45 protein-coding genes and 6 pseudogenes are annotated in these 57,671 nt (G+C 69.4%); 28 read left to right on the top strand and 23 right to left on the bottom strand.

Annotated elements, in window-relative coordinates; all coding sequences use genetic code 11:
* Positions 1-177: 177 nt before the first annotated feature.
* Together ACFVYE_RS32825 and ACFVYE_RS32820 are read right to left on the bottom strand one after the other, a co-directional pair.
* Entirely contained in the window at positions 178-633 is a 456-nt protein-coding gene (locus ACFVYE_RS32825) for a hypothetical protein (protein WP_383965014.1), read from the bottom strand.
* Between the two features lie 563 nt (positions 634-1,196).
* On the bottom strand, positions 1,197-2,714 hold the full coding sequence (locus ACFVYE_RS32820; protein ID WP_389607993.1) for a hypothetical protein: 1,518 nt from the start codon (positions 2,712-2,714) through the stop codon (positions 1,197-1,199).
* Positions 2,715-3,436: 722 nt separating this feature from the next.
* On the opposite strand from ACFVYE_RS32820, the gene ACFVYE_RS32815 reads away from it, so the two are divergent.
* Positions 3,437-4,177 carry a dienelactone hydrolase family protein gene (locus tag ACFVYE_RS32815; protein ID WP_389607992.1) on the top strand — a complete coding sequence of 247 codons (741 nt, stop codon included), beginning with the start codon at positions 3,437-3,439 and terminating at the stop codon, positions 4,175-4,177.
* Positions 4,178-6,219: 2,042 nt separating this feature from the next.
* On the opposite strand, the gene ACFVYE_RS32810 is transcribed toward ACFVYE_RS32815, so the two are convergent.
* The 3 genes and pseudogenes from ACFVYE_RS32810 to ACFVYE_RS32800 form a co-directional block, all read right to left on the bottom strand.
* Positions 6,220-14,598 (bottom strand): type I polyketide synthase, encoded by an 8,379-nt coding sequence (locus ACFVYE_RS32810; protein WP_389607991.1) that lies wholly within the window; start codon positions 14,596-14,598, stop codon positions 6,220-6,222.
* Positions 14,599-15,014: 416 nt separating this feature from the next.
* On the bottom strand, positions 15,015-16,076 hold the full coding sequence (locus ACFVYE_RS32805; RefSeq protein ID WP_389607990.1) for an amidohydrolase family protein: 1,062 nt from the start codon (positions 16,074-16,076) through the stop codon (positions 15,015-15,017).
* A gap of 326 nt (positions 16,077-16,402) precedes the next feature.
* Positions 16,403-16,987: pseudogene (locus tag ACFVYE_RS32800) on the bottom strand (DinB family protein).
* Between the two features lie 5 nt (positions 16,988-16,992).
* Between ACFVYE_RS32800 and ACFVYE_RS32795 the strand changes: the two are divergent.
* Both ACFVYE_RS32795 and ACFVYE_RS32790 read left to right on the top strand, forming a co-directional pair.
* A complete protein-coding gene (locus ACFVYE_RS32795; RefSeq protein ID WP_389607989.1) occupies positions 16,993-17,121 on the top strand; it encodes a hypothetical protein in 129 nt (42 codons plus the stop codon).
* Positions 17,122-17,145: 24 nt separating this feature from the next.
* Positions 17,146-17,466 (top strand): annotated as a pseudogene (locus ACFVYE_RS32790) (hypothetical protein); the annotation flags it as partial.
* 5 nt (positions 17,467-17,471) lie between these two features.
* On the opposite strand, the gene ACFVYE_RS32785 reads toward ACFVYE_RS32790, so the two are convergent.
* Positions 17,472-18,260 (bottom strand): class I SAM-dependent methyltransferase, encoded by a 789-nt coding sequence (locus tag ACFVYE_RS32785; protein WP_383972037.1) that lies wholly within the window; start codon positions 18,258-18,260, stop codon positions 17,472-17,474.
* A gap of 545 nt (positions 18,261-18,805) precedes the next feature.
* Here ACFVYE_RS32785 and ACFVYE_RS32780 point away from each other — a divergent pair.
* The 5 genes from ACFVYE_RS32780 to ACFVYE_RS32760 all read left to right on the top strand — a co-directional run bounded on the left by ACFVYE_RS32780 (position 18,806) and on the right by ACFVYE_RS32760 (position 21,333).
* Complete coding sequence (locus ACFVYE_RS32780; RefSeq protein WP_389607988.1) at positions 18,806-18,934, top strand: hypothetical protein; 129 nt, start codon at positions 18,806-18,808, stop codon at positions 18,932-18,934.
* Positions 18,935-19,155: 221 nt separating this feature from the next.
* Positions 19,156-19,704, top strand: a complete 549-nt coding sequence (locus tag ACFVYE_RS32775; RefSeq protein WP_389607987.1) for a DoxX family protein — start codon at positions 19,156-19,158, stop codon at positions 19,702-19,704.
* 366 nt (positions 19,705-20,070) lie between these two features.
* Positions 20,071-20,304 (top strand): hypothetical protein, encoded by a 234-nt coding sequence (locus tag ACFVYE_RS32770; RefSeq protein WP_383972029.1) that lies wholly within the window; start codon positions 20,071-20,073, stop codon positions 20,302-20,304.
* A gap of 127 nt (positions 20,305-20,431) precedes the next feature.
* Positions 20,432-21,046: a GNAT family N-acetyltransferase gene (locus ACFVYE_RS32765; protein ID WP_383972026.1), complete on the top strand. Its 615-nt coding sequence runs from the start codon at positions 20,432-20,434 to the stop codon at positions 21,044-21,046.
* Between the two features lie 29 nt (positions 21,047-21,075).
* A complete protein-coding gene (locus ACFVYE_RS32760; protein WP_389607986.1) occupies positions 21,076-21,333 on the top strand; it encodes a hypothetical protein in 258 nt (85 codons plus the stop codon).
* Between the two features lie 441 nt (positions 21,334-21,774).
* Here the strand turns inward: ACFVYE_RS32760 and ACFVYE_RS32755 are convergent, their stop codons facing one another.
* Both ACFVYE_RS32755 and ACFVYE_RS32750 read right to left on the bottom strand, forming a co-directional pair.
* Positions 21,775-22,137, bottom strand: coding sequence for a hypothetical protein (locus ACFVYE_RS32755; protein ID WP_389607985.1), 363 nt, complete (start codon positions 22,135-22,137; stop codon positions 21,775-21,777).
* A gap of 23 nt (positions 22,138-22,160) precedes the next feature.
* The gene (locus tag ACFVYE_RS32750; RefSeq protein WP_389607984.1) at positions 22,161-22,616 is read right to left on the bottom strand and encodes a hypothetical protein; all 456 of its coding nucleotides are present in this window, start codon (positions 22,614-22,616) and stop codon (positions 22,161-22,163) included.
* Between the two features lie 110 nt (positions 22,617-22,726).
* Between ACFVYE_RS32750 and ACFVYE_RS32745 the strand changes: the two genes are divergently transcribed.
* From ACFVYE_RS32745 to ACFVYE_RS32730, 4 genes are all read left to right on the top strand, one after another.
* Entirely contained in the window at positions 22,727-23,662 is a 936-nt protein-coding gene (locus tag ACFVYE_RS32745; RefSeq protein WP_389607983.1) for a hypothetical protein, read from the top strand.
* 134 nt (positions 23,663-23,796) lie between these two features.
* Complete coding sequence (gene istB / locus ACFVYE_RS32740; RefSeq protein ID WP_389607982.1) at positions 23,797-24,609, top strand: IS21-like element helper ATPase IstB; 813 nt, start codon at positions 23,797-23,799, stop codon at positions 24,607-24,609.
* Between the two features lie 84 nt (positions 24,610-24,693).
* Positions 24,694-25,245: a putative immunity protein gene (locus ACFVYE_RS32735; RefSeq protein WP_389607981.1), complete on the top strand. Its 552-nt coding sequence runs from the start codon at positions 24,694-24,696 to the stop codon at positions 25,243-25,245.
* Between the two features lie 740 nt (positions 25,246-25,985).
* Positions 25,986-26,900: a serine protease gene (locus tag ACFVYE_RS32730; protein WP_389607980.1), complete on the top strand. Its 915-nt coding sequence runs from the start codon at positions 25,986-25,988 to the stop codon at positions 26,898-26,900.
* Positions 26,901-27,573: 673 nt separating this feature from the next.
* On the opposite strand, the gene ACFVYE_RS32725 is transcribed toward ACFVYE_RS32730, so the two are convergent.
* Positions 27,574-27,729, bottom strand: a complete 156-nt coding sequence (locus tag ACFVYE_RS32725; RefSeq protein ID WP_389607979.1) for a hypothetical protein — start codon at positions 27,727-27,729, stop codon at positions 27,574-27,576.
* A 437-nt stretch (positions 27,730-28,166) separates the two neighbouring features.
* Between ACFVYE_RS32725 and ACFVYE_RS32720 the strand changes: the two genes are divergently transcribed.
* Positions 28,167-28,775, top strand: a complete 609-nt coding sequence (locus tag ACFVYE_RS32720; protein WP_389607978.1) for a hypothetical protein — start codon at positions 28,167-28,169, stop codon at positions 28,773-28,775.
* A 405-nt stretch (positions 28,776-29,180) separates the two neighbouring features.
* The gene (locus tag ACFVYE_RS32715; protein WP_389607977.1) at positions 29,181-30,593 is read left to right on the top strand and encodes an RHS repeat-associated core domain-containing protein; all 1,413 of its coding nucleotides are present in this window, start codon (positions 29,181-29,183) and stop codon (positions 30,591-30,593) included.
* A 248-nt stretch (positions 30,594-30,841) separates the two neighbouring features.
* Here the strand turns inward: ACFVYE_RS32715 and ACFVYE_RS32710 are convergent, their stop codons facing one another.
* Positions 30,842-31,069 (bottom strand): hypothetical protein, encoded by a 228-nt coding sequence (locus ACFVYE_RS32710; protein WP_389608019.1) that lies wholly within the window; start codon positions 31,067-31,069, stop codon positions 30,842-30,844.
* Here ACFVYE_RS32710 and ACFVYE_RS32705 point away from each other — a divergent pair.
* Both ACFVYE_RS32705 and ACFVYE_RS32700 read left to right on the top strand, forming a co-directional pair.
* Positions 31,047-31,151, top strand: a pseudogene (locus tag ACFVYE_RS32705) (transposase); the annotation flags it as partial. The gene ACFVYE_RS32710 and the pseudogene ACFVYE_RS32705 overlap by 23 nt on opposite strands.
* A gap of 870 nt (positions 31,152-32,021) precedes the next feature.
* Positions 32,022-32,239, top strand: a pseudogene (locus ACFVYE_RS32700) (IS630 family transposase); the annotation flags it as partial.
* Between the two features lie 6 nt (positions 32,240-32,245).
* On the opposite strand, the gene ACFVYE_RS32695 reads toward ACFVYE_RS32700, so the two are convergent.
* Positions 32,246-33,271, bottom strand: coding sequence for an NAD(P)/FAD-dependent oxidoreductase (locus ACFVYE_RS32695; RefSeq protein ID WP_389607976.1), 1,026 nt, complete (start codon positions 33,269-33,271; stop codon positions 32,246-32,248).
* Positions 33,272-33,364: 93 nt separating this feature from the next.
* Between ACFVYE_RS32695 and ACFVYE_RS32690 the strand changes: the two genes are divergently transcribed.
* The gene (locus ACFVYE_RS32690; protein ID WP_383971999.1) at positions 33,365-33,577 is read left to right on the top strand and encodes a hypothetical protein; all 213 of its coding nucleotides are present in this window, start codon (positions 33,365-33,367) and stop codon (positions 33,575-33,577) included.
* A 144-nt stretch (positions 33,578-33,721) separates the two neighbouring features.
* On the opposite strand, the gene ACFVYE_RS32685 is transcribed toward ACFVYE_RS32690, so the two are convergent.
* Positions 33,722-34,450, bottom strand: coding sequence for a transposase family protein (locus tag ACFVYE_RS32685; RefSeq protein WP_383971996.1), 729 nt, complete (start codon positions 34,448-34,450; stop codon positions 33,722-33,724).
* 258 nt (positions 34,451-34,708) lie between these two features.
* Here ACFVYE_RS32685 and ACFVYE_RS32680 point away from each other — a divergent pair, with 258 nt between their 5' ends.
* The gene (locus ACFVYE_RS32680; RefSeq protein WP_383977855.1) at positions 34,709-35,518 is read left to right on the top strand and encodes a hypothetical protein; all 810 of its coding nucleotides are present in this window, start codon (positions 34,709-34,711) and stop codon (positions 35,516-35,518) included.
* Positions 35,519-36,291: 773 nt separating this feature from the next.
* On the opposite strand, the gene ACFVYE_RS32675 is transcribed toward ACFVYE_RS32680, so the two are convergent.
* Together ACFVYE_RS32675 and ACFVYE_RS32670 are read right to left on the bottom strand one after the other, a co-directional pair.
* Complete coding sequence (locus ACFVYE_RS32675) at positions 36,292-36,645, bottom strand: beta/gamma crystallin domain-containing protein (RefSeq protein ID WP_383977858.1); 354 nt, start codon at positions 36,643-36,645, stop codon at positions 36,292-36,294.
* Positions 36,646-37,324: 679 nt separating this feature from the next.
* Complete coding sequence (locus ACFVYE_RS32670; protein ID WP_383977861.1) at positions 37,325-38,287, bottom strand: helix-turn-helix domain-containing protein; 963 nt, start codon at positions 38,285-38,287, stop codon at positions 37,325-37,327.
* A gap of 91 nt (positions 38,288-38,378) precedes the next feature.
* Here ACFVYE_RS32670 and ACFVYE_RS32665 point away from each other — a divergent pair, with 91 nt between their 5' ends.
* On the top strand, positions 38,379-42,608 hold the full coding sequence (locus tag ACFVYE_RS32665) for a S8 family serine peptidase (protein ID WP_389607975.1): 4,230 nt from the start codon (positions 38,379-38,381) through the stop codon (positions 42,606-42,608).
* A 116-nt stretch (positions 42,609-42,724) separates the two neighbouring features.
* Here the strand turns inward: ACFVYE_RS32665 and ACFVYE_RS32660 are convergent, their stop codons facing one another.
* The 3 genes from ACFVYE_RS32660 to ACFVYE_RS32650 all read right to left on the bottom strand — a co-directional run bounded on the left by ACFVYE_RS32660 (position 42,725) and on the right by ACFVYE_RS32650 (position 44,198).
* On the bottom strand, positions 42,725-42,910 hold the full coding sequence (locus ACFVYE_RS32660; protein ID WP_389607974.1) for a hypothetical protein: 186 nt from the start codon (positions 42,908-42,910) through the stop codon (positions 42,725-42,727).
* A 353-nt stretch (positions 42,911-43,263) separates the two neighbouring features.
* Positions 43,264-43,392 (bottom strand): hypothetical protein, encoded by a 129-nt coding sequence (locus tag ACFVYE_RS32655; protein ID WP_389608018.1) that lies wholly within the window; start codon positions 43,390-43,392, stop codon positions 43,264-43,266.
* A 398-nt stretch (positions 43,393-43,790) separates the two neighbouring features.
* Complete coding sequence (locus ACFVYE_RS32650) at positions 43,791-44,198, bottom strand: hypothetical protein (RefSeq protein ID WP_389607973.1); 408 nt, start codon at positions 44,196-44,198, stop codon at positions 43,791-43,793.
* A 171-nt stretch (positions 44,199-44,369) separates the two neighbouring features.
* On the opposite strand from ACFVYE_RS32650, the gene sigJ reads away from it, so the two are divergent.
* The 4 genes from sigJ (at position 44,370) to ACFVYE_RS32630 (ending at position 48,175) form a co-directional block, all read left to right on the top strand.
* On the top strand, positions 44,370-45,323 hold the full coding sequence (sigJ, locus tag ACFVYE_RS32645) for an RNA polymerase sigma factor SigJ (protein WP_389607972.1): 954 nt from the start codon (positions 44,370-44,372) through the stop codon (positions 45,321-45,323).
* A gap of 960 nt (positions 45,324-46,283) precedes the next feature.
* Complete coding sequence (locus ACFVYE_RS32640; protein WP_389607971.1) at positions 46,284-46,415, top strand: hypothetical protein; 132 nt, start codon at positions 46,284-46,286, stop codon at positions 46,413-46,415.
* Between the two features lie 27 nt (positions 46,416-46,442).
* Positions 46,443-47,000, top strand: a complete 558-nt coding sequence (locus tag ACFVYE_RS32635; protein ID WP_383970127.1) for a phosphotransferase — start codon at positions 46,443-46,445, stop codon at positions 46,998-47,000.
* 527 nt (positions 47,001-47,527) lie between these two features.
* The gene (locus ACFVYE_RS32630; RefSeq protein WP_389607970.1) at positions 47,528-48,175 is read left to right on the top strand and encodes a class I SAM-dependent methyltransferase; all 648 of its coding nucleotides are present in this window, start codon (positions 47,528-47,530) and stop codon (positions 48,173-48,175) included.
* A 56-nt stretch (positions 48,176-48,231) separates the two neighbouring features.
* Here ACFVYE_RS32630 and ACFVYE_RS32625 read toward each other — a convergent pair whose 3' ends face one another.
* Positions 48,232-48,936, bottom strand: coding sequence for a tyrosine-type recombinase/integrase (locus ACFVYE_RS32625; RefSeq protein ID WP_383970111.1), 705 nt, complete (start codon positions 48,934-48,936; stop codon positions 48,232-48,234).
* A gap of 307 nt (positions 48,937-49,243) precedes the next feature.
* On the opposite strand from ACFVYE_RS32625, the gene ACFVYE_RS32620 reads away from it, so the two are divergent.
* Together ACFVYE_RS32620 and ACFVYE_RS32615 are read left to right on the top strand one after the other, a co-directional pair.
* Entirely contained in the window at positions 49,244-50,443 is a 1,200-nt protein-coding gene (locus tag ACFVYE_RS32620; RefSeq protein WP_383970108.1) for an alpha/beta hydrolase family protein, read from the top strand.
* 6 nt (positions 50,444-50,449) lie between these two features.
* A pseudogene (locus tag ACFVYE_RS32615) lies at positions 50,450-50,636 on the top strand (IS5/IS1182 family transposase); the annotation flags it as partial.
* Here the strand turns inward: ACFVYE_RS32615 and ACFVYE_RS32610 are convergent.
* Entirely contained in the window at positions 50,554-50,736 is a 183-nt protein-coding gene (locus tag ACFVYE_RS32610) for an isocitrate lyase/phosphoenolpyruvate mutase family protein (RefSeq protein WP_383970124.1), read from the bottom strand. The pseudogene ACFVYE_RS32615 and the gene ACFVYE_RS32610 overlap by 83 nt on opposite strands.
* A gap of 256 nt (positions 50,737-50,992) precedes the next feature.
* Positions 50,993-51,478 carry a carboxymuconolactone decarboxylase family protein gene (locus ACFVYE_RS32605; protein WP_383970105.1) on the bottom strand — a complete coding sequence of 162 codons (486 nt, stop codon included), beginning with the start codon at positions 51,476-51,478 and terminating at the stop codon, positions 50,993-50,995.
* Between the two features lie 198 nt (positions 51,479-51,676).
* Between ACFVYE_RS32605 and ACFVYE_RS32600 the strand changes: the two are divergent.
* A pseudogene (locus tag ACFVYE_RS32600) lies at positions 51,677-52,604 on the top strand (RNA polymerase sigma-70 factor).
* A gap of 180 nt (positions 52,605-52,784) precedes the next feature.
* Here the strand turns inward: ACFVYE_RS32600 and ACFVYE_RS32595 are convergent.
* On the bottom strand, positions 52,785-53,762 hold the full coding sequence (locus ACFVYE_RS32595) for a transposase (protein ID WP_267009223.1): 978 nt from the start codon (positions 53,760-53,762) through the stop codon (positions 52,785-52,787).
* A 93-nt stretch (positions 53,763-53,855) separates the two neighbouring features.
* On the opposite strand from ACFVYE_RS32595, the gene ACFVYE_RS32590 reads away from it, so the two are divergent.
* The gene (locus ACFVYE_RS32590; protein WP_329157546.1) at positions 53,856-55,019 is read left to right on the top strand and encodes a pentapeptide repeat-containing protein; all 1,164 of its coding nucleotides are present in this window, start codon (positions 53,856-53,858) and stop codon (positions 55,017-55,019) included.
* A 166-nt stretch (positions 55,020-55,185) separates the two neighbouring features.
* On the opposite strand, the gene ACFVYE_RS32585 is transcribed toward ACFVYE_RS32590, so the two are convergent.
* Positions 55,186-55,506, bottom strand: a complete 321-nt coding sequence (locus tag ACFVYE_RS32585) for a hypothetical protein (protein ID WP_389607969.1) — start codon at positions 55,504-55,506, stop codon at positions 55,186-55,188.
* Positions 55,507-55,564: 58 nt separating this feature from the next.
* Positions 55,565-56,254, bottom strand: coding sequence for a DJ-1/PfpI family protein (locus ACFVYE_RS32580; protein ID WP_383970097.1), 690 nt, complete (start codon positions 56,252-56,254; stop codon positions 55,565-55,567).
* 210 nt (positions 56,255-56,464) lie between these two features.
* Here ACFVYE_RS32580 and ACFVYE_RS32575 point away from each other — a divergent pair, with 210 nt between their 5' ends.
* Complete coding sequence (locus tag ACFVYE_RS32575) at positions 56,465-57,403, top strand: GlxA family transcriptional regulator (RefSeq protein ID WP_383970094.1); 939 nt, start codon at positions 56,465-56,467, stop codon at positions 57,401-57,403.
* The last annotated feature ends 268 nt before the right edge of the window (positions 57,404-57,671 follow it).

The raw sequence follows: 57,671 nt of genomic DNA, 5'->3' as shown, positions 1-57,671 counted from the left end.
CCCGCCACCGCGACCGCATCGCCTTCAGGTGGCGTCGCAGCAGGTTGGCGAGGTGGCTGACGGTGCGCGTGGACAGCGGCAGGCGGCACTGGTAGACCAGGGATACGGCGTCCCCGGCGTGCTCTTTGGTTTTCGTCACACAATTCCAACGGCCGCCGGGAACACCCCGGTTACGGGTCAGCGACGGGCGGTGAACCTTCCGTCGGGCAGTTTGTGCAGCCAGCCGCGGTCGGCCGGCTTCGTCAGCTTCCCGCGCAACGGCTCCAGCTTCCCTCGCACCCCGGTGTCCAGGCCCAGCACCTCGCCGATCTGCCGGGTGGCGACTGGACCGGCGGCCTGCCGCACGACGGTCAGAATGCGCTGACAGTCCGCCGGCAGCGCAGACTCAGACACCCCCGGCCCACGGTCGGGGACCAGCCGCACCGCCCGACCGGCCACCTGCACGACCGGCGACCCGGCCCCCGCCCGCTCGTCGGCGATCTGCTCGCTCATCCGCTGCAATACCCGCTCCGCCACGGCGAGTTCGTCCCGCTCGGCCCGCACCTCCGCCAACTGCTTGGCCAGCTGCTCTTCGAGTCCGTCCAGCTCCGCAGGTCGCGCGGTGATCCGCTCCAGCACCTCGGGGTCCGTCATGCGCTGGATCGTAGGAGCGGCCTCGTCGACGACGGGCGGGAATCCGCAAACCCGCCCTGCCAGACGATCTACACCTCAGACTGCCGCCCACGACCAGCACGAGCACCCCGGAACAACGTCACACCAGACCCCTGACCAGCCACTTCAAGATGGCGGAGCTTCATTGTTGGGCACCCGGCGCGAGAGCACCTTCGTTCCGTCCGTGTCGATCACCGTGCAGTGATGCACGGCCTTGCCGGCATCTGTCCCCGCCCTGAGCTCGGACACCCGAGCCTCCCTCGTCGATCGGTTGACTGGTCCCTGCAGACGACCACACCGACGTGTCCTTACGAAGCGATCTCTCTTCGCTCATCCCAATAAGTGGCCGTGTCGTCGCGGGGCACTGGGCGGCCAATCAGTCAAAGCCGCAACCACGGCATGAGCGCTCCGAAGCCACACCCGGGCCCCCGGGTCTCCCGATCGTACGAAGGACCGGAATCAACCCTCCAACAAGGTAAGGAGCGCTTCCACTGGCGAGTTAGCGCTTGAGCTGGGGGGCTGAGGGTTCAGTTGGCGGCCAGGGCTTACAGCCGGGGCATCAGATCCGACATCACGGCGAGCGGCAGCGAAGGATTGGCGGCTGCCGCCTCCACCACCTGCCAGTCGGCGTCGGTGAGTAGCTCTTCGATGATCGACGGCGGAAGGGCCGCATGGTTGGCGGCTATAGGCCTCGCCTGTGTGTCTGCCAGGCAGGCGAGCAGCGCCGGTGCCGACGCATTGCGATGCCGGGCGATCTCGCGGAACGCCTTCTGCACCGATGGTTCGTGCCGGGCAAGGTCCTCCAAAAGTGCCGGAGTCGCGTCCGGATTGGCGGCCACCTTGGCGACGACCCGGGCTCCGTGCCGGTCGAGCATGGTGCGCAGTCGGCCTTCCGAGAGGCCCGGGTGCGGGGCGATGGACTTGACCACTTTTGCGTCGGAGTCGGCGGCCAGCGCGTCGCGTATAGCGGGTGGCAAATCGCGTCGCTGGGCTATGAGCATCCGCGCGGCTGGGTTCGGTGATTCGGCCAGCTTCTCGATCTCGTCGGGGGATGCGGAGGCGATCCGCGGCAGCAGAGTGGCGCCGATCTTGGTAACGCAGGCCAGATGGATCAGCACGTCGAGCGGTACGAGTGGGTTGTGGGCGAGCCTACGCCGCACTTCGTGGTCACGGTCGGTGGCCAGTACGCGGATCAAGGCGCCGTCGATCGCCGGATTCTCGGCAAGGTCGGCTCGAACACCGGGATTCGAATCTACGGCGAGCCGAGCACAGACCTCCGATGGCAGATCGGGGCGACCGGCGAGCGCCCAGCGCAGCAGCAGCGAAGGGTGGCCTACGAAGCTGACGACGGCTTCGGTGGGTGTGGCCGGGTTCCGAATCGCCATCTGCTGCGTCTCGTGCCTGGTGGACTCGTGGGAGCCGTCGCAGGAGGCGCCGGACAGCAGATCGCAGTCGAGTCGCGAGCATTGCGGATCGTGCACGAACGGAGCCTCTTCACGGTCACAGACCAGACACCACTGCGCGGGAGGCAGCCCCTCGCAGGTGAGCAGCGCCGCCAGTACGGCCAGTGGCGTCGCCTCGTTGGCCGCCACCGCGCGGCGGACCTCGGCATGTGGATGCCTCGCAAGTCTGGTGGTCGTCTCCGGTGTCGTACACAACGCGAACTCTGCGACGACCTGTACGTCCGAGTCGGTGGCCAGCATCTCCACCACATCGGCCGGAAGGCCGGAGCAGGCGGCCAGCTTCTCCCGGCGCTCGACGACTGGATCTTCCGCGAAGAGGCGCGCCCACTCCGGGCGTCCGGCGCGCTCGGCAAGCAGGGCGAGCGCGACGTCCGGTTGTGTCACGGGATCGACGTCGGCGGCGGTCAGCAGGCCTGCGTACGCAAGCGACACAGCGCTTTCCTCAACACGCGAGGCCAGCGCCACCGCCTGTGCGTGGCTGAGATCCGCCCGATGTGCAAGGTCCACAGCGATGTCGGCGTCCGCGACTGCGATCAGCCGGTCGACCAGCTCGGACGGCAGGCTCACGTTGGCGGCAAGCCCGCACAGAACATGATTCACAGAGGCATCCTGCCTGGAACGTGGCCCAATGGCTCCTGGATTTCGATGTCCACGAGCCGTTGGCGGAACTCGGGCACGTGCCGAGCGCGGTACTTGGCGAGACCGCCACCGGTCAGCCTTCGAGCGAGCGGCGGGGTAGAGAGGTGCCTTGGATCTGCGGTCGTCGGGACCGTCTGGTCATCCTCTCTTCGGAAGGAGGGGGTACGACATTGACCGGTGCTTCCTCCGAGCTCTCGTTCCGATTGTGGCCCTGGCGATTGAGAACGGGGTTCGCGAGCGCAAGCTGAGTGACTTGGCGCCGGAGTGCTGTGATTTCGGCCTTCTGCGTGGCAACAGGTCCAGGGCGAGGGCGTCGTCGAGGAGGCTGAGGCCGGCCAGTGCCTTCTCCAGGCCGTCGATCGCGCGGGCGGTGGGCTCGAAGTGCTGGCGCAGGTAGTCGGCGGTGGCGTCGTCCGGGGCGCACTCGGCCAGTGGTCGCCATTCTCCGAACTAGGGAGTGCTTCGAAGTACCGTCGGCTTGTTGGCCGGTGGGCTAAGCTGTGCGGCCATGACTACCGGGACGGCGTTGCGCCACACACGGATTGGTGACCCGGTGCTCTTCTGAGCGCCGTACGGGCCGGTGCGGGCCCGCTGTTCGATCGAGGATCTTGCGCTGCTGCGCGGGCTCCACCTCCTGTCGTGTTGATCACAGGCTCGACACATCAACCACGACAGGAGAATTCATGCCCTCGAAGACGTTGCAGATTCCCACCGCGGACGGTCACGCCGATGCTTTCGCCGCCTTCCCCGACCACGGCGAGCGGCACCCAGGGGTGCTGATGTACGCGGACGCCTTCGGCATCCGGCCCGTGCTGCGGGAGATGGCCTGCGAACTGGCCGGGCACGGGTACTACGTACTCGTCCCCAACTTCTTCTACCGGCACGGCCCGGCACCGCTGATCGAACTTCCCGAGCACATCGGAGAAGAGGTTCGGTCCGCGGTTGTCGCCCAGCTGATGCCCTTGATCGAGGCGCACACCGTCGAACGTGCCCTGAGCGACGCCGACGCCTACCTCAGGTTCCTCACCACCCAGCCCGAGGTCGGCGCCGGACCGGTCGCAGTGACCGGCTACTGCATAGGCGGCCTCCTGGCGATGCGCACCGCCGCGGCCCACCCCGGCCAGGTGGCCGCCGTCGCCGGATTCCACGGCCCCGTGGGCGCCGACGGGCCCGACAGCCTGCACCGCCTCACCGCCGAGGTCCACCTCGGACACGCCGAAACCGACCTGACGCCCGAGGCTCTCGGCGAGCTCAACCAGGTCCTGGATGCCGCAGGTGTCGGCTACACCTCCGAGATCTACCCCGGCACCGTCCACGGCTTCACCATGTCCGACACCGACGCCTTCAACCCCGCCGCACTACAACGCCATTGGGACCGCCTGCTCCCCCTCCTCGGCCGCACCCTGAAACAGACGGCTCTGTAAGACGCAACCTGCTGTTCGTCCCCCTTGTGGAAGTGGCCGGTGCCGCAAAAGGGGTTAACAGGACGTCTGTGGGAGCCACGCCATGGGATTGGCCCGGCTGGCGGGGACTGTCCGCCGGCTGGGCTTTTGGCCGTTCGTAGTTGCAGCATTCTCCGAACCAAGAGCTGGGCCGGTCCAGGGCCTCGCGGCTCAACTGGTTCGGCCTGAGATCTGATCGAATGCGGGGATGCCCAGGAATGTAGGCGATTCTTTGCGTCGCACTCTTGCGAGGCTCAACCACTATGTGGGTGGTGCCGTCGGGACGACGCCGGCGGACGGGCTTCGCGGCGAGCCGTGCCTTCCAGGCGTCGCTGACGTCCTGCGGCAGTGGGAGGGTGTCGAGGCCAGGATTATGTCGTTCCGGATCAGCCCAGAACAGGCCGCCCACGTAGGAAGCGAACATCTTGAGAGTTCCGCAGTCGACTGCCGGTTGGCGTTCGGTGAGGTAGTCGAGAGGTCACGTGGTCCGGAGCGAGCCCAGTACTCGCATCTCGAACGGCATCGCGGGGTCGGCGGCAAAAGCCTGCTGCCGCCGGGCGCCGTGCCCTCGGGTTGCCCTAAGCTGCCGAAGGTGACGGAGCTCAGACATAACCTCCGGGGTGCGGAGGCAGACGACGGTTTACCCCAGCCGCCGGAAGTGACGGATCCCGCGCAGTTCGTGGCAGCAATGCGGCAGTTACGTCTGTGGGCGGATCTGAGCTACCGGCAGCTGGAACGCCGGGCCAACGCCTCAGGAGACGTGCTGCCACGCACTACGCTCGCCGGCGCCCTGAACCGGACGGAGCTCCCCAGAGAGGAACTCCTGGCTTCCTTCGTCCGGGCCTGCGGCGGTGACGCGGACGTGGTCGGTGCATGGGTGAAGGCCCGCCGGCGTCTGGCTGTCGAGTCCGAGAATCCCTCCGCCCTCGTACCCGCCAGGCCGACGGCGGCAGGTGCTGAGCCAGCGCACAACGTGGAAGAAAGCCTCGGTTCCGGCGCCGTGGAGGGCGAGGACGGCTGTCAACCTGCCGGGGCAGGTCCCGGCAGGGTCCCGGAAGAGCGTTCCTGTTCCGGGACAGACCGTGCATCCGCCGTGTCCGTACCGACAACCACGCACGCCGCTGCCGCAGGGGCGCCGGATCCTTCAACGGACGGCGGCGACCTGACTCTCCCGCAACCGAAGGCCTCGAAGTCAGCAGAGGAGGAAACCACTCCCGCGCGGGTGGTACCCCTTCATCGGCGGCCAAAGCTTGTGCTCGGGGCAAGTGCCGTCGTCCTTCTCGTCACAGCCGCCATCACAGGGATATCCCTGTTTCCCGACGATGACACCGGCAAGCCACACGCACCCGCGACACAAACACCAACCCCGTCGACAACATCCAGCACTCCCCCGGCCCCCGCGTCCAGCACCCCCTCCACGAAGCCGGACCCCCAGGACAAGCCGGCACCGGGCCCGGCAGGCCACACCTCGCCGGGCAGCACCCCCCGCACCACGCCCTCGGCCCCGTCCACAAGCAAGCGCCCTTCCAACGGTCCCGCGCCGCGGCCATCCCATCGGGAGCCGACCGTCTACGAGCCACCACCGCCGATCTACACACCCCCTCCGTCACAGAGTGAGGACCCCTTCCCGGAAGAGACCTGCTGGGATGTCACCAACGACTGTCTGTGACTCCGTTCTCCCGTGACTGGTCCTTGTGCGAGACGCTGCAGCGCCTTGACCGTGGTGCCGTGGTGCCCGGCGAGGCCGTACAGCGTGTCTCCGCAGCGCAGGAGGTGCGTCTTCCCGGCGGGACCGGGAGCCGGCCGGGACGGGCCGGCAGACGACCTTGGTGCCGGGCCGGGCTCTTGCGTCTGCCCCGGCCCCGGCGCGTCCCGCCCTCAGGACTGCTCCTGACCAGGCCGGACAGTTCCGGACTGCCCCGGCCGCCCTCATGCGTCGCCCGGCGGAGCGATGCCACGCAACGCTTCTCTCACCGCACCGCGCCGCCCCTGCGCATGTGTCACCTCGCTGTCCCGGAATGTCCTCAGACCCGGCTTCCCAGCCACTTGTGGACGGCGAGTGCGGTGGTACGGGCGTGTTCCTCCAGCATGGTGAAGTGGTCCCCGGGCACGGTGACCTCGGCGTGCGGCAGGCTCCAGTCCGGGGCGGGTTCGGCGCCGGGCAGCAGGTCCTGGGCTCGTACGTACAGGGTGGGACAGGCAAGCGGCGCGGGCTTCCAGTCACTGAAGAGCTCGAAGTATCCGGCCATGGCGGTGAGCCGGTCGGGCTCGGCAGAGGCGAATTCCGCCGCCCGGCGCAGCATGTCCGACGTCATGGCGGAGAGCGCCTGACCCCGGTCACCGTGACCGGGAGGATAGGTGTCCACCAGGACGACGGCCGCCGGGGCGGCACCCTCGGACTCCAGACGCTCGGCCACGGCATGGGCCACCCAGCCACCGGCCGACCGCCCCAGCAGTACCGGGGGGCCTTCGGCCGCGGCTGCGCGGACGGCGGCGGCCTGGGCGGTGACGAGGGCGTCCAGTGTGGCGGGCAGAGCCTCTCGGGGCTCGAACCCCGGGTACCGCACTGCGGAAACCGGCCGCAGCCCCCGCAGCCCGGCACCGAGGCGCGCGTACTCCTGCGGTCCGGACAGCGCGCTGAGCGCGGGGGAACACACCAGCCGGGCCCCCGTGCCGCCCGCCGCGAGCACGACGGGTGCGTGCGTCGCACCGGGCGCCCCCGCCCCGTCGAAGACCGGGCGCAGGCGCGCGGCGACGGTCAGGAGCACCATGCCGTCCCAGCTCTGTCCCCGGGCGCATGCGGTACGAAAGAGCGCGCCCAGGGAATCCGGAGCTCCCCCGGCGTCCGGTGCGTCGGCGGCCTGCACCCGGGCGTCCGGCGGAGCGCCCGTCTCCGGACCGCCCCCCGCGCCGTCGTCCGCCGGTCGGCCCGGAGAGTCGGCGGCCTCGGGCCCTCCCGGGCCGTCGGACGCGGCGCCCACAGGAGGTGCCTCGGCGGCATACCGCCGCGTCAGCTCGGCGGCGAGCGCGCGCGGCGTCGGGAAGTCGAACAGCAGCGTGGACGGCAGTGCCAGTCCCGTCCATGCCGCGAGCTCATTGCGCAGATCGACTGCGGCCAGGGAGTCCAGTCCCAGGTCCGCCAGCAGGGTGTCCTCGTCGATCTCGCTCGCCTCCTCCCGGTGGCCCAGGACGCGGGCTGCCAGGGTCCGGACCTTGGTGAGCAGCACCCCGCCCCGCTCGCCGATGGAAGCAGCCGCCAGCGCCCGGCCGATTCGGTCCCCGCCCCCGTCGCCCCCGTCGGCAGCAGGCGTTCGGAGCCGGTTCGCCGCCGGGTCGCCGCCGCGGAGAGCGGACGGGGCGAGGCGGGCCGCCACCACCACAGGTTCGTCACCGGCCACGGCGGCGTCGAAGAGGGCCAGACCCTCTTCCGGCCCGAGCGGGCCGAACCCGGAGCGGGCCATCCGCTGCCGATCCGCGTCGCCGAGGTGCGCCATCATGCCGTCGTTCTGCTGCCAGGGGCCCCAGACGATCGACGTACCGGGCAGTCCGAGCCGCCTCCGGTGTCGTGCCAAGGCATCGAGCACGCAGTTGGCCGCGGCGTAGTTGGCCTGGCCGGCGGAGCCGAAGGTGCCCGCCACCGAGGAGAACAGCGCGAACACAGCCAGGTCGTGTCCCCGGGTCAGTTCGTGCAGAGCGAGAGCGGCATCCGCCTTGGGGTGCAGCACCCGCCTCAGACGGTCGGTGGTGAGCGCCGCGACAACGCCGTCGTCCAGCACTCCCGCGGTGTGCACCACGCCGGTCAGCGGGTGGGCCGCCGGTACCGCGTCGAGCAGGGCGGCGAGCGCGGTCCGGTCCGCGACGTCACAGGCGTGAACGGTTACCCGGGCGCCCGCCTCATGCAGCTCCGCGACGAGTTCCCGGGCCCCTGGAGCGTCCGGCCCGCGTCGTCCGGCGAGCAGCAGATGCCGGACGCCGTGGGCGGTGACCAGGTGCCGTGCCACCAGCATGCCCAGGGAACCGGTGCCGCCGGTGACCAGGACGGTGCCCTCCAGGTCGAGCGGCCGCCGCTTCCGCGGCTTCGGTGCCCCCTTGGCCAGTGGCACCAGCTTCGGCACGTATGCCGCCCCCCGGCGTACGGCTGCCTCCGGTACCGAGGCGGCCAGCAAGGCGAGCAGGGCACTCCAGGAGTCGGGGTGTTCGTCCACGTCGATCAGGGCGAAGCGGCCCGGGTTCTCCCGCAGGGCCGAGCGGACCAGTCCCCACACCGGTGTGTGCAACGGTACGGACGCTGTTTCGCCGGAGCGGCCGTCATGCCCGCGATCGGAGCCATCCGCAGGGAAACCGTCGTCGGCCGAAGTGAGGGCGTCGGACGTCACGAGGACGAGACGGGAGCGGGACAGATGCGGTTCGGCGAGCCACTCCTGAACGAGCCTCAGCGCCCAGTCCGCTGCCTGCAGCAACCCGGCAGCCTGGTCCTGTGCACCGCCGGTCGTGTCAAGCGGCGGGCACGGTGCCAAGACGACGGCCGACGACGCGTCGCACGCCGCCGGGCCGGGATACACCGGGACGCCGGAACCCGGGGGCGCGATGGCGTCCACCAGCCGTGTGCCCGCCGTGCCCAGAACCCCCCAGCGGGGCATCGCCACGGGTGCGGGCGGCTCGGTCAGCGGCACCCAGTCCGTCCGGTGGAGAGCACCGGTGACCGCGTCCGCCGTCGCCGAGCCGGTACGCGGAAGGGGCCGGAGCGTCAGCGAACGGACCGTCGCCACCGGTGAGCCCGTCTCGTCGGTCAGCTCCACTCCGGCCTGCCCGTCGGGCCCGGCGGTCATCCGTACCCGCAAGCGCTGTACGCGGGTGGTGTGCACGCGCACTCCGCTGAAGGCGAACGGCAGGGACAACCCGTCGGCCGCCGGACCGGCTGTGCCGGAACCGTTCGTGACAAGGCTGTCCAGGGCCAGGGCGTGCAGCGCCGCGTCGAGCAGCGCGGGATGCAGGACGAACCCCGGGCCGTCCGCCTCCGGGCGCGGGGCCCCGGCCGCTTCGGGCAGCGCGACATCGGCGTACAGCTCCTCCCCGTGCCTCCAGGCGGCGCGCATGCCCTGGAAGGCGGGGCCGTAACGCAGCCCGCCGGCGGCCAGCCGCTCGTACGCTCCGGTCCCCGGCCCGTCGGCATGCACCCGCATCGCCGCCTCCGGCGGCCAGGACACGTGCGGCCGGGGCGCGCCGCCGGTCTCGGCGGCGGCCGCTTTCCGGTCCGCGGGCGGCTGCGCCCGCGAAAGAGTGCCGACGGCGTTCCGGAGCCAGGGCTGGTCACCCGCCGGATTGTGCGGCCGGGAGTGGAAGAGCACGGTCCGCCGTCCCGCGTCGTCCGCCCCCGCCACCTTCACCTGCAAGGCGACGGCACCGTCCGAGGGCAAGGGCAGCGGCGCGGTCAGAACGAGCTCGTCCAGGACGGCCGCGCCCGCCAACTCACCAGCGTGGAGGGCCATTTCGACGAAGGCTGTCGCCGGCAGCAAGATCTCCCCTGCCACCACATGGTCGGCAAGCCACGGCTGGTCGCGCACCGAGAGCACCCCGCTCAGCAGCAACCCGTCGTCGTCGGCCGTGCGGGTGTCCGACCGCAGGAACGGATGCGTGGGCTCGGCCGCCGGAGACACGGGCGGATGCGCCGGGGCGGGCTCCAGCCAGTACCGGCGGCGCTGGAAGGCGTACATGGGCAGTGCGACGCGCCGCCCGCCGCGCCCGGCGAAGACGGCCCGCCAGTCGACGGGCACGCCGTGGGCGTGCAGCGCGGCAAGCGTGTCGAGCAGGGTGTCCGCTTCCGGCCGCGTCCCGCGCAGTGTCGGCAGGACCAGCGGTGCCGGGCCCCGCTTGCCGCCGCCCGCTTCGCCCGTGTGCGGGTCCGCCGGGGCCGGTCCGGCCGAGGCGAGGCAATCTCGCACCAGGCCGGTGAGCACCCCGTCCGGCCCCAGTTCGACGTAGTGGGCCGCGTCTCGCTCACTCAGATGCGCCACCGAATCGGCGAAGCGGACCGGACGGCGGACATGGTCCACCCAGAACTCCGGTGTGCACAGCTCCTCGTCGGTGGCCGCCCGGCCTGGCACGGCGGTGATCAGAGGCAGCCGCGGCGCGGCGAAGGACAGACGCCGGGCCACGTCCGCGAAGTCGGCCAGCACGGGCTCCATCCGAGCGGAGTGGAAGGCATGGCCGACCCGCAGCGGCGTCACCGAACGGCCCCGCGTCCGGAAGTACGCGGCGGCGTCCCGCACCGCTGCCTCGTCGCCCGAGACGACCACCGAGGCGGGCCCGTTGACCGCGGCGATCTCCACCGCACCACCGGTCTCGGCGAGGTGGGAGGCCACCTCGTCCGCCCCGGTGGCCACAGCGACCATCGCGCCGCCCGGAGGCAGCGCGTCCATCAGCCGGCCCCGGGCCGCCACCAGTGTGCACGCATCCGCGAGGGACAACACTCCGGCGACATGTGCCGCCGTCACCTCGCCCACCGAGTGCCCGGCCACCAGGCCGGGGCGTACTCCCCAGGCCTCGAACTGCCGGAACAAGGCCGTCTCCAGGGCGAAGAGCGCCGGCTGCGCGAACCGGGTCGTATGCAGCAGCGCGCCCGTCTCCGTACCGGGCCCGGCGAACATGACGTCTCGCAGGGGCACCGGCAGCAGCGTGTCGAACAGGGCACAGCAATCGTCCAACGAACTGGCGAAGGCCGGATGCAGATCCCGCGACTCGTACAGTTCACGGCCCATGCCGACGCGCTGGCTGCCCTGGCCGGTGAACAGCAGGGCCAGCGGGCCGTGGTGGCGGGACGTGCCCGTGTGCACTCCGGGCCGGTCGCCACCGTCCGCCACGGCCCGCAGGGAGCCGAGCAGCTCGGCACGGTCCCGGGCCACCACCACGGCCCGGTGCTCGAAGGCCGCACGCGTGGTGGCGAGCGAGCAGCCGATGTCCACCGGGGCCGTATCAGGGGCGGCGACCACATGGTCGTACAGCCGTCGTGCCTGGGCCCGCAGCCCCGGCACGCTCCTGGCCGACACCGGAAAGGCCACCGCGGCCGGTCCTGGACGTGCCGCACCTTCCAGCACCGCCCCGGGCCCGACGCGGCCGCTTGCGGTCCCGCCGTCCGCCAGGGCACACGGCGATGCGGCCTCCCCGTCGTCCGGGGCCTCTTCGAGCACCACATGGGCGTTGGTGCCGCTGATGCCGAACGAGGAAACCCCCGCCCGTCGCTGACGGTCCGTCGCAGGCCACTCCACCGTCCGGGTCAGCAGCGCGATCCGCCCCGTCGACCAGTCGACACGGGGGGTCGGCTCGTCGGCGTGCAGCGTACGCGGCAGCACGCCGTGACGCATCGCCTGCACCATTTTGATCACGCCGGCCACCCCGGCGGCGGCCTGGGTGTGACCGATGTTGGACTTCACCGAGCCCAACCGGAGGGGATGCTGCCGCGCCTGGCGCCCGTATGTCGCGAAGAAGGCCTCCGCCTCGATGACGTCCCCCAGCCGGGTGCCGGTGCCGTGCGCCTCCACCGCGTCGATGTCCCCGGGATTCAGCCCCGCGTCCGCGAGTGCCTGCCGGATCACTCGCTGCTGCGCCGGTCCGTGCGGTGCGGTCAGTCCGTTGCTCGCCCCGTCCTGGTTCACCGCCGAACCGCGCACCACGGCCAGTACCGGAAGTCCGGCACAGCGCGCCTCAGACAGCCGGCTCAGCAGCAGCATTCCAGCGCCCTCGGCCCACCCCGTACCGTCGGCGGACGCGCCGAACGCCTTGCAGCGGCCGTCCGGAGCCAGCGCCCGCTGGCGACTGAACTCCACGAACGATGAGGGCCCCGACATCACCGTGGCGCCGCCGGCCAACGCGAAGCCGCACTCACCCCGGCGCAGCGCCTGGGCCGCCAGGTGCAGGGCCACCAGGGACGAGGAACACGCCGTGTCCACGGTGATGGCCGGGCCTTCGAGACCGAAGGTGTAGGCGATACGACCCGAGGCGACGCTTCCGGCGTTGCCGAGGCCGAGGTACCCCTCGACATGCTCGGGCGTCCTTGTCAGGTGGCGGGCGTAGTCGCTGTACATCAGCCCGACATACACCCCGGTCGCCGAGCCGCGCAGGGTGCCGGGGACGAGACCGGCGTGCTCGAAGGCCTCCCACGCCACTTCGAGCAGCAGCCGGTGCTGCGGGTCCATGGCCAGCGCCTCGCGGGGAGAGATGCCGAAGAAGCCGGGGTCGAAGCGGTCCGCACCGGAGAGGAAACCGCCTTCGCGCACGTACGTCCGTCCGGGCCGTCCGGGATCCGGGTCGTACAGCGCCCGGGTGTCCCAGCCCCGGTCGGTGGGGAAAGGACCGATGGCGTCCCTCCCGTCGGCCACCAGCCGCCACAGTCCCTCGGGAGAGGTCACGTCTCCGGGATAGCGGCATGCCATCCCCACAATCACCACGGGGTCGTCGTCCGGCCGGGCCGCACTCCGGTTCACGGGCCCGGCGCCGGTAGGCGCGGCGGCGCTCCGGGCCCCGAGGTGGGCGGCGAGCGCGGCGACCGTGGGAAAGTCGAAGGCGACGGCCTCGGAGAGCGGCAGGCCTGTCACCGCCGACAACCGCTCCCGCAGCACCGTCGCCGTCAGGGAGTCCATACCCAGGTCCCGCAGTGCCGTGCTCGGCTCCACCGCCTGAGCTGTACAGCCGAGCACGGCCGCCACCTCGCTGCGCACCAGGGTCAGCAGGTCCTCCGACGGCTTCCCGGTGGCCTCCGCGCCCAGCGCCCTCGCCGGCCGGCCGGCGAGGTCCCGCCGCAGGGTCTTCCCGGAGGCGGTACGGGGAATGTCCTCCACCTCGAACAGCTCGACGGGCACCTTGAAGCCGGACAGTTCCGCACGGCAGGCGGCGAGGATGCGCCCCCTGTCCAGCACGCCGCCATCGGGCTCGGGAACCAGATAGCCGACCGGCACCTCGCCGAAGACAGGGTGCGGGCGTCCGCCGACGACGGCGTCCGCGACCCCCGGCAGCCGCCGCAGCACCGCCTCCACTTCCGAAGGATGGATGTTCACCCCGCCTCGAATGATCAGATCACTCGCCCGGCCGGTGACCGCAAGTCCACCGAAGGCGTCGATCCTGGCCAGGTCACCCGTGCGGAACCAGCCATCCCGCAGTACCTCCGCGGTGGCTTCAGGCCTGCCGTGGTAACCGGCCATGACCCCGGGCCCGTTGACCCACAGCTCACCCTCGCCCGTGTCCCGGCCGTCGGGACCCCCGCCGACCCGGACCCGGGTGTCGGGCAGCACCCGGCCGCACGCCCCGGACGTCGTCGCCTCGCCCGGCGCCGGCATGGTGACCGGGCCCGCCTCCGTGCTGCCGTAGTGCTCCAGATACGGGACACGGCAGATCGCCTCGAAGGACTCGCGGAACCCGGGCCCCGCCGCGGCGCCACCGCTGACGCAACCCCGCAGCGCGGGAGCGCCGAGACCGCCGCCGTCCTTGCCGCTCTCCTCGCCCCGGACCGCGTCGAGCAACGCCGAATACGTGGTCGGGACCCCGCCGAGCAAGGTGAACGAGGCATCCCCGCGGCGCAGTTCGCCGAGCACCCCCGCCACCGAGAACCGGGGCAGCAGCACCGCGCTCGCCCCCACCGCGGTCACCCCGAGGAAGCACACCACCTGGCTCATCGCGTGATGGAGGGGCAACGGCCACAGCACGCGGTCTTGTTCGGACAGGCCCAGGACGCCGACGAGGCCCGTCGCGACCGGCACGAGGCGGTTGCGCTGGGTGGACAGGACGCCCTTGGGCACGCCGGAGGATCCCGAGGTGTAGAGCAGCCAGGCCACTTCGTCCAGTGCGAGATCGTCCCGGGCCGGCGTCCGCGGCTCCGTACCGGCCAACTCCTCGTACCGCAGAACGCCACCCGCGACCGCGGCGGACCGGCCCCCGGTTGCGCCGGCCCCGTCCACCGGCTCCTCTGAGTCCGCGCACCAGGGCGAGTTCCCGTCCTCGGCGCCGCCTTCGGCCACCACCACGGTCAGCCCGGGTCGCAACGGCAGCGTTCGCCGGCGCGTCAGGCAGGCGCCATCGGTGATGAGCACCCGTGCCCCGCTGTCGTCCAGCAGGCGGGTCAGCTCCTCCTCCGAGTTCCCCGGGTCCAGAGGTACGCCCACGCCGCTCGCCCGGGTGACGGCGAGCAGGCTCTCGACCGCCTCGACACGGTTGCCGAGCAGTACGGCCACCCGGTCACCGCGCGCCAGGCCGAGTCCTGCCAGGTGACCGGCCAGCCGTGCGGTCCTGCTTTCCATCTCCCGGTAGGTCACACGCCTGAGCCGGTCCTGGAAACAGACCTTGTCCCCGAGGCGCCGGGCGTGGTGCCCGAGCAGTTCCGGCAGTGGTTTTACGATGTCGGCGTGCGGACCCACCGCATGACCTCCTTGAGACGACCCGTCGTTGAGGACGACGGCACGATTCACCGGGTTGCCTCCCGGCGATGGGTGAACCGCGTCGGGGCCCCTCCCTGAGCCTTCCTCGCGACCTTACGAGTTGGTGCGTGATAGTGGTGGGGCTGTTGCGGCGTTCTCGCTGTGGGATGGCCTGATCCGCTCGTGGTGATCACGGCGAATCGGGCGGTTCTCGCGCATCGGCGGTTCGCGGGGGATCTCCCGGATCTCCCGGCTTCATCTGGCTCGCCTGGCGGAGGAGTTGGCCGTGCCGTGGCAGGCGGGTGTCGAAGGCCGCTTGAAGCAGCCGGGCTGCCGCTGCGTCCTGCCCGACGACCCATCCGACGCGGGCGTCGAACCTCTCCAGCCACCTTTCTGACGTGCCCAGCCAAGTGCTCCTACTCCGATTCCGGCCGTGGGCGCCATGTGCCGTCGAGCGGAATGCCGGCGGCCGCCGCGATCCGGTTGCGTGATTCGACCAGTCGGGTCCTCAGCGCCGCCAAGTCCACGCCCACCAGCATGCCGTCGCGTTTGACGACGCGGCCGGCGACGAGGACGGTGTCCACCAGGCCGGGATGGCCGGCGCTGACGATGGTGGCGACCGGGTCGGTGACCGGGAACACGGTCAGGTCGTCGGCACGCAGAAGGATGACGTCGGCGTCCTTGCCGGGCGTGATGCTGCCGGTTCGGGCGTCGAGCCCGCACGACTGGGCGGCATAGACGGTGGCGAACTCCAGCAGGTCCCGGGAGCGCAGGCCGCCGTCCAGGCCGCGCTGCACGGCGAAGGCGGTACGCATCGTGGAGAACATGTCGCCGCCGACCGACGGGACGTCGTCGATGGACAGCGTCGGGCGCAGGCCGGCGGCCAACGCCCGGCCGGTCATCGGCGATCCGAACCCCATCTTCAGCTCGACGTCCGGGCTGATCGACACCGAGCTGCCCGCGTCGGCGAGCATCCGCAGCTCTCCGTCGCTGATCCCGTTGGCGTGCACGAACGTGGTGGTGTCCCGCAGCAGACCGTGCTCGCGCAAATCGGCGACCGGGCGCTGCGTGCCGCCGGCGTCGACATGCAGGCTGGTGCGCAGGCCGAGTTCGGCCGCCAGCTTCAGCTCCCGGGCGACGGTGTCCATGCTGGTGTCCACGGGGCCGCGCAGCCCCAGCGCCATGGTGACCAGGCCGTCCCCGGCCAGGTCGGAGCGGACGCGGCGGATCTCGGCGTCGACGGGGTCGGGGGTGCCCCATCCGGCGCCGAGGCAGAAGATCGACCGCCCCTGCGCGTCTCGCAGCGCGGCGACGGCGGCGTCCTCGTGCTCGCGGCTCTGCGCGACGTGGTACCAGTCCAGCATCGTGGTCACGCCGGAGTGCTCCGCTCGCAGTACCCCGATGGCGTCGAGCAGGAAATCTACGGCTTCCTTCTTGTCCACCACGCACTTCGGGACGTCATGCACCACACCGCTCACCAAGCCGACCTCGACCCCGACAGGCTGTCCTTCACCCGCACCCTTCGCATCGCCCGCCGCCACGTCACCGACCAGGCGGCACTTTCCCCCCTCACGACTCAGCCGAGCCCTGACTAACACCATCCGTGAGCTGCTGGAACGACTCCTGCCACCCCGCAGGCAACGCTCCAACCCCCGTGTCATCAAACGCAAGATGGCCAACTGGCGCCTCAAACACACCCACCACCGCAACCCACCCCGACCACCCGCAGCAGCAATCACACTGGTCCCACCCACCAAACCAACCAGCAAGCACCAGAAAAACACCTAAATCACCGGTATTGCCTCTAAGCCTTGACTGGTGCGGCCGACCTGGCGGCCTGCTCGATCTTCGCGCAGTAGGCTGCACGGGCTTCCTCGTCGATCTGCTTCTCGTGTTCGGGGCGCACCCCGGTCCGGCCGTCGAGGCCCTCGCGCAGGATATCGGCGTGCCCGGCATGCCGGTTGGACTCGCCGAGGACATGGACCATGATGGCGAACAGGTTCGTGTTGGGATAAGGCTCCGGCCACCACGGCACGTGGCCGGGGGCGTCGAGGGGAAGCTCGTTGATCGTCGCGTCCGAGTGTTCCCACGTGCGCCGGTAGAACCCGATGATCTGATCGCGGGTCTCGTCCTCGGTCGCCCAGAGATCGCTGCCGTTCTAGTCCTGCCACCGGGGCAGCGGTTCCGGGGAAGGGCGGTCGAAGACCTCGCCGAAGTACCTGGCCTCGACGGTGGCCACGTGTTTGACCAGGCCGAGGAGGTTGGTCCCGGTCGCTGTCAAAGGTCGGCGGGCGTCGTATTCGGACAAGCCGTCGAGTTTCCAGAGCAGCGCCTTGCGGTCCCGCCGCAGCCTCCCGTGCAGGTTGCCTTTCGCGAATTCATCGATCATGCGGCATGAGCCTGCTATGGGCTGCTCGTGATCTCAAGATCACGTACGTGGTCCGCAACGACTGGCAGAGCCGAGGCCTGGCCATGGCCGCCGCCCTGACCTGCTACAAGAAGCTCGCGAAACTTGCCACGTGAGTCAACCTCTTAGTTCAGAGAAGGATGAACGACGCCAACCGGTGGATCGTTCCGGTGCTCGGCTTTCCTGAACTCCCCTTCGTCGACTTCGGCGATGCCTTGTTCCAAGACCGTCCCGACGGGGTCCACTGGAAGACCGGTCCCCTGCTGGACTACGCCAACGGTCGTCCCTTCGCCTGGGTGGACGACGAACAGAGCGATCTGGACCAGGCATATGTGACCGCCCACCATCGCGGGCCCGCGCTTCTGCACCATGTCAACCCGCGAATCGGTCTACGCGAGGATGACTTCCGCACGCTCACCGACTTCGCCCGACCCCTGGACACTCCACGAGCCACCGGCTGAGCACGTCACCAGTCCTTCAGCCGCCGCACGCGCAGTACGGCGGTCAGCATCGGGAGGTCGAACTCGCCGTCGGCGGTCTCCGGTCTGCTCGCAAGGAATGTGCGGATCCGGCCGAGCGTGGCCTCACGTTCCTGTTCCGGCATGACCAGCACCCCCGCGCGCGTCGCGATGGTCGCGACGAGGGAGTCGGCGTTGCGGCGCTGCCCGTGCGGGAAATCGGCCTGCTTCGGCAAGCCGAACCGGGCGGCCCCGCCGGTCTTTGGAAGGTGCATCTCGGCCGTCTCGGCGCGCCAACTGGTGGGCGTGTCGCGCGGGCCGATGGCCGCGCTCCCGCTGACCCGCGCGAGCCCGGCAACCCAGTCGACCTGGTCGTCCATGACGTTCCACAGGCCGGCCAGGACGCCGCCGGGTGCGAGGACTCTGGCGACCTCGGGTCCCGCGACGGCCATGTCGAACCAGTGCATGGCGTTGCCGGCCAGCACCGCATCGACGGACGCATCCGGTAGCGGTATCGCCTCTGCGCTACCCGGCAGGGCACGGACAGTTGGCAGTGCGCGGCGCAGCTCGGTCAGCATCGCCGGGTCGGGCTCGACCGCGATGACGTCGGCGCCCAGCGCGACCAGTGTGGCGGTCAGCTTGCCGGTTCCGGCGCCGAGGTCGAGCACTCGCGGGCCCGGCGCGGGCTCAAGCGCCCAGCGCACCGCGGCCTGCGCGTAGTTTGGGCGGTGTTCGGCGTATGCGGCCGCCGCTGCGCCGAACGACGAGCTGTGAAGCAGCCGTTCGTCCTTTTCCACGCGGTTACCTTAACTGTGGCCGAGCCGCACTGCTACCCGCCTGCGCCACACCCATCGTCGCCGCGACCCCGTATCCTTCAGGCCATCGGAGACCGGCGTTAGTGAATTTGAAAAAGGCTCACTGACCACATAATCCACCGCACAAAGAATTCACCAAATCCAGGAAGACACCTACGGAAAAGCAGTGGCCAGGCCCCAGCGATCGATATCAGCGCACAAGAGATCCAGTAAGCCTGGACAACCGGGAAGCCCCACCCCTTCGTTGTGACGCAGCACGGACCCGGCAGGGAGGCACGGCCGTACGCGAACCGGGCGCGCCAGCACCCGAGCGCGGAGGCCCCGCCGACGCGCAACCCAAACCCCCAACCCCGACCCCCGATCCCCGATCCGCGATCCGCGACGCCACCACACCACCCACACCCGCCCCCACCTCTTCTCTCATTCGGGCAGGGGCAGTTCGGACCGGTCTCGATGAGGTGTAGAAGCGCCCGGGCGACGCCGTAGCAGTCGTCCGGGCCGGGGCGGTCGACGTCGCGCTCTACTCCATGGCATCGATCGAAGCTCTGCCCACCGCGCACCCCGAGATCGACTGGGAACAACTGCGTACGGTCCAGACAGGCTGGCGCTCCCTGCTCGCCTCGCTGCGTCCGAAGCCGGAAGCGGCACCGGCGTGATGGGCGTCGGTCCGTGGCGGGCAAAGTGGCCGGAAGTACTGCCCGCCCCGGCGGCACTTCCTCCCGGCATGAGCGCGGTCTCGACCGCTTGCGCCGACGAGCCCCGCACACACCGAGGGCCACCAACGCACGTTTGTTGAACTTTCATGCAGCCTGTTACCGTTCTCATGAGCTTGAAGTTTCAAGCATGTCATCGTTCGCGACTGAGAGGCCCGCGCCCCATGCCTGCCACCCTCCGCACCACCGGCTTGCCGTCCAGCACCCCCCAGCCCGGCACCCCTTCGCTCCGCGCCTATGACGGAGGCCTGCTCCTGTTGCGACTCGCGCTGGGCCTGACTGTCGCCGCACACGGTGCACAGAAGCTCTTCGGCTGGTTTCACGGCGGCGGCATCGAGGGCACCGGCCAGTTCTTCGAGATGAGCGGCTACCCCTCCGGCGACACGATGGCTCTGATTGCCGGGCTCAGCGAGATACTCGGCGGGCTCGGTCTCGCCCTCGGCCTACTCACTCCGCTTGCAGGCGCAGCTGTCTTCGGCACATTGATCAACGCAGTGGCCGTCAAGTGGGGTGGTGGTTTCTTCGCTCCCGAGGGCGTCGAGTACGAGGTCCTGTTGGCCGCTGGCGCGGCCGCGCTGGCGCTCACCGGACCTGGCCGGATCGCCGTGGACCGCTTCCTGCCGTGGCTGCGGGCTCACCGCCTTGGGTACGGCGTGACAGCCGTAGCGCTCGGCGCAGTGACCGCCGGCCTCGTCCTGCTCATTCGCAACTGAGCACAGGGAGAGCATGGAACCGGGCAGGCACCCGGCCGTCCGGCGGTCGAACACGGCACGGTGACTGGCCCTCTTCTCTCCATGGAGGGCCGGTGGCTCGCATCCAACACTCACGAGGGTCCGGTGAGAACCGGGCGTACTTCTCCAGCTTTACGTGGTGCGCTTCGGCCAGACCTGGAGCAGGTAGTGCTCTGCGATCGGCTCGCCCTCGTCCTGCACGCCATCGGGGTTGATGTCCCGGCCCCGAGCGTGCAGCGCAGTCGGTATTCGCCGGGCCCTGCGTGAGCGAGGTTCGTCTCGTACGGCTCCTGCGGGTCTTCGCCGGTATCGCCCACGAGTGCGCTGTAACGGAAGCCGCCGGTTGGTGTGGCGGGGTCAGCTTCCTCGGCCTCGTCCCAGGACCTGGCCAGCTGGGCCCTGCACCGACTGCGGCACTCCGCGCTCACCCATGATGCCGAAGGCGGCACCTGCACCCCGATGCTGCTGGCCCGCTCCCGCAACGCCTCCGTCCGCTCCGTGGAGCGGTACGCCCGTCTCGGCGTCGATGCGGTCGCCCGGCACGTCGTCGAGCGCGACCCCGGCGCCCGCCGCCGTCGGTGAACCTCCAAACCCACCGTCGGGCCACTTGCCCCTGATGTCCGAGCCAGGGCTACCGGGCCGTGAAGTGACAGATGGCTCAACCTGATGCTCCTGGGAACTCGCCTTCCGGCAAGATCGTTCAATCTGCATGCCGCACCACCCAGACGCCCCTGCCGCACGCCCCATCACCGACGCCGACATCCCTACCGCTGTCGAGACTCTCGCCCGGGCCTTCGCTGACTACCCCTACACCCGGCACGTGGTCGCCGCAGACGACCACGTGGACCGGATCCGACGCTTCCAGGAGCTCTGCTTGACTCGCGTCGGGATGGTGTACGGCCGCGTGTGGGTTGCCGACAGGGGCCGCGCTGTCGCGGTCTGGGCCACCCCTGACCGGGACCCCTCGCCCGCTTTTGCCGAGGTCGGCCCGCTGCTTGGCCACCTCACCGGTGACCGGGCAGCTGCCTACGAGTCCGCGGAGCAGGCCATCGCTCCGTACCGGCCGCAAGAGCCGGCGTGGTTCCTCAACACGGTGGGAGTCACCCCTGAAGCCCAGGGGCGGGGCCTTGGCAGCGCGGTGCTAGTTCCCGGCATTGAGGCGGCTGCCCGCGCTGGGTACCCGGCTTTCCTGGAGACCTCCAGCGAGCGGAACGTGAAGTTCTACGAGCGCCTCGGCTTCAAGGTCACAGCCGAGGTCCTGCTTCCCGACAATGGCCCCCGCACGTGGTGCATGCACAAGGACCCCCGCTGGGGCCTGTTGTGAAAGTGCGTCATCACCGGCATGGTCGGCGCATGAACGCAAGACAGGTAGCGGCCTGCGCCGCCGCAGCCGCGGCGGTCGCGGCGGCCATCACCGGCGGCATCTGGACCACTCAGGCCACGGAAGCCGACAGCAAGCCCACCCAGCAGGAACGGGAATGCACCCGGATCCTGGACCGCATCGAGAACGGGGAACGCGAGTACGCCGATTACATAGCGGCGGACACGATCCCGCCCGAGTGCGTCCCCGAAGCGTTGGAGCGCGGCCCGCTCGACGAGGAACAGCGTTGAGGCCGCCCGCGTCGCGTCTGGCCCCAGGTGTATTGCCCCACGAGGTTGGGGACGGCAGTTCGTCGACCAGCGCCGGACCCACCGGCCCAGCGAGGAGTAGCGCGCGCCGAGTGACACCGAGTGGCAGGAATTCCGTGACCACTTCAGTCTCCGCAAGGTCGCCCTCGGTACCTGCGACCGCCCGTACGGAACCCCTTGCCAGCATGAAAACGCTTGCGTCAGATGTCCCATGCTCCGCCTGGACCTGGCCCAGGAACCCCGGCTGCTGGAGATCGAGACCAACACCCGTAAGCGTCTGGGGGAAGCCCAGCGGATGCAGTGGCTCGGCGAAGTCGCCGGACTGCAGGAGAGTCTGCGGCACATCGCCACCAAGAAACAGCAGGTCGAACGACTACGAGAACAAACTGACCAGGTGAAGGCGGAGAGAATGCGCTCGGGTGATTACACGTCCCGGCGCCTCCCGCCAGCCCTTTGCAGCCATTGCTTGGCTGCGCCGCTGTTCTGCTGGGCGACCCAGCAGTCGAAATCCTCCACCAGATAGGCAGGGTCAACCGGCTTGAGCCGAATCTGTGGGCGCTCGTCCATCCACCAGATCTCGAAGTCAGTCACAGTCCCCTCAGCCGGCCATCGGGCAGGGTCGCGCCGCGACATAAGGACAAAATCGACGAAACCGCCTACAGATAGCCCCAAATCAACGAAAATGCCGATGGCACCGGGCTTGGGAACACGTACGATGGTCCCGGTCAAGCATTCGCCGATCCGCAGTCGAGATCGCAGTTGCTCCCATGGTTCATCAACAGGCATCCCGCCATCCTGCCCGATCGGATCTATGGCTGGAGATCTTCGTGAAGTCCTTCGATCCTGTGACTCAGTCCAGCGTAGGCACCCCTTACCTCCACCAGGCTCCAGCCCGGGTGTTCCTCTGAGGCTTCGGCATCCCGGCCCTCGTCGAGGCATTCGAGTACGGCAAAGGCCGTATCGTGAACGATGCTCTGAACCAGACCAAGCAGGTCACCCGGGTCAGCGCCAGCGGCTAGCAGCCGTTGAGCAGCAGGAATCGTAGTCAATGCACCTGCACGGGCCCACGAATCGACCGCCTGCCGGCGGATGGCTCGCAGTATGAGGAAGCGCGCGAGCTGCGGGATGTTCTCGCTGATCTCCGAGCGCGTCCAGCCTTCCGGATCCTCAGCGCCCAGTTCTTCGAATCGATCTCGCAGCTCACCCGCCACGTCCTGCTTGTCCTTGGGCAAGGTGGCCAACCACTCATCCCGCGCAGCAGTCATCGCAGCAGAATGTCAGCACCGCCGAGCGCACCGGCGTCTGGGATCCCTGAGGAAGCAGGGTTCAGTTAGTGCAGAGAAGGGTCTATGCCTCGCAGGCCCAGGAGTCTTTCATGGAGGGCCATGTCGCGGCGTTCAAGGTCCTGGGCGGTGTCCCGTCCCGGCATATCCGTTACGACAACCTGAAGCCCGCGGTCAACCGGGTCTGCACCAGCCGCAGCCGGGTGGAGTCGGAGCGGTGGACCTCGTTCCGGTCGCACTACGGGTTCGACGCGTTCGACTGCATTCCGGGTCAGGAGGGCGCCCATGAGAAGGGCCGGGTCGAGCAGGAGGGCGGCCGGTTCCGGCGCACGCATCTGGTCCCTGTTCCCGACGTCGTCTCGCTGGAGGCCCTGAACGACCGGCTGCGGGAGATCGACGCGGAGGAGGACGAACGGATGCTGTCCGGGCGGCTGACCAGCGTCGGGTTCAACTTCGTCTCCGAGACCGATCTCCTGCTGCCGCTGCCGTTCGAGGAGTTCGAGTGCGGCATCACGCTGACGCCGAAGGTCGACCGCAGCAGCCGGATCACCGTCCGCCAGTGCCATTACTCGGTCCCGGCCCGGTTCATCGGCCAGAACGTGCGGGCCTTGCTGCGGGGCAACGAGCTGCTGGTGTTCGAGAAGCGGGAGATCGCCGCCCGTCGTCCCCGGCTGACCAGGCGCGGAGAGTTCCGCGACGAGCTGGATCACTACCTGGAGATCCTGCTGGCCAAACCGGGGGCTATGGCCGGTTCGACCGCTCTGGTCACCGCGCGGGAGACCGGCTCGTTCACCGAAGTGCACGAGGCGTTCTGGGCGGCGGCCCGATCGGCGCACGGCGACGCGGCCGGGACACGGGCACTGATCGAGGTTCTGCTGTTGCACCGGCGCATGCCCGCGGCCGCCGTCCAGCAGGGCAATGGCCGCTGCGATCCGGGCGGGCGCCACCACCGCGGACGTCGTCGCCGTCGCCCGCAAGGCGGCCGCGCTGGTCCCCGAACCGTCCGAGGACAGCGGCGAGGAGAGTGAGCCGCCGCCTGGGCGGAGCCCAGCGGGGCGGTCTCCCTGACCGCCCGCAGGGCCCAGCTGCCCGAGGACAAAAGGCCGTTGCCGACGGTCTCGCACTACGACCAGCTGCTGAAACGCCAACCGAAGGGCACCGCATGACCACGACCGAGACCGTCACCCAGATTCCCTCGCCCCGGCGCGACACCGGGCCCGAGGAGGCGGTCGACACCGCGATCGACGAGGCTTGCCGCACGCTCCACCTGCCCACGATCCGCAGCCGGGTCCAGGACATGGCCGGCGAGGCGATGCGCCAGCGCTCCAGCTACAAGGACTTCCTGGCCGACCTGCTGGGGGCCGAGTGCGCCGAGCGCGAGGAGAGGCGCAAGCTGCGGCTGGTCCGGGAAGCGAACTTCCCCCGGCCCAATCGGCTGGAGGACTTCGTCTTCGAGGAGAACCCGAACGTCACTCCCGAACTCGTCGGCACCCTGTCGGACCCGGCCTGGGTCAGGGCGGGGCAGCCGCTCTGCCTGATCGGTGACTCCGGCACCGGCAAGTCGCACCTGCTGATCGGGATCGGCACCGCCATGGCCGAGGCCGGGCTGAAAGTCCGCTACACGACCACGGTCAACCTGGTCAACGAGCTGGCCGAGGCCGCCGACGAGAAGAAGCTCTCGCGGACCATCGCCCGCTACGGACGCGTCGATCTGCTCTGCCTGGACGACTTCGGCTATCTCGACCTGGACAAGGCCGGGGCGAAGCTCCTGTTCCAGATCTTCACCGGGCGCGAGGAGCGGCGCGCTATCGCGATCGCGTCGAACGCACCGTTTTCCGAGTGGAAGCAGACCTTCACCGACCCCCGGCTCTGCACCGCGATCGTCGACCGCGTCACGTTCAACGCACACATCGTCGAGACCGGCACCGAGTCCTACCGTTTCACCCAGACCCAGCGCAGGCGGCGCCGCAGCTGACTCCTGCCTCGACCCTCGGCAAGGCTGTGTCCCAGAGTCTCCGTCTGAGACCGCAGGTGATCGCTCGATGGGAGAATCGGGTCCGTGACGATCGGATCTGAGGACTTTGAACTGACCATGGACGAATTGCGCGTCGTCGCACACTACGCTCTGGAGAGCGCTGAGGAAGTTCTTCCTGTGTTCGAGGACTCCAACCCCGGCGATCCTCGGCCTCGTGCAGCCATCAACGCCGCACGGGAGTTCGTGAACGGCGCCAAGAGGACCAAACTTCAGCGCATCACCTCCTTGGACGCCCACCGGGCGGCAAAGGAGGCGACCACGGAGGCCGCACGGCTCGCTGCACGCGCCGCCGGAGATGCCGCCTCTGCGGCCTACCTGCATCCGATCGCGAAAGCCACCCAAGTCGGTCACATCCTGAGAGCCGCCGCAAGCGCCGCGCGCGTTGGAGAATTGAACGCGGAAGATGATTTCGCCGTCGGGCTCCGGCTGATCGAGGAAGCTCGACAACGCGCCACACCCGTCCTGATCGATGTTCTGAACAGATACCCGCTGGCGCCGACTGGCAAGAGCCGTGCTGCACAGCTCATGACCATCCTGGACGCGTCCCTGCGCATGCCCCGCCAAGCTGAGGGTTAGCTTCGACACCGCAGCTAACCCTCGTCGACAACCGCGGCCGTTCCGGGTCCGGCAGCCAGGTCCCAGTGCCGGCCGAACCAACGCCCGTTCTCGTCCAGCCACCGCGGACACTGGGCGGTCCACGGTCTCAGCCGAGCCGGATCGGCAGCCTCCACGCACCTGTCGGGGGCACGCTGACGGCAGGCTGACCGAGGCTCCCAAACTACCGCGAGACCCCACCCCCAGGGCCAGCGGAACCACTCGATCGAAGTGGGGCCAAATCACCTTGCTACAGGAGCGTGAATCACACCGCCTCACGCCCCCTCCAGCCCAACCACGGAGCCAGAAAACGTCCGTCGACTGGAGCCCGAAAACGTCCTCAGAAACAAGCACCGGCTCCGGGCCCTGGCCCTCTCGGGCCAGGGCCGCAGCAGAGGCTCGATCAACTCCCACAACTCGTCGTCCACGATCCACGGCCGGTTCCCCACACCCCACAACCGGGGAATCATCACACCGGTCACCCCTCACCAGCACACCTCGACACGACCGTGTGACGAGCTCAAGGCGCCGGGACGGTCGGCCTTTGTGTGCCCATGGCCAAGGAAGACAGTCCCGGTGCGGCGGCCGTCAAGGGAGCGGAAAGAGCCAGGACGGGGTGGCGGGGTAGCGGGGAACTTGGCTGTACGCCGACAATGCGGTCACCCTTCGCCGCCCGGGGGCCACCGGGCTCCCGGGCAGAACCGAGAGGATCGACCATCACTATGCGCAAGCCTCTCCTCGCCACCCTCACCGCCGTGGCCCTCGGTGCCGCCGCCTTGGTAGGCACCACAGGCACGGCAGCCGCAGCACACGACCGCGCGAGCGGGGCGACCCCCACTGCCGCAACGGCCGCCGTGCACCCTGACAGCACGCCCGCCTCGGTGACAGCCGCCTCCTTCGCCGGCACCGTGGCGCTCAGCAACTGCTCAGGCTCCCTTGTCCGCATGCCGAACTCTCAGGCGACGGACCCGGGGCTGGTCATGACGAACGGCCACTGCCTCGAAACCGGCTTTCCGAGCGCGGGTCAGGTCATCACCGACCAGTCCTCCACCCGCAGCTTCACGCTGCTCAACTCCTCGGCCGGCACCGCCGGAACACTGAGGGCGAACAAAGTCGTCTACGCGACGATGACCGACACGGACGTCACGCTCTACCAACTGACCAAGACCTACGCCCAGATACAGCAGTCCACGGGAATCGCTCCGCTGACGCTGTCCGCGACCCACCCGGTGCAGGGGCACGCGATCGATGTGGTCTCCGGCTACTGGAAGCGGGTCTACTCCTGCTCCGTCGACGGATTCGCGTACCGCCTGAAGGAGGGCCAGTGGACATGGAAGGACGCCGTCCGCTACACCCCGGAGTGCCAGGTCATCGGGGGCACCTCGGGCTCACCGGTCATCGACAGGACGACCGGGCAGGTCACGGCGATCAACAACACCATCAACGAGAGCGGTGAAAGCTGCACCCTCGACAACCCCTGCGAGGTAAACGAGCAGGGGGCCGTCACCATCCGCGAGGGGATCGGATACGCCCAGGAGACCTACGGCATCCCCGCCTGCTTCACGACGGGCAACAAGCTCAACCTGTCGGCCACGGGCTGTACGCTTCCGAAGCCGACAGCGGTATCGGCACGCTGAGTTGACGCTTGAGGGGGCAAGGGAAGCTCGCCCACACCCCGGCACTCCCGGGCCCTAGTCCCCCGGTCCGCCCGCCCGGCACCATTCGGATGCCACCGGACCTCGTCTGGTGCGGCGAATCCTGAGCCCCCGCCGGCCGTCGTCGACGCCGGTTGCAAGCTCGCCAGACGCACGGGTACGCGAGCCGACAACGGCATAGCGCGGAGGGGCACCGGCAAGCCGCTGCCTGCCGGTGTCCTCCGTGTGCGTGGCTTCGCTCAGGGAGCCGCGTCGCCGGGTCGCTCACATGGGGGCCGGTTCCGGTGTGCCGCCGTGGCGGGGTCCTTATGGGTTAAGCGGCGTGCAGGCCAGGTTCCACACGCCGAGAATCGCGGTCGTCTCGCAGCGAAGCCGGCCCTTGCTGGTGCAGCGGTGGGCGCAGGCCGCTGTGTGCGGGGTGTCGGGGGGATCAAGGCCAACCCCCGGCCTCTCACCTCATGTCAGTGACAACCCGCCACTGGCGGCTAACGGACCAGCAACAGAACCCCATAACCGCACCCACCGCGAATGACTCTCAGCGCCCCCATCCAGGCCGCCACCACCTGGGCCAGCCGATATCCCCCAGCCACCCCACGCAGCGAAGAGCCGGCCCCCGACCGGGCCTGCTCCTCTCACGTCCGTAGAAGTCAGGCACCTACCGGTCAACGGCGCGGGCGCGGAGTCGGGCGAGGATGCCGTTGTCGCGGGCGGCCTCCTCGGCGGCCCGGTGCTCGCGTTCGGCTTCGCAGCGGGTGTGTTCGCAGGCCAGGCACAGGCCGCCCTCAGCGGGGCGGTACGCGTCCGGCCCCACGGTGCCGGGCCCGACAATCGCTCTGGCCGGACGGACACTCCCCTGTGGCTTCCCACCCGGCCAGTTCCTCGCGCCGTCGCTGAGCCTCCACGGCCCAGGCCGCTTCCTGCTCCTGGCGGCGCCTGTCCTCCCGGGCGTCGTACTCCTTTTCCGTGCCGGTGGCTGCGTAGGTGAGAGCGGAGAGCGAATGTCGGTGATTCTTGGCATCGGTTCGCCGTCAAGAGGCCGTGAGGGTCTGTGCAGTGGGCTGGCATCCGATCGCGCTCGATCGAAGGTCGGGATCGAGCGCATTCCGCGTCAATCCACGACAGGTATCAGCCAATCACCGCCGTAGGACCACACCCGCCCGGCGCACCTTCGTTGATCTTGGGCAACGGGTCGTGGCGATGCCTCCCGGTAGCCACGACGGCCCGACCCGTCCAGGACGAGGAGCACGTGTGAGCACCAGCAAGTCGGAACCCCCTGAGGTCACCGCCGTCGGCGGTGACCTCCAACCGCCCCCTGAACACCTTGCACCCCCGGAGCCCACCGCCGCCGAGGCCCGTGACAGGCTCCTGGCCGCGATCGGCCGCGAGGCCGGGCACGTCGCCGACACCCACGCGGGCCGCGCCTCCGTCGCACTGGGGGAACTCGCCCACGCCTATCGGAACCTGCTCACCGGCACCTCGCAGGCGGACGTCGCTCTGCTCGTCGTCCCGGCCGACGCCGGCGGCTTCGAGGGCGCCTTCACCAGGAACACCGCCGCGCCGGCCGAGATCCCCGCCGCTACGACCGAGGCCCGCGACGCGCTGTTGCGCGCCATCGGTCGCGAAGTCGAGCACGTCGCGGCCACGCAACCGGGCCAGGCATCCGCACCACTGGCCGAACTCACCCGCGCCTACGCCCTGGTGACCACCGGCTCCACCGCCGCCGCCCAGGCCAGGCACTCGATCAGCCTTGTCGCCCACGTCCCCACCAACGGTTTCTACGTCGTACCCGTGGACCCGGACCTCGTCAACAAGGACCAATACATGAGCTTCAGCCCGACGACTGGAGCAACGCGGTAAGCCCGGTACACGCAACGGCATCCGGGCGCATGCCGACCCGTTCGCAGCCACGACCACGAACCGGCACCGATATTTCTCCGTGGCGAACCCCGCTGACGCTCTCGGGCTCTGTCTCAAGGCACGTGAACGACCTTGGCCGTGCACCGAATCGGCACCGGAAACGGCCAATCGTCACCGGGACGCCGGGACCAGCCCTGCACTGATCCGCACCGCTGCCGACCCGGCGCAGGCCGACACCCCCACCGAGTACGGCGCAGCAGGGGGATGCAGGCACGGCTGCCCGCTGTGGGCCCCGGCCCGTGGTCGGCTGCCGCCCCACCAGCCCCCAGACAGCCGATCCGCTCAGCTCAACCCCATGTCCGCCCGAGGGCCGGACAGCACCCAGAAACACTCGAAGGAGCACTCGTGACCGGCAACACCCCCGAACCCACCGCCGAGACGGTCAACGCAGGAAGGCAGCGAGGCCCGGCCCGGGTCACCCTGCCGACCACACCTCAGGAGAAGACGGTCGACGTCCGTTCAGCCACCCACGCGCTCGACTTCATCCGAACCACCGAGGGCCACCTCAACGAGCTGACAGGCGTCCTTCAGCGGATGCGCGTGCTGTCGATCCAGTCGGCGAACGGCGCCTACAGCGAGGAAGACCGCTCGGCCATCCAGATCGAGGTCGATCAGCTGACCGACGAGATCGCCCGCATCGCCGACCAGGCCGACTTCACCAAGATGCGGATGCTCACCGATGCCTCCGCAGAGACCAACGTGAAGGCGGCCGATGAGCTGGGCATGACACCCGCAAAGATCAACACTCCCGCGTCGCTCACCACCGCCCAAGCATCCTGGACCCTGCGCGTCCACGCGGGCGCGAACACCAACGAGGCGCTGGCCGTGAACATCTACGCCGCCAACATCCAGCATCTCTTCGCCGGTGAGGCCGCCGCCCCGACCGATCAGGGCGCAGCCGCCCCGGCCGTTCAACAGGACGGCGCAGGAGCCCAGGGCGCGGCCGCCCCGGCGGGTCCGGTGAACGTCATGACTGCGATCGACGCCAACTCCTCCATCTCGAAGATCGATGTCGCAATCAAGACCGTCACGGACCAGCGATCGAACCTGGGCGCGTTCAGCAACCGCCTGGAGTCCGCCATCCGCTCTGCAAACGTCACGGACGCCCGCGACAAGCTGCTGGACGCCATCGGCACCGAAGCCCAGCACGTCGCGGAACAGTCCCCGGGCCAGGCATCGACGGCGCTGGCACAACTCGCCGACGCCTACACCCTGGCGGCCAGGAACAACATCCTCACCCAGGCCTCGCAGGCGATGCTCGCCCAGACCAACCAGCTCCCCCAGGGCGTTCTCCAACTGCTGCGCAGTGCGCCCATCGCGGAGGGATCGGAATCAACCAACGTGGAAGGTTCTGCCGACAGTTCGGTACAGCAGATCCCGGTGCAGATCATGGTGTCGGAGGTACCCGCTGCCACGGATGCCCGCGACAAGCTGCTGGCGGCCATCGGCACCGAAGCCCAGCACGTCGTGGACACGTCTGCGGGCCAGGCATCCGCGGCACTGGCGGAACTCACCCGGGCCTACTCCACGGTGGCCTCCCCTGAAGCAGGCCTCGTGAGTCTCCTGGGGTTCAACGGGGAACGGCCCGACCCGGTGACGGGGCACTACCTTCTGGGGAACGGCTACCGAGCCTTCAACCCCGTGCTCATGCGGTTCCCATCCCCGGACAGTTGGTCTCCCTTCGGTGAGGGCGGACTCAACTCCTACGCATACTGCCTGGGAGACCCCGTAAACCGCGTGGACCCCACCGGGCACTGAGGTTCCCGGACGCGGCCGCCTGACTGGGCTGCGCCTGCCCGAAGGCGATGTCGCCCGCTGGACGTGGCCTATCGATCAGACACCAGAGATCAACGAAGCCACTTCCCCTCCCGTTCCTTGCCCTACCGCTCGTCGGCACGGGCGCGGAGACGGGCAAGGATCCCGTTGGAGCCGGCCGGGCCCCGGCAGCGATTGTCTGTGTCGCCTGTTCACGGCAGGTGTGTTCGCAGGCCAGGCACAGGCCTCCCTCAGGGTGGCGGTACCCGTCCGGGCCCACGGTGTTGGGCTCGACATCCGTCTGGCAGGACGGACACTCCCAGGCGGCTTTCCAACCGGGCCAGTTCCTCGCGCCGTCGCTGGTCCTCCACGGCCCGGGCCGCTTCCTGCTCCTGGCTGCGCCGGTCCTCCCGGGCGTCGTACTCCTCTTTTGTGCCGGTGTTGGTGGGGGCGTCGGTGTCCAACGTCCTGACGTCCATGCCGGGAATCGGCGTCAGGACCGGAGCCAGGATCCTCATCGAGGTCGGCGACGGCAGCACCTTCCCCGCCGCCGGCCATCTCGGAAACGCGCCGCGCATTACGTACACCACAGCGACGGTGTCGACGGCGGCCGCAGCAACGTCGACGGCCGGCCGGTCCCGCTCCCACACCGCCGCGGCCAGAAGGCGCCAGCGGGGCGGTCTCGGGAGGCATGCCTGCCCTCGGCAGGCGCCGTCGACTGCTCGAAAACGATTGGGATGTCGGCGCACCGGCTGCTGACCGGGCAGGGCCGTCCAGAGCACTCTGTTTGCGCTACGCCGTCGGCGCTGATCAGACTTCTTCGTTCAGAGTGGTGACTCGTCGACGCGGTCGTGTGTCTTGTCAGATCGGAGAGTGATGGTGGCTGCGGCCTGAGCAAGGATCGGCAGGTGCGGGGCTGCGAACTGCCATGACAGGGGCGTCGGGACGCCGCTCTGGCGGGAGGCGATGGCGGCCGTGTGGTGGCCGTACTGGGAAGCGAAGGCCGCGAATCCACGGGCGCATCCGTCAGGGCCTGCTGCTCATCCAGTCGGTCGTTCCCGCAGATGAGGTCGTTGACGGTTCGTCGGCCAGAGGCCAGCACTTCGACACTGGTTTGGGAGGCATGAGGCTCCCGAGGCCGGGACGGAATGTTTCGGTGCCACGACGGACTCGCCCTGGCTCTTCCCTGGTGCCCTCGCGGGTCAGCACCTCAGCCACCACCGGCTCGGAGCCCGGCTGAAGCGACTGGGCATCTATTCCTGCCCCGGCCGGACGTCCGCCCAATGGGGCTCTCCACCCAGCTGCCAGCTGCGGTCCTCGCAGAACTGCTCGGCATCAGCCCTGAGACGGCCACCGCCTCGACTCAATCTGGCGGGAACTGGGCTCGATACGCCGCCGAGCTCCCCGACCGACCGCATCCACGGAGATGAGCACTTCACCCCGACCGGCTCCTAGTGGATCAACCAGGTCGAACGGTGGTTCGGCTTCCTGGCCGACCAGTTGATCCGCCGCGGCGCACACAAGAACGTCCAGGCCCTCAAAGCCGATATCCGCACGTGGTCGAGAACTGGAACGAGGACCCCAAACCGTTCATCTGGACCAAGACGGCCGAGGAGATCCTCGACTCCCTCGCCCGTTTCTGCCGGCGCAGGACACTAGGGGTTCCCGAGTTGCTCCGCCGCACGCAGCGCCAGCGAGGCCGCGAGCGTCACCCCGGGGTGCGCAGCCAGTGCGACGACCGCCGGAGCGCTCGCCAGCGGTGCGCAGAGCACGCCGTCGCCAGTCGGGATCGGGCGGACCCCTATGGTCACGTCCCCCAGCACCGGTTCCCGCGGCAGTCCGAACGCCTCCCTCACGGCACTCAGGGACGCACGCACCCGCGCCCGCGTCGCCGTCTCCGTCTCGCCCGGAACCACGTCCTCAGCGCCGACGAAGCCGTGCCGGGCGGACGGCCTGATCTCGAAGGCCGGCGTGGACACCACCCGGTCCAGGCGCAGTTCCGGCGCGATGAAGGTGAAGCGCGCGGCCGGGACACCGGGCACTTCGATGTGCTCGCCGAGCTGCTCCGCGAGGGCGGGCAGGCCCGTCCCGCAGGCGAGTACGACCCCATCGACGACGAGTGCCACTCCGGTGCCCTGCAGCTCGTAGCCGCCCGCCCGCCGCGCCCGGATGCGATCCACCCGAGCGGCGACGACGGTGGCCCCGCCGGCCCGCGCGCGGGCGAGGAACGCGTGGCGCAGGTCGTCCGGCTCGACCATGCCCTCGTCGCTCGCGTGCGCGACGACCGGCGGCGGCACCCGCAGGCCGGGAAGGATCTGCCGCAGAGCCTCCGCCTCGACGGTCGCGACGCCGGGACCCGATTGCTCGGCGAATCGAGCCGTCGCGGCTGCGGTCGATGCCCAGCTCACGGCGCCGTTCCAGGTGATGACGCCGCGCAACGGCGGCGTCGCCGTGACGTTGCGCAGCACGCCGAGCGACCGGGCGAGCTCGTTCCGATCGCGCGCGCCCGACGGCGGCTCCGCCGCCGAACCGTGCGAGTTGAGCCAGCCGAACGCCGCATCCGTCACCGGCGGCCGCGACTCCTCCGCCGTGCAGACCACGACCGACAGGCCGCGGCGCACGAGCTCGTCCGCCACCGCCGCTCCCAGCGCGCCCGAGCCGACCACGGCGACACGCATCATGCTCTCCCGAACCATTCGCCCACCTATGTTTCCTCGGCGACCATGTGCACCGCACGGCGACGCAGCTCAAGCGGGTACCGGGAAGGTCGTGCCATGACTCGATCCTTTCATGAAATCGAGTCTCCATTCGAGCCGGGGCGGTTCAGCCTTGCACGCTTCACTCCCGGCACCTTCTTGTGCTTTGCCTGCGATCTGAAGGTGCCGGGCGAGGAACTTCAGGAGCTGTTAGACCTCGGCCAGGAAACGATGCTGGAGAAGAACCTCCGCAACTTCCTTGGTTCCGAGCCGATGGTTCCGCAGATCTAAGAGGCGGACCGGGAACCCGACGAAGACTTCCTCACGGGCCGCTGAAGGCAGCCTTGCACCAGGCATTCCTCAAGTTCTGTTAGCCGGGGTTACCAATACGCGTGGCCGTCCGGGGATCCTTGCACTGGCCCCCGACAGGTGAGGTCACGAGGCAAGCAGTACCTTTCCGGGGCTGCTGCATCGGCCAGACTCTGCACGGTTTCGGTAGGTCATCCGGAGTTCGCGGGCGACCGCGCGGCGGCTGTGTCTTTCGCCGAGCATTCCGTGGACGATGGCGTGCTTCTCGCGAGTTCGGTCGGCGAACCGGTGCCCAGTCGGCCAGGGCGACGCCCCGGCTTCGGGAGCCGGTGGCGTGGTGTCGCTCCCGGAGCCGGGCACCGCGAATGGCCGACGCAGGCATGCCCGATGGCGCGATACGTATCGCTCCGCGGCCTCACCGAGGTTGTACCGTGCTGCGGCTGACGGAGATGCCGAATACGTCCGTAAGGCGGGCTCCGGCGCGGCCGGCCGAAGCAAGGCCACCTCGGCCAAGGCCGAACGCAGTCGCTCAGTCCGCTGAGCGTGACGGCGGGTCAGTCCGGGGATCTGCTCAACAAGGGTCTGCCGTCCGCAGGATGTGTCCGCGCAGGCGAACCGGCGGACCTGCAGGCGCAGCACCACACGCGTTCCCGCGCTTGGAAGATCAGCAGGAAAACGCAGGTAGGACCCGTGAATCCGGTTCGACCACCTTCCGCAGCCCGGACACTCAGCATCGGCAGGCTTGCGCGTGACGCCGATCCAGACCGCCTCGCCGTCGTACTCCACCGACATCACCGCGACTTCAGGGTCCGCCAGGAACAGGAGTTCTTCCAGTCGGAGCAGCGCATCATTCACGGACCCGAACCTCGGGCACGCCACAGCAGCCACAGGGCATTTCAGGACGATCGAAGAGAGCCACTACGAAGATCAACGGTCACGGAACATGGATGCACCAAAGGAGTTGAGTCAGAACCCGAGTTTCGACAGCACCGTGCTTGCCTCGGGCCGGCTGGGGCACGGTGTCGTCGCTCCTCCGGACCGTACGCCGCAGCGCGCGTCTTGCCGATCACCCCGGGCCGGCACAGCCCGAAAGAGACGGCCTAGAGTGGCGAAATGTCACTGCCTGCCGCCCGGACCGCCCTGGACCTGCTCGATGCGCACCTGGAGGCGCTCTGGGACGGAACGGACCTCCCGCTCCCGCAGGGGCCGGTCTGCCTTGCAGCGGAAGGAGGGGGCGAGCTCGCCCGCTGGGCCCTCGACCAGCTCCGGCGCATCCCCTGCGAACCGAAGGACACCTTTGCCCGCCAAGTCGGCGGTCTGCTGGCGGAGTTCCGCTGCCGTCGCTGTCCCTGGAACGCGGCGGCGCTACGGCTGCTCGACGACACGTACACCTTCGCGGCTACCGGCCCCCGGCGGCACGAGGACTGGGCGCACGACGTCCACGCCGTGCTGCACCGGTCGGTCCCCGACCCCCGGGGCTGGGTCCGACTGGACAGGGACCGCACCAACGTCGCCCGCCACACGGTGCCCGCGTACCCCTTCGACCCCCCGGACGCATCAGAGTTCCCCGACCGCCTGTACCCCCTGGAGGCGGAGACGGCGGTCGCCGCGCTCGCCATCATGGCCGAGGAATGGCAGTCGGAGCCCGCCCCCGTCCGCTCCCGCCCGGACCGGGACGCCGTACTGGCGGATGCCCGAACCCTGCTCGACCGGTACGGGCCCACCGCGCGCTACTGGACCAACGCGACGGCCGCCGCCTCCGACCCGGCCCAGGACTTCCTCGCAGCAGGCCTCCAGGGCACCAAATCCCGTGGTTTCCTCACCTCCGAGTACCTCAACGGCCTCGACTTCTTCGAGGACCTGGGCCTGATCGCGGTGACCGACGACGAGGTGGGCGTCTTCTGGTCGTTCGGGGCGTACTGACGACGTTCGGAGAAGGCCACCCGGCGACCGTCCACCACCGCCTTGGCGACCCCGCGGCCGGGGCACCGCCCTCCGCCGCCTTTGAGGCGGGCCGTGCCCCGGCCAACCGCCTTCGGGTGCCGTTCCACTTCGCCTCCCCGGACGTCCCCGATGGCGAGGCCCCGCGCCGGCGGACAGCCCAGGGTCTGTCCGGAGAGGCGTGATCGGAAGGTGGATCGAGACGACGCTCGGGAGCAAGGCCAGCCGCCGGGTGCCTCCCGTCCGCTTCGCGATCACGCCCTCCAGCCCCGCGGTTCGGGTCATCTCCACGGCCTGCGCTCCGTGCCCGACGACCGCTGCGGGCGTCGACCAGTGGGCCCCGTCCAGGCCCAGGCCCTCCAGGAGGGTCCGGCGCTCTGTGTACGGCATCTTGGCCAGGCTGCTGTGTCCAAGGAACACGACGTCGAACAGGACCAGGCGAGCCGGCGCGATCTGGGCCTTGCGGGCGGCATTTTGCCGGGGATCCGGTCGGCCCCGTCCGGGACTGCAGCCGCTCGAAGTCGCTGCGCCTCTCGCTGTCGAGTGCGACGATCTCGCCGTCCAGGACCGTGGGCCTGTCGAGCGCGGAGCCAAGGCTGTCGAAGACCGGTGGGCGTTCGAGGTGAAGCACGACGCGAGTTCCGGGTAGGTGGGAGTAATGACCGCACCGGACCGGGCCCGCAGGGCCATGTGTCCCGGCCACGCCCGGAAGAGCGTGGCCGGACAGTCATTCCCCGCAACCGGATGTCAACTCGTCACAGGATCTGGATGGCGACAACCTTCGGTGGCTGGTTCGGGAAGGTGATGTCGTGCCAGCGCTCGATCTTCACCGAGTCACCGTTGGCGTCGTAGTAGATCAGGTCGTTGTTGCCCGTGGAGATCCGGTCGACCCACCACCCGCCGAAGTCGGTCTTACCGCCGTTCGCGTAGCAGTCGACGCTCTGACGGCCCTCGAAGTGCGACCAGATCTTCAAGAAGTTCTCCCCGCCGACACATTGGACGTGGTCGATGGCGAAGGCGTTCCCGCTCGGCATACTGACGGTGAGCGCGGCAGTTGTGGCGAGTGCCACGGCCACGGAACGCGCGGCCTTCTTGCTTTTCGAGATCACAGATTCTCCTTCACGCGAAGGCCGGCGCACGGGCCGACCCTGTCGGGGATGTTGCGTCATGACGGAACGGTGCTTCGTCGAGCCGACAACGGGATACGACCCGCCAGGCGGCCATGAGACCCCATCGGGCAGCTCGAACGATGCTGTCTCCACGCTACAAACGAAATGGGGCCATACCGGCTGCAGCCAGGGAAAACACATCAAAAAGGTGATAACCCGAGGTGAGGCCGTGGCATACGGTTGAGCAGGCAACAGCCCGAACCCATTTCTCGCCCTCCGCCGCGACAAGCGCGTCGACGTCGAGAAGGACCTCCCACTCGGGAGAATCCTTGCGGTACTGCTCCAATGCCGTACGCCGCCACACACCACGCACGTTCCCGGCGTCCCGCCAGAAGTTGTAAAGGAATACTGCGCGCGACGGGCGGTGCAGGGAATACGGTCCGAAGCGTCCAACACCTCCCGCAGGCAATCCTTCGGGGAAGCGAACCCGGCATCGGCGGCCGGCACCGCCTCCGTCTCGGCGTTCCGCTCGGCCACCCACTCGCGCGTGGCCTCGCCCGCGATGTCTCCAGCCACAGGTACGGGACTTCATCGGTGACAAGCCGATTTGTGCAGGCATGGAACGCGCGCCGAGACCACATCCACTCGTTGCCGCCCCACCTGCTGCCGACGTGCTGTCTCACAACCAGCCGCGGCGGGCCGCGATCACTCCGGCCTGGAAGCGGTTGGCGGCACCGAGGAGGTCGTGCAGGCGGCTGATGCGGCGGCGCATGGTGCGCACGGACCAGCCGAGCTGGCGGGCTATCGCCTCGTCCTTGAGGCCGCCCACCAGGAGGGTGAGGACGAGTCGGTCCTCCTCGCCGAGGGGGTCCTCGGCGGGGGCGTTGAGGGGCAGGGCCTGCTTCCAGCACATTTCCCAGTAGCCGGTGAGGGCATCGAGCAGGGTGGACGGGCGGATCACCGCGGCGCGGACGTCGTTGAGGTCGAGGGAGAGCGGCATCAGAGCGAGCTTGCGGTCGGCGATGGCGAGTTTGATGCCCAGGCCGGGCAGGACGCGGGCCTGTTCGCCGTGCCGGACCAGCTCGCGGATGTCGTCGAGGACGCCCGGCCATTCCAGGGCCTCGGGGGCGTAGACCGCGCGGTACCGTACGCCGCGGCCAAGCGCTGTCGCCTCCACCGGGTTGGAGGTGGTCAGGGCGTACGGCGGCCGGTCCAGGGTCATCACGTCCTCGTGGGCCTCCTGCTGAAGGCGGACGAACCAGCGGCCGAGCGCCTCGCTGCCGGTGGTGATCTCCACCTCGTCCTCATAGGTCGCGCCGGTGCGCGCGGCGGCGAACAGCCGGGACAGTTCGTCGGCCGCTGAACGGACCTGCTCCAGCTCATTGCTTCTGGCCCGCACCAGCGCCTCGACGGCGGCGCCGGGCTCGATCGCGGCGTACCGGCGGCGGGAACCGGCGAGTCGGCCGACCAGCCCGTGGTCGCGGAGCCGGTTCAGCGCCCTGGCGACGCGCTCGGCCGAACAGTCGAGATCCGCGGTGAGTTCGGCAGGCGCCGCCGTTCGCCTGGTCAGGACGGCGCGGTAGACGCTCTCGTCGAACGGATCGATGCCTGCCGCCGTGAGTTGCGGTGTCTCGGGAGTCATGGACGGATGGTGGCCCAATTGTGCCAGCGGCAGCAATGGGCCACGGAGATCAGTTGTGCGGCAAGTGCCCTCACCACTAGGACCTTTACGCATGGCAATGAAGTCACGAAGATCGCGTCATGCCGCCCTCGCCGCCGTTGTTCTCGCCGGCACGTTGGCGGCTGCACCGGGTGCCGCCAACGCGTCCACGCCCGACCCGTCGCAACGAGTGCTCGTCGAACTGTCCGGGAACCCAGCGGTCACCGCCGCGCCCGGTGGATCGCTGCTGTCCGCCGAGGCCGCCCGCGGCGTCGGCGCCGCCCGCCGCGCGCTCGACACTCGGCAGGAGACGTTCCTCGGCTCGGCGAAGAGCGCCGGGCTGCACCCTTCGGCGACCCGCAAACTAAATCTGCTCATCGATGCCGTGGCAATGACGGTGCCCGCGTCCGAGGTGGGGCGGCTGTCCTCGCTGCCGGGCGTCACCGCCGTCCGCCCCGACACCCGGGTGCTGACGAAGACGGACGTCAGCGTGCCGCTGATCGGCGCACCCGGCGTCTGGCAGCGCAAGGACCCGGCCGGAAGCCGCGTCACCGGCAAGGGGACCACTGTCGCGGTCCTGGACAGCGGCGTGGACTACACCCACCCCGACCTGGGCGGCGGACTCGGCAAGGGGCACAAGGTCGTAGGAGGGCACGACTTCGTCAACGGTGACGAGGACCCGATGGACGACAACGGCCACGGCACCCACGTCGCCGGCATCATCGCGGGCAAGGCGGCTGAGAAGGGCGGCGTCACCGGCGTGGCGCCCGGCGCGAAACTGCTGGCCTACAAGGTGATGGACGCCGACGGCTCCGGCTACACGTCGGACATCATCGCCGGAATCGAGGCGGCCTCCGATCCGGCCAACCCGCACCGCGCCGATGTCATCAACATGAGCCTCGGCGGCCCCGGCGACGGCACCGACCCGCTGGGCCGCGCCGCGACCGCGGCCGTACAAGCCGGCGTGGTCGTGGTGGCCGCGGCCGGCAACGACGGACCGGGCACGGGTACGGTCAGCAGCCCCGCAACGGCGGACGGCGTGGTCGCGGTCGGCGCGTCGACAAGCAATCTGCGGCTGCCCAGCGCCTATCTGGCCAGCAAGAAACCCGAGTTGATCCAGACCTACCGCGGCATCCTGTCCGCGAACCCGCCGGAGCACCCCGTCACGGCGCCGCTCGTCGATGTCGGCGAGGGCACTGCCGAGGACTGGAAGCGGGTCGGCGACGTACGCGGAAAGATCGTGCGGGCCGAAATGCTCATCGCCTCCGACGCCCGGTACTTGACTGCGAACGCCGTGGAGTGGGCGAAGGAGGCGGAGAAACGCGGCGCGATCGGCGTGCTGGCCGGCCTGCCCTCCAACGACGGCCCGGTGTTCGTCGCCGGAGCACCGGAAGAGGTCCGGCCGCCGGAGGTGAACCCTGAACCGGGCGTGGCCCAGGTGCCGTCCCCGTCCGCGCGGATCGACGCCTCCGGCGACTCGCTGCGCATGGACCACCTGGTGGTCATGGGCATCGACTCGACCCAGTACACGGAGTTGAGCACCCGACTCGCCGCCGGGAAGGTCTCGGTGACGTTGCGCGGCACCGACACCACCGACCGGATCGCCTCGTTCTCCTCACGCGGTCCCGCACAGGACTTCGGTTTGAAGCCCGATCTGGTCGCACCGGGAGTGGAGATCCGCTCCACCATGCCCAAGGCACTGTACGGGCCCGGCGAGTACCGCATGTCGGGGACATCGATGGCGACCCCGCACGTCGCCGGCGCCGCGGCCCTGCTGCGCCAGCTGCATCCCGGCCGGGCGCCTGCCGAGATCAAGGCCGCGTTGGTCGGCACCGCGAAGCCGCTGAGCGGCAGCGGGCCCACGACGCAGGGCTCGGGCCGGCTCGATGTGGCCGCGGCCGCCTCGGCCACGGTCAGCGCCTCGCCGGCGTCGGTGTCGTTCGGACTCGCCGATCTGTCCCGGCGTCACGTCGGCGGCATCGCGAAGGTGACGCTGCGGAACTCCGGCAAGCGGCCGATCGCGACCTCGCTGCGGGCCGACGGCCCGGCCACGGTCTCGGCGAAGCGGGTCACTGTACCGGCCGGGGGGACCGCGACAGTCACGGTCTCGCTGCGCGTCGCCCGACCGGCGGCCGACACCGAGATCAGCGGCCGTCTCACGGCGACTCCCGACCGAGGAGCGGCGATCAGGGTGCCCTATCTGCTCGCCGTCCGGTATCTGGCCGTCCAGGCCGCACCCGACCCGAGCGACGGTCACTCGACCGTGCACATCGCCCCGCCGACCCGGCTGGCAGCACCGCCGGTCGTCACCGTCACCCCGCCTCGCGGCAAGTCCGTCGACGTCACTTCCACGCTCGATCCCGCCAGCGGCTACTACCGGGCCGCGGTGACCGGCAGCGTGGCCGGCGCCTACCGGGTCTCGGTACGCGGCACCGCCGGCACCGGGCAGCGGCTCACCGGCGCCAGCGCCTTCGAGGTCACCCCGGTCGACAGCCGCGGGGACCGCTGGGAGCCGGTCGGCCCCAACAGCGAGGCCGGTTCGGTCGCCCTCTCGCCGAGTCGGCCGAAGCAGGCCGTCCTCACCCAGTACCAGAAGGCGGCTCCCTGGCTGACCACCGACAACGGTGCCTCCTGGCGCCAGTTGGGCCGACTGCCCGTCGCGGACGGCACGGGTCCGCTCGTGGTGGACACGAAGAATCCCGACCGCTGGTGGTACGCCGTGAACAGTGTTCACGACGGCAGTCGGCGGGGCGCCATCCTGCGCACCGATGACAACGGACGGACCTGGCGCACGCTCGACGTCCCGGACACCCGCATCGTGGCGCTCGCCGCCGATGAACGGACCCGCACCCTGGTCGCGGTCACCTCGGACGCACTGCTGGTCAGCACAGACGCGGGCGACCACTGGACGACGTATCCGACCGGCGTCACCGGCGGCATCACCGCCGCCGCCGTCACCGGTGACACCCTCTATATGACGACGTATCACGGCGTCTGGGCCCGCTCCGGCATCGGCTCGGGCAACCCCGGCGAGGCACGCCTGCTCTTCGCCCCGTCCGGCGGGGGCGTCGGCGGGCTGGCCGCCGACTCCTCGGTCGTGGCGGTGTATGTCCCGGGCCGGGGAGTTGTCGGTTCCCGTGACGGCGGGGAGACCTGGACCACCCTGCTGTCCATGACGGACGGCGGCCTCCGCCTGACCGTCTCGGGTGACGACCTGTACCTGAGCACGCTGTCCGGCAGCGGCCGTCTCAGCCGCGACCACGGTCGGACGTGGACCACGGTCGCTGCGCCGTCGCGCGCGGCGCTACCGATGGACTACGACCGTTGGGCCGACGGTTCCGTCACCGTCTCCAGCGAGCAGGACGGTCTCTACCGGGGTGCGGCGGACGGCACCGGGTATCGGCGGATCGGTGTCCAGGGACTGACCGTCAACGATCTCGCTGTCAGTGACGGCCATCTGCTCGCCGCCACCGACAGCTCGGTCTACCGCACCGCCCTTCCCGTCGCGAGCCCGGAATGGGGCCGGTCGGGCGGCGAGGGCATGAGGGGCGTGACTGTCCCGCAACTTGCCGTGTCGGCCAAGGATCCGAAGGTGATCTGGAAGGTGCGGCGCACCGCGTTCGGCTCATTCACCGTCGAGCGCAGCGGCAACGGCGGTGCCACCTGGGAGAAGAAGGGCAGTTCGGCCGAGGTGCCGACGGCGCTCCTGGTCCACCCCGCCGACCCGAACCGGGTCATGGTCAGCTTCCGAAGCCTTCTGGGCCAGGGGCTGTTCGCCACCAGCGACGGCGGCGCGACGTGGAAGAACCTCTACCACGAGCGCTCCTTCGACACCATCGCGGGCGACCCCGCAAATCCGCTGCGCCTGTGGCTCGGCAACACCGCCGGTCTCTACCGGTCCGACGACGGCGGGGTGACCGTCACCAAGGTCGCCGACGGCCCGGTGACCGCGATCGACCTCGACGGACGGCGCCTGGTCATCGGCGGTGAGAGTGTCCACGTCAGCACCGACGGCGGCCGGACCTTCCGCACCGCGGACACCGGCGCTCTCGCGATCCATGTCTCCGACCTGCTCCGGGTCAAGGACACGCTCTATGCGGCCACCACCAGCTCCGGGGCGAGCGGCCTCCTGCAAGGCGGCCGCGGCGTACTGCGCAGCACCGACCACGGTCTGAGCTGGCACAACATCTCCACCGGCCTGCAGAACACCGACACCACCAAACTGGCCGCGAGCCCCGACGGCCGCACGCTCTACGTCGGCACCGTCGACGGCGGCGTGCACCGTCTCAACCTGCGCCACTGATCGCTACGGACCGGGCGCCCGGACCGGGGGTCTGTCCGGGCGCCCGGTCCACGCGCCGGCGCGGCCGGTGGATGAGCGCAACGACCACGACGGCCGGGCCGCCCAGCGCGGGCGCTTCAGCGGCGGTTTCGGTGCGGCTTCCAGCCCGGGTGGGGTACTGCGGCCGGCAAGGCCTTGGTGTAGTCCGTTTCCGGCGCGCGCAGAAGCTGCGCTGTCGGACCGCGTTCCACCGCCCGGCCGCCGGACATCACGATCACGTCGTCGCTGGTCTGATGGACGAGACCGACGCCGAGTCCGGACATGCTCGGTGTACGCGACCCGACTCGGCTTTGGAGGGCGGCTGATGCTGTCCTGTACGACGGCAAGCACTCCGGCCATGCTGTTCTGGCGACCGCCGCCCCCGCCACGGAGTGGTTGTGCGCGCGGACGCGGGTCACCGAGTTTGGCCTGTCGGTCAGATTCTCGGATACGGGTCACTCGTGTTGCTTGTGGAGTCGGTGGGGGCCCTGATGGTGTTGACGGTGCTCGGCTGAATCCACTAGCTGTCGCGCCGAGGCGGCGGCCAGTTGCTGGGTTTCACCTTCTTTACCGCCGATCAATAACCGCCAGGATCCTGCTCCTCATTGCTGCTACGGCATCGGCACGTACCGGCCCATCAGCCGCGGTCCGGTAGCTCCCCGAGCAGAACCGGCACAGTCTCGTCCCGGCGGGCGTGGAACCGGTACAGCCCGGCGAGTGCGGCCCGCTTGCGTACGAGCGTGGTGTTGCCGACCGCGGGCGGCATACCCGGCAGCTGGTACACGCCAGGCCGACGCGCCGGGCGCGATCGCTGAAGCCAGGCGAAGAACTCCGTGAGGTCCTCCAGCCCAGGCGCCGGAAGTCGGCGCCGCGCTGACCGGTCCACTCGAAGAAGTCCCGCAGGTCATGCGCATACGCCTCCACGGTGTACGGCGAACGGCCCGTCGCGGTGAGATGCCCCAGGTATACCTCCGCCGCCTCGACGGGCAGTCCGCCGCCGTCGGCGACGGTGTACGACACCCGATCCGAGTCCGGAACCCGCACCCGCTGTACTCACACAGCTCGTCGACGACACGACCGCACCAGGTCAAGGACGTGATGAACTGCGAGCGTGGTGAGGGGCCGCCGACTGTCGGGTCAGCGGGCCTCGATGCCTGGGAAGCGTCACGGGGTACGTCGCATTCGGTTGACACCGGAGACCTTGGACAGGATCTGGCCCAGAGTCAGCACGCTCAGGCCGAACATCAGGACGCCCAGGGGAACATGGAGTGTCGGCTTGTGCGCGATGCCGAGGACCACCTGCACCGAAGCGAGTGCGAGGAAGCCGGACGCGTACAGGATGGGCCGGGGCGATCCGCCACCCGGCCGCCACGCCAGGATCGCGGCGAGCACGTACAGCATCGACGCGCCGTACATCACGCGGGCTCCGACGCTGTGCAGTACCTCGCCGTGGGACGAGGACAGCAGCAGTCCGGCGGTGACCGCCTGGAAGAAGATTGCCAAGGTCTGCAGGGCGATCGCGACCTGCAGGAACGTGAGTCTGCCCGGTACTGCCGTCGTCTGTGTGGCCACGATGTGGTCCCCTCTTCTGCCTCGCGGCGGTGGATCAGTAGTGTCTTGATCACCCGACGACGCAGGCCCGCGAAATGTGAGGCGAGGCGCCGAACTCACCGTCCGGTGCGGTGTTTCGCCGAAGCGGCGAGGGCGGAAGCGGACGAGAAGAACCAGGGAGCGGTCACGACCATGAGCACCCCATCCGAGCCAGGGCACGACCGGTCCGAGCCGCATCTGGGCGCGATCGTCGGCGAGCGGCGCCGACTGACCAATATCGCCTACCGGCTGCTCGGGTCGCTGTCCGATGCCGAGGACGCCGTGCAGGAGACCTACGCCCGCTGGTACGCGATGTCGCGGCAACAGCAGGAGGCCATCGAGTCGCCCGGCGCCTGGCTGACGACGGTGGCCGGCCGCATCTGCCTGGACATGCTCGGTTCGGCGCGGGTTCGGCGCGAGGCTTATGTCGGCGCGTGGATACCCGAGCCGCTGCCCGACCGTACGGAGTGGTTCAACGGGCGGGCAGGCGGCGGCAGGGCCGCTCCGGACGACCCCGCCGACCGGATTACCCTGGACGAGTCGGTGAACATGGCCTTCCTCGTCGTACTGGAGTCGATGACGCCGGCCGAACGCGTGGCGTTCATCCTGCACGACGTCTTCCGCTACCCCTTCGCCGAGGTCGCCGAGATCGTCGGCCGGACGCCCGCGGCCTGCCGACAATTGGCGTCCTCGGCCCGTCGGCGCCTCCGCGCCGCGCGGACTCCGATGGGTCCGGCAGCCGAACAGGCCGGTCTGGTAAGGAACTTCAAGGAGGCCTGGGAGGCCAAAAACATCAAGGCCCTCGTCGGCCTCCTCGACCCCGACGCCACGATGACCGCCGACGGCGGCGGCCTGGTCGGCACCGTCCTGCGCCCGGTCAAGGGCAGCGAGCGCATCGCCCAGTACCTGATCCACATCGCCGACAAAACGCCTGGGCTGGCGCTCCTGGAACGGATGGTCAATGGACGGCCCGGCCTGGTCGCCCAGCACACCGGCACCCCCGTGACCGTGGCCGCGTTCGATATCACCGGCGGCCGCATCAGATGTATCTGGGCAGTCCGCAACCCGGAGAAACTCCGTCCGTGGACCGACAGCGGACAGAACTGATTCGACACCACCTGGAACGATGCCGCTGGGCGGTAAGACCGTCCTCCGCGCGTCGAGGATCGTTCGGAAGCTGGACCGCCCAGCCGCTTCAGCCCGGCCTTCGCTCCATCGGCGATCAGGACGTCGTGAACCGGCTGGAGTCCGGGACGTATTGCGCCGTCGCGAGAGAGTGCGTCGCGGACCTGCTGGTCGCGGACGCAGCTGTGGCAGCGGCCATAGCTGTGCAGATACTCGACCGTCCCACAGAACCGGCAGGAGTTGGAGGAGACCGGGTTCTTGTCAGCAGGTCTCGCAGAGGTGGCCGTCCTCGGCCCGGGCTGCGGCGAGTACGTGAGCAGGTGTCGCAACAGGGCATGCCGGTCGAGGCCCGGTAGCAGTATCGGGCCCCTTGCCGCAGAACGAACAGGTTCGCAGGATCGGCCGGTAGCAGGCGCCGCGGAGCGGCCCATCCTCGGTGCGTCGTCCTCCTCGCACCCGCGGGGATGGTCGCTGAGACGAAGTCGGCCCCCACCAGCCGGGGGGGTGCGGGTGGGGGCCGAAGTGGCTTGGGCAGGTCGGGGGAATGTGCCTGCTCAAGCTCGGGTCGTACGGTCTGGTGCCCGGGTTTCCGGGGGTTATGCGTGACACGGCCTGGCCGGGGATTGGGCGCGGGGACACCGGGGCTCCCTGGCCGACCGTGTTCTTCAATCGCGGCGTACGGGTGCGGGTTTGTCCGGGCTGCCACTCCCTCGACTGCGGCTTCGGGGTGATTGGCCAGTTGATGTGGGGGTTCCCTGCGACGCCGATGCCTGCGGCTCGGAGGCCGACGGCAATCTCCTCAACAACTGCCACCGAGCTTTTCCGGACTGAGGAATTGATCACGGGGTGGTCGCCTTGAGCACGCGAGGCCGCGTTCGAGGAGGAGCCAACGGCGGCCAGCCGAACGTGAGATGCGGACCCCAGGGTCCTGTGCTGACGCGCATGGAACAGGAGCTGGAGATTCCGTTGACCGGGGGCCGGATCACGAAGGGAGTCGTCCGTGTCGGGGACACGGTGCGGCGGCCGGTCGGGCCTCACTCGCCGTTCGTGCACCGGCTGCTCCGGCATCTGTAGGACGTCGGCTCCGACGCCGCGCCGAGGCTGCTCGGAACCGATGCCAAGGGCCGCGAGATCCTCAGCTTTCAGCATGGTGAAGTCACGACCGCCTTCCGGGCCCGTGGCTGGTCGACCGCCCAGATCACCGCTGCGGCGCAGCTGCTGCGCCGACTGCACGACGCGACCGCCGGCTCGCCGATCGCGGGTGGCGAGGAGACGGTGTGCCACAACGATTTCTCCCCGCTCAACGTCGCCTTCTTCGACGGACTTCCTGTCTCCGCCTTCGACTTCGACCAGGCTTCTCCCGGCCCCCGCACGCGTGACCTCGCCTACGCCGCCTGGCTGTGGTTGCTCGGCGCCGACATCGCCCGCCCTCTCGACTGCCAACCGGCCCTCTTGCGTGCCTTCCTCGACGTGTACGGGTTCGAGGACGAGTACCGTCGGGGCTTCGGCGGGCGCATCGTTGCCCGGGTCGAGGCCGAGCGCGACATGCATGACCGTGCCGGACGCATCACCAGCCCCGGGTCCTGGCTGCATCTTGAGATCGCCTGGCTGAGGGAACACGCCGACGCCATCGACCGGCACTTGGAAAGCAGCATCTGACGGATGACAAGAAGCGGCCCTCAAAGATGGACGAGTGGCACGACCGATGCCGTGGCCTCGCGCTCAGCGCCATCAGCATCGGGGGCGACCAGCCGCTTGCCTGCCCCGCCTCAGGCGGGGCAGGTGGTTGTGTCGGTGCGGAGGCGTCAGGCCCGGAGCCCGGGTTCTCCCGTTTCCGGTTGGGGCGGCCATGCAGGGTCTGTGAGTACCGGCATGCCGAGGTCGACCAGCTGCGGTCGGCCATCGGTAGGCGCCCGCTTGCGGCTGTTGAGCTCGGCCATCGCAGCATCGAGGCTGACCCGGAGTCCTTCAACTTCGCCGAGCCGGCCGTTGCCTCTGGCCTCGCGGATACGTTCGCGGAGGTTCTGGATGATCTCGATCAGGCGGGGCCGCCGACTGGGGTCCATCTGGAGGTCCGGGCAACGGATGCAGGCTTCTCTGAACCAGCGACAGCCCGGGCGAACGGGCGGGAGGGAAGATCGCGATTCTCTCGGCTCGCCTCGGGGCCAGGAACTACTGTTGCGAGCATGGTCGAGCACGATGCCCTCAGTGTCACCCGCGAGGCTTACGACGCTGCTGCCCCCACCTATGCGCAGCTGTTCCGCGACGAGCTGCGGGACAGGCCTTTGGACCGCGCGATCTTGGGTGCCTTCGCCGAGGTCGTAAGTGCGAGTGAGAACGGTCAGGTCGCGGACCTGGGGTGTGGACCTGGCCATATCACCGCTTATCTGGACGAGCTGGGCCTGGCGGCGTTTGGTGTTGATGCCTCTCCTGCGATGATCAAGTTGGCTCGACAGACCTATCCGGGCCTGCAGTTCGACGTGGGCTCGATGTCCGCGTTGAACATCGCTGACGGCGCGCTGGGCGGCGTACTCTCACGTTGGTCCATCATCCACACTCCGCCGCAGGAACTCCCCGTCATCCTGGCGGAGTTCCATCGTGTGCTGGCACCTGGCGGCCACCTTCTGGTCGGCTTTTCGGCAAGCGGTGATCCTTCTCACCCGACGCAGGTATTCGATCACGCAGTCGCGCCGGCCTATCGGTGGTGGCCTGATCACCTCGCCGCGATGCTGCGCAAGTCCGGGTTGGCCGAGGTGGCCCGGATGGTTCGCGAGCCCCAGCCCACCGACCGACGGCAGTTCCAGGAGATTCAACTGCTCGCCCGCACAGCCTAGGCAGGGCCTGTCTGACTGAACACATGAGCGCATCCAACCTGCCGGACAGGGATCCGTCAGGCTCCGGGCGTCGATTCATGATCAGGGCTCACCGCCGATCGAGCTCCGATTTGGTCGAACGAGGGGACTCCGAGGAGCACCTTCGGTGACCTGCGCTCCTGGCGGGCATCGAACTGGGCGATCTTCTCTTCTGCCCCGGTGAGGCCGACCCGTAGCCCTTCGACCTCGCCGAGCCAGCCTTCGCGTTCGGCCTCGGCGATGCGGGCGATCAGGTTGTCGCGGATGTCGGCAAGTCGTGTCCGTTGGGCCGGGTCCGGTCGAAGGAGTGAACATCTGACACAAGCGTGCTCATGGATGCAAGGGGTTCGGTTCTGAAGGCGCGTGCGCAGGTGCCGATGGACACCTTCCTTTTCTCGAAGTGGGCGAGGCAGGCATCCCAATTCTTCCTCGGTTGGGGTTCGGTATTCTTCGCTGGGGTGAGAGGTTCGACGGCGGGCGATGAACGCTCGGTGGGCTTCGATCGTCTCGGCGGGGTAGACCGCTTTGTATCCCATTGTCGTGTCGATGCGCTTGTGTTCGCAGATCACTTGGGCGATGTGCGGTGGCAGGCCGTTCATGATGGCGTCGGTAACGAAGATCCTCCGGAAGTCGTGGGGTGAGAACGTAAGGGCCTCGCCGTCGGCGTTGGTCAGGCCGGTGGCAGCCAGGGCGTTCCGGAGCTCTTCGACCGGTTCGTCTGAGCCGGATCGGCTTCGAGGCATCCGAACGTCCCTGACCGGCTCCGGTCGGCCACCACCGGCGTTCCCATCGGCCATCCTGCTTGGCCGCTGCTGCGCGCACGCCCGGACTCCTCCCTGCGACGACGGCCGAGTGACAAATGTCAGTGAAAGCGATGAGGAATCGCAGCAGTTCGCCGGCAGCGCGGTTCCTAGCCTTTCGGTAGGGCACCCACGTGCCTGCGCACCACGCGTACAACCCGCGAAGGAGATCGCCATGCCGCGTCCGGCCCCGTCCTCACCGAGCAGCACCCTCAGGGCCAGCAGGACCAACGAAATCAGCAGGAGACGAATGGTGACCACGGGCACCGCGCTTGCCGCGGGACTCGCTGTGACCGCCGCCTCCGGCACCGCCGCCGTCGCCGCGTCGCCCCGCCGAGCGCCAGGTGATGTGCAGCCGCCCATACTGCTCGTCCTTCCGCGACCGAGCGGTCCCCATGCCCTCGGCACCGTGGCGCTGCATCTCAGCGACCGCAGCCGCCGGGACCCCTGGGTCGCTACGCGGCCGGTACGGGAGCTGATGCTTCAGCTCTGGTACCCCGCACGCGCAGCCGCCGGCCTGCCCAGGGCGCCATGGATGACCGGACAAGCCGCCAAGGTCTTCCAACAGGCGGGGTATCTCCTCCCCGAGTACGCCACGCTGCCGGACACGCACGCCCGTATCGGCGCAGCGGCGGACACGCGTGGGGACCGGCGTCCGGTGATCCTCTACTCCCACGGACACGGGCAGCACCGCAGCTCCAGCACGGCGCTGGTCGAGGAACTCGTCAGCCACGGATACGTCGTGGTCACCATCGACCACACATATGACGCTGGGCAGGTCGAGTTCCCCGGTGGCCGGGTCGAGAAGTACGCGATGCCGCCTCTCACGGGGGAGGACGACGACCCGGTGATCCTCAAGGCGGTCGACGTGCGAGTGGCCGACACCCGTTTCGTACTGGAGGAGTTGTCGCGGCGCGTACGGGGCCGTCGGGACCCGCTCCCCCACGGACTCGGCGACATCCTTGACCTGTCCAGGACCGCCATGTTCGGCCACTCCCTGGGTGGTGCGACCGCGGCCTCGGCGATGGCGGCAGGGGCGCCGATCGCGGCAGGCGCGAATCTCGACGGCAGCCTCTTCGGTCCGGTGGTGACCAAGGGGCTACGCAAGCCGTTCCTCCTGATGAGCGAGGACGCGGACAACAAACCGACCTGGCCGGAGATCTGGCCCCGGCTGCGAGGCTGGCGCCGCCATCTCCGGCTGACCGGTACCCGGCACTTCTCGTACACGGACTACGAGACGTTCATGCCGCAGGTCGCCGCGCGGCTCGGAGCGACCGACGAACAGCTGGCCGAGTTCATAGGCCCGCTCTGCGGGACACGCGGCATCGACATCCAGCGGCGCCTCCTGCTCGCCTACTTCGACCTTCACCTGCGCGGCCGTCGCGCCCCGGTCCTCGAAGGACCGTCGCCCCGGTATCCGGAGGTGCGCTTCATCGGCGGTGTCGGATGATCCGAACCTCGGCATCAGTGTCGCGACGAGGGAATCGGACGGTCCCGGGGGTCTGACCTCCAAGATCCACCTCGCAGGTGAGGGCGGATGCCGCCCGATGGCCCTACTGGTCACGCCCGGCCAGTGGGGCGATGCATCGCATTCTGGCGGTCTCCGCGTCCAGGACCCCGAGGACGAAGATCCCCGTCCGCGCCTGCCATGGCATAGGCGTGGGCACGGACCAGCGTCTCCTTAATCCACGCCGTGCGGTCACGCGGCAAGCGGTACGTGTCGACGCGGGCATTGACGAACACCGGCTGAACCACGCCCCATCACAGGGGTCCTGGGGGAGGTGAGGAGGTGACCGTGACGGAACTGATCGTGCTGCTCACGACCAACTTGTCCAGGGCCATCCCGCCCGCGTGCGGTTTTCGCCGAGGCGAACGACGCACTCGGTATGCACGGGTCCAGCGAGTCCGACGACGACACCGTTCGGTCTGTCGCTGCTCACAGGACGTGCGCCCGGCCCAGGAACGAATGCCCCGGGCCGAGCCGCAATGCGGCTGGCGGTCAGTTCACGATGCCGGCGAGGGCGCCGGGCTCGTAGGAACCGCCCTGGTTGTTCAGGATCACGCCGAGGCGGTTGGTCGCGTTGATCATGGCGACCAGGGAGACCAGCGCGATGGCCTGGTCCTCGTCGTAGTACTTGCGCACCTGGGCCCAGGTCTCCTCGGACACACCCTGGCCGGCGTCGGCGATTCGGGTGCCCTCCTCGGCGAGCGCCGGCGCGGCACACTCGGCCTCGGTGAACACGGTGGAATGGCGCCAAGCGGCGACCAGGTTGAGCCGGGCCGAGGTCTCACCGGCAGCCGCCGCGTCCTTGGCGTGGATGTCGACGCAGAAGCCGCAGCCGTTGATCTGGCTCGCACGCAACTGCACCAGCTCCTGAGTGGCCTTGGGCAGCGGCGACTCCTGGATCACCTGGCTGACTGAATACATACGCTTGCCGATCTTGGCGCCGACTTCGTTGGCGAACAGGTTGATACGGGGTTCCATGACTTCGTCCTCACGGGTGCTGTTGCGGGCCGCGCGGATCTTCTGCGCGGCGTCCTGACGAACACGAGATGCCGGCCGCCCGGCCCGTGTGCCAGCGCAACGATGTGACGTAGGCCACCGACCACGGGTGTCACAAGGCGGTGCGCGGCGGCGTCTTGTACGTGACACGGACGAGGGCGAACGGACGGGAGCCCGGCGATGAACGAGCACAACGAGCGAACAGGTGACACTGCCGAGCACCATGGCCGCGACGGCCGCGTGGACTCTGCCACCGAGGCGTTCATCACCCACCGCAACCTTCTGTTCCCCGTCGCCTACGAGATGCTCGGCTCCGCGGCCGACGCCGCGGACGTCCTGCAGGAAACCTGGCTGCGCTGGGCCGACGTCGACCTCGACACGGTGCGGGAACAGCGCGCCCACCTGGTCCGGATCACCACACGCCAGGCGCTGCCCCGGCTGCGTTCGCTCCGCCGCCGCAAGGAGTCCTACGTCCGGCCCCCGGCTGCCCGAGCCGCTGCTGACCGCGCCCGACGTGGCCGATGACGTCGAGCTGGCCGACAGTGTCTCGATGGCGATGCTGCTGGTCCTCGAGACACTTGCGCCGACCGAACGGGCGGTGTTCATGCTGCGCGAGGTCTTCGACCTCTCCTACGACGAGATCGCGGAAGCCGTCGACAAGACCCCGGCCGCCGTCCGCCAGATCGCGCACCGGGCACGGGCCCACGTAGCGGCGCGCCGACCCCGCGCCGTCGTTTCCCCGGCCGGGACCCGCGACGCGCTCACCGCGTTCCGGCGGGCGATCGAAACGGGCGACCTGCAGCGCCTGCTCGACATGATCGCGCCGGACATCGTCCTGCTGACCGACGGCGGCGGGGTTGTGAAGGTCTCGCTGACCCCAGTCATGGGCCCCGACAGCGTGGCCGGCGTGCTGGGCAGGATCAACACCCAGATGGACCCGCAGTCGGCACAGGTCAACGGCTACCCGGCGCTCGTCCTCCGGCTGGGCGGCGCGATCGACACCGTCATGGCGGTACGCATCGACGACGGCCTCGTCACCGGCCTCTACGCCGTGCGCAATCCCGAGAAGCTTTCGCGCATCGACCGCGAGACTGCGGTGAGCCGCTGAGCCCAGGAACGGCTGAGCCGCGACGTGCTGTAACGACGGATCGCAGTCGGCGGGCAGCAGCAGAGCCGGCTCCAGCCCCGACTCGTGGATCACGTGGTCGCGCACCGTGGCCGACCAGTAACAACCTTGGGAGCGATTGAGTTCGGGGCGTGCTGGCCTGGCGGGTTGGCTGGTGGGTGATCAGCAAGCGGCCTGCCGGCTGAGCACCAATTCGGTGCTCGCCTTGCGGCGGGTCGCCCGCCGGGCGGAGCGGTCAGAGACCAGGGTGGCGATCGCGAGGTGGGTCTCGGCGTAGGTCTCGCGGCGGCCGGTGAACCGCTGCAGGGGCCGCCACTGCTTGTACTCGGCATTGGTGTGCTCCACGCAGATCCGCGCGGAGGACTGGCGGCGTCTCTGCTCGCGCCAGGCGTGGTGCTCGCCCAGCGGCGCGTCATCCTTCGGTTTCTTCGGCGGGGCACTGACCTGGCCGGGGAACTCGTTGGCCAGGCCCCGGTAGCCCTCGTCGACCTCGGCCTTGACCTTGGGGTGCCGGTGGAACTGCTCGGCGATGCCCTCGGTGCGCACGGCGGTCTGGTCGTGCATGCGGCCCGGCCGGACCACACCGCTGAACAGGGTGCGACCCTGCGGGTCACTGAAGGTGGTGGTCTTGATGGTGTTCTGCTTCTTCTTGCCGGAGACGAACGCCTTGCGGCCGGGGCGGTGGGCGCGGGGGCGTCGGACCTGCACTTCGGTGCCGTCGATGCGCAGGTCAACGCCCTCCGCGCCGGCGTAGGCGAACAGGTCCTCCAGCGTGCGCAGCCGGACCCCCGGCCGGTCCGGGACGGCGAAGCCGCGGGCCGCCAGCAGCGGGCGGACCTCGCGGATCGCTCCGGAGACGGTGGAGCGGTCCACTGCGTACAACTCGGCCAGAGCGGCGTGCGGGATCCCAAGCCGCAGGTGGACCAGCGTGACCAGGAGCCGGTCGACGAAGACCAGGCGCTGCTTGGGCCCGGCGCCAGCCGCCCGCCTCCGGTCTCCGCCACGCCGCTCGTGTAGCGCCGACTCCCGCGCGGCCTGCCACCGGGGCGCGAGTTCTTTGAGTAACTCGCCGAAGTGTGCGCGCGGGACCCCGGACAGGGCAGGATGGGAACAGGCCGCACGGGCCCAGGTAAACCTCACAACTCACTCAACCCATACGGCCGTTCTCATGTCACGGGCCAGTGCCACAGCACTCTTGATCGTTTACTAAGTGGAGCCTAAGCTCCTGTGCCCATGGAGATGGGGGAACCGGACCGCGGGCGGCGGGCATGGCGCGACGGGCTGGTCAGGCGTCGTACAGCCGTGGCTCTGCTGGCCGGGGCGGCGGGGCTGGTCGTTCTAGGCACAGTGTTCGTCCTACTGCCGGGTGTGGTGGTCGACCACGATCTCGCCGGGGCGAGCGTCGCCGCACAGGATCGACTGAAGGCGGTGAACGATGTCCGTACGACGCTTCTGCAGGTGGTCGGCGGCCTGGTCGTGCTCTTCGGCGCGTATGCCACCTGGCGGCAACTGCGGGTGAGTCAGGACGGTTTGCGCGCCACCCAGGAGGGCTACGTCACCGACCGATTCAGCCGGGCCGTCGACCAGCTCGGCAGCGACAAGCTGGATGTGCGCATCGGCGGGTTGCACGCGCTGTGGCGGATCGCGGAGCAGTCCGCCCGCGACCGGGAGGCCATCATCTCCATCCAGGCCGCGTATCTGCGTACGCACCTGCCCTGGCCACCCGCCGGGCCGGAATCACCGGCGGCAGACGTGCCCATCAACGACATCGCACCCCTGGAGACTCGCGCCGCCGACGCCCAGGTGGCGCTGACCGCGCTCGGCGTGCTGTGCCAGCACCGGGAGCAGTCCTGGGTCAATCTCAGCATCACCGACTTGCGCCGGGCCGACTGCGACGGACTCTGGTTCCCCGAGGTCAACTTCGACCGCGCTTGCCTGGAGGCCGCTGGCCTGTACCACGCCAATCTGACCCAGGCGTCCCTGGTCTCGGTCAACCTGCGGCACGCCGACCTCACGACTGCGATTCTCCGCCGGGCTCGCTGCATTCTGGCCGACCTACGGGGCGCGAAGCTGGTCGAAACCGACTTGCGTGACGCCGACTTCACTGAGACCGACCTGCGCGAGGCGAACCTGCGCAAGGCCGTCGCCCACGGCGCGGTCTTCCAACGCGCCGATCTCCGCATGGCCGACTTGCGCGGCACCGACTTGAGCACCGCCAACCTTGTCGAAGCACGCCTGACCGGCGCCGTGGCCAGCGAGCACACCCGCTGGCCCGCCGACTTCGACCACACGGCCGCCGGAGTCGTCGACACCGATGACCCCGGCCCCGAGCCCTCGCCCCTACTCCAGCCCCCGGGGATGACGTGGCAGGCGCCGCCGCTGCGGTCCACTCCCTGACCAAGATGCGCCGGTCAAGACAGCGGCGACCGCGATCCGCCTGACGGCACCACTCCTCCTCAGCGGCGTCCTGATCGCGCAGGGGCCCAGACCGCCAGGCAGATCCGGAGCTGGTATCGCTCCCAAGGTCGTAAGTCCGAGTACCGTCACGACACTGCGACAGAGGTCAGTGTTCCGTGGCCGCTCGGATGGCACGGCGGTGGCCGGTGACCTTGGATGCCGGGAGGCGTCCGGCCTTGGAAGTGCCGGTCAAGGTGTTGCCGGCGACCGTCACGGCAAAGGTCAGGTTCAGGCGCATGGGCTTGGTGACGGCCTGCCTCCAGGTGAGCCGGTCGCCGTCGAGGGTGACATCACTGAGTGGGACTTCTTCTCCCGCCCCGTGGGCGACCCCGGTCAGAACACCGCCCTGGCACAGGAGTTCGACGACGGCCTTGATCTCGCCGATGGGGGTGGAGATGGACAGGTCCCAGGTGCCTTCAACGGACATGCTGTTGCTGTTTCCTCACGGTGCGGTGCGAGCAGAGGTGCGGGGGTGGGGCGCGTGGTCAGAGGCCGGCGGGCACTGGGCCCTGATTGCGCCAGACGGTGCCGCGGCGTTCATGAGCGAACAGCTCTTCGACGGCGTGAGCGATCTGGGGGCCCACCTCGCGCTCCAGCAGGTACAGGCCCAGGTCGAGTCCGGAGGTGACACCGGCGCCGGTGACGAGGTCGCCGTCATCGACGACGCGGGCGCTCACTGCGTGGACGCCGGTGGCATCGAGCATGTCCAGGCCCATGTGGTGGGTGGTGGCATGGCGGCCCTCCAACAGGCCGGCCATGGCCAGCACGAGCGAGCCGCCGCACACCGCGCCGACCGTCACCTCCGGGTTGTCCATCGCCGCCTTCAACAACGTGGGCAGCTCGGTGGTCAGGGTTCGGCCCAGCAGCACGGGGATGAATTCGTCCTGCTGCCACTCCCCGGCGCCCGCGTCATGGTCAGGGACCTCACCGGGCTCCCCGACACGGCCCGAGGCACCAGGAACCAGAATCAGGCCCGCACGTGCGGCGTCGAGGGCGCCCGTGGCGCGCAGCACCAGGCCCCCGGTGCCGCTGACCACCTCGCGCGGTCCTTCGGCAGAAACCAGTTCCACGCTCACCGCGCCGCCGGAGGCAGTGCCGCCGGCGTACAGCACCTCATAGGGGGCGATGACATCGAGCGGATCGAAGCCATCGAACAGGACAATCTGGGCGTGCATGAAGGGTTCCTTCCAGTGCGACAGGTCCGGTCCGCGACCGGGCTCGCTCCTGACGCTAACCGGCTGCCGCCCGCCGCCCCAGTGGCATTAGTGACATCTTCCAACGGAATAACGCCATGGCTAGCCAAGAGCCCCTTGAGCTGGCCAGAGAAGAGATATCGGCGTATTGAGACCAAGTTTGGGCACCTGGTGAGCAGGTATCTTCTAGCCATGCACACTGTCGCCGTCCTCGCACTGGACCGGGTGATTCCGTTCGATCTGTCCACCCCTATCGAGGTCTTCACCCGCACCCGACTCCCGGGCGGGCGCCCCGGCTACCAGATCCGCGTGTGCGCGGAGGAGTCGGAGATCGACGCGGGTACCTTCACCCTGCGCGCGCCCTGGGGGCTGGAGGGGCTCAAGGGTGCGGACACGATCATCGTCCCCGGTACCGACGCCCCCGCGGCCCCGCTTACCGCCGCCGTCCGCGACGCGCTGCGCACGGCGGCCGAGGACGGCACTCGCATCGCCTCCATCTGCTCGGGCACCTTTCCCCTGGCCGCCACCGGGCTCCTCGACGGCCTACGCGCCACCACCCACTGGATCGCGGCCGACCTCCTGGCCGCCACCCACCCGGACATCGAGGTCGATCCGGACGTCCTGTACGTCGACAACGGCCAGATCCTCACCTCCGCCGGCGCTGCCGCCGGCCTGGACCTGTGCCTGCACATGATCCGCAAGGATTACGGCTCGGCCGTTGCCGCCGATGCCGCCCGACTGTCCGTCATGCCCCTGGAACGCGAGGGCGGACAAGCGCAGTTCATCGTCCATGATTACGCGCCCACCCCCCAGGGCTCTGTCCTCGAACCCCTGCTCAACTGGTTGCAGGACAACCTGGGAGCCGACCTCACGCTCGCCGATATCGCCGCCCACGCCGGAACCAGCACCCGGACCCTGATCCGCCGCTTCCGCGAACAGACCGGCACCACCCCGCTCCAGTGGCTCCAACGCGCCCGCATCCGCCAAGCCCAGCACCTCCTCGAGACCACACACCACTCCGTCGAACGCATCGGCGCCCAGGTCGGCTTCGGCTCACCCACCGCCTTCCGTGACCGCTTCAAGCGCACCACCGGAGTCAGCCCTCACACCTACCGCCGCGCGTTCAGCTGATTGCCGGACGGCCTGTCCCTTGTGTCCCTGTGCGGATTGTCGAGACATCGCCGCTCACGAACGGCACGCCCAACCCCGAGCAGCAACAACGGGGAGCGAAGACTCCGACGTCAACAAGCTGAAACACCTGCACGATCACGCCGGAGAACACCGCTGCTGTCCGGGGCTAGGCCCAATACCGGTGACTTTGCAGGTGCTGGCTCGTTGAGTTGGTGTGCCAAGACCAGGACAGTTGAAGGCAGTTGAGGGTGATCGATTTTCGGATCGC

This window comes from Streptomyces sp. NPDC058239 (assembly GCF_042882185.1).
Classification (GTDB): Bacteria; Actinomycetota; Actinomycetes; order Streptomycetales; family Streptomycetaceae; genus Streptomyces.
Note: the sequence above shows the minus strand (reverse complement) of the source record. Positions and strands in the feature narration are given on the sequence as shown.

Bases quoted from the DNA above. Each gene is read 5' to 3' on its own strand.
- ACFVYE_RS32825 (WP_383965014.1), bottom strand. From the start codon at position 633: ATGACGGACCCCGAGGTGCTGGAGCGGATCACCGCGCGACCTGCGGAG.
- ACFVYE_RS32815 (WP_389607992.1), top strand. From the start codon at position 3,437: ATGCCCTCGAAGACGTTGCAGATTCCCACCGCGGACGGTCACGCCGAT.
- ACFVYE_RS32795 (WP_389607989.1), top strand. From the start codon at position 16,993: ATGAGCCTGCTATGGGCTGCTCGTGATCTCAAGATCACGTACGTGGTC.
- ACFVYE_RS32780 (WP_389607988.1), top strand. From the start codon at position 18,806: ATGGCATCGATCGAAGCTCTGCCCACCGCGCACCCCGAGATCGACTGG.
- ACFVYE_RS32775 (WP_389607987.1), top strand. From the start codon at position 19,156: ATGCCTGCCACCCTCCGCACCACCGGCTTGCCGTCCAGCACCCCCCAG.
- ACFVYE_RS32765 (WP_383972026.1), top strand. From the start codon at position 20,432: ATGCCGCACCACCCAGACGCCCCTGCCGCACGCCCCATCACCGACGCC.
- ACFVYE_RS32760 (WP_389607986.1), top strand. From the start codon at position 21,076: ATGAACGCAAGACAGGTAGCGGCCTGCGCCGCCGCAGCCGCGGCGGTC.
- ACFVYE_RS32755 (WP_389607985.1), bottom strand. From the start codon at position 22,137: ATGCCTGTTGATGAACCATGGGAGCAACTGCGATCTCGACTGCGGATC.
- ACFVYE_RS32750 (WP_389607984.1), bottom strand. From the start codon at position 22,616: ATGACTGCTGCGCGGGATGAGTGGTTGGCCACCTTGCCCAAGGACAAG.
- ACFVYE_RS32745 (WP_389607983.1), top strand. From the start codon at position 22,727: ATGGAGGGCCATGTCGCGGCGTTCAAGGTCCTGGGCGGTGTCCCGTCC.
- istB (WP_389607982.1), top strand. From the start codon at position 23,797: ATGACCACGACCGAGACCGTCACCCAGATTCCCTCGCCCCGGCGCGAC.
- ACFVYE_RS32730 (WP_389607980.1), top strand. From the start codon at position 25,986: ATGCGCAAGCCTCTCCTCGCCACCCTCACCGCCGTGGCCCTCGGTGCC.
- ACFVYE_RS32710 (WP_389608019.1), bottom strand. From the start codon at position 31,069: ATGGACGTCAGGACGTTGGACACCGACGCCCCCACCAACACCGGCACA.
- ACFVYE_RS32695 (WP_389607976.1), bottom strand. From the start codon at position 33,271: ATGATGCGTGTCGCCGTGGTCGGCTCGGGCGCGCTGGGAGCGGCGGTG.
- ACFVYE_RS32690 (WP_383971999.1), top strand. From the start codon at position 33,365: ATGACTCGATCCTTTCATGAAATCGAGTCTCCATTCGAGCCGGGGCGG.
- ACFVYE_RS32680 (WP_383977855.1), top strand. From the start codon at position 34,709: ATGTCACTGCCTGCCGCCCGGACCGCCCTGGACCTGCTCGATGCGCAC.
- ACFVYE_RS32670 (WP_383977861.1), bottom strand. From the start codon at position 38,287: ATGACTCCCGAGACACCGCAACTCACGGCGGCAGGCATCGATCCGTTC.
- ACFVYE_RS32665 (WP_389607975.1), top strand. From the start codon at position 38,379: ATGGCAATGAAGTCACGAAGATCGCGTCATGCCGCCCTCGCCGCCGTT.
- ACFVYE_RS32660 (WP_389607974.1), bottom strand. From the start codon at position 42,910: ATGTCCGGACTCGGCGTCGGTCTCGTCCATCAGACCAGCGACGACGTG.
- ACFVYE_RS32655 (WP_389608018.1), bottom strand. From the start codon at position 43,392: ATGCCGCCCGCGGTCGGCAACACCACGCTCGTACGCAAGCGGGCCGCA.
- sigJ (WP_389607972.1), top strand. From the start codon at position 44,370: ATGAGCACCCCATCCGAGCCAGGGCACGACCGGTCCGAGCCGCATCTG.
- ACFVYE_RS32640 (WP_389607971.1), top strand. From the start codon at position 46,284: ATGGAACAGGAGCTGGAGATTCCGTTGACCGGGGGCCGGATCACGAAG.
- ACFVYE_RS32630 (WP_389607970.1), top strand. From the start codon at position 47,528: ATGGTCGAGCACGATGCCCTCAGTGTCACCCGCGAGGCTTACGACGCT.
- ACFVYE_RS32625 (WP_383970111.1), bottom strand. From the start codon at position 48,936: ATGCCTCGAAGCCGATCCGGCTCAGACGAACCGGTCGAAGAGCTCCGG.
- ACFVYE_RS32620 (WP_383970108.1), top strand. From the start codon at position 49,244: ATGGTGACCACGGGCACCGCGCTTGCCGCGGGACTCGCTGTGACCGCC.
- ACFVYE_RS32605 (WP_383970105.1), bottom strand. From the start codon at position 51,478: ATGGAACCCCGTATCAACCTGTTCGCCAACGAAGTCGGCGCCAAGATC.
- ACFVYE_RS32590 (WP_329157546.1), top strand. From the start codon at position 53,856: ATGGAGATGGGGGAACCGGACCGCGGGCGGCGGGCATGGCGCGACGGG.
- ACFVYE_RS32585 (WP_389607969.1), bottom strand. From the start codon at position 55,506: ATGTCCGTTGAAGGCACCTGGGACCTGTCCATCTCCACCCCCATCGGC.
- ACFVYE_RS32580 (WP_383970097.1), bottom strand. From the start codon at position 56,254: ATGCACGCCCAGATTGTCCTGTTCGATGGCTTCGATCCGCTCGATGTC.
- ACFVYE_RS32575 (WP_383970094.1), top strand. From the start codon at position 56,465: ATGCACACTGTCGCCGTCCTCGCACTGGACCGGGTGATTCCGTTCGAT.